At 66.2% G+C, this 55,427-nt stretch carries 52 protein-coding genes (2 of these 52 only partly in view); 27 read left to right on the forward strand and 25 right to left on the reverse strand.

The window, feature by feature from the left end; translation table 11 throughout:
* Positions 1-583: the end of a formate-dependent phosphoribosylglycinamide formyltransferase gene (purT, locus tag ACYRGX_RS10370; protein WP_473056475.1), read on the forward strand. Its footprint begins 599 nt before the window's first position; the window shows 583 of its 1,182 coding nt (coding positions 600-1,182); its start codon lies beyond the left edge, outside the window; its stop codon occupies positions 581-583.
* Positions 584-601: 18 nt separating this feature from the next.
* On the opposite strand, the gene ACYRGX_RS10375 is transcribed toward purT, so the two are convergent.
* A complete protein-coding gene (locus tag ACYRGX_RS10375) occupies positions 602-1,879 on the reverse strand; it encodes an HlyC/CorC family transporter (protein ID WP_473056476.1) in 1,278 nt (425 codons plus the stop codon).
* A 16-nt stretch (positions 1,880-1,895) separates the two neighbouring features.
* Positions 1,896-2,696 carry a cytochrome C assembly family protein gene (locus ACYRGX_RS10380; protein ID WP_473056477.1) on the reverse strand — a complete coding sequence of 267 codons (801 nt, stop codon included), beginning with the start codon at positions 2,694-2,696 and terminating at the stop codon, positions 1,896-1,898.
* 183 nt (positions 2,697-2,879) lie between these two features.
* Here ACYRGX_RS10380 and ffh point away from each other — a divergent pair, with 183 nt between their 5' ends.
* The 12 genes from ffh (at position 2,880) to ACYRGX_RS10440 (ending at position 13,317) form a co-directional block, all read left to right on the forward strand.
* Entirely contained in the window at positions 2,880-4,256 is a 1,377-nt protein-coding gene (ffh, locus tag ACYRGX_RS10385) for a signal recognition particle protein (RefSeq protein WP_473056478.1), read from the forward strand.
* 132 nt (positions 4,257-4,388) lie between these two features.
* A complete protein-coding gene (gene rpsP / locus ACYRGX_RS10390; protein ID WP_473056479.1) occupies positions 4,389-4,640 on the forward strand; it encodes a 30S ribosomal protein S16 in 252 nt (83 codons plus the stop codon).
* 5 nt (positions 4,641-4,645) lie between these two features.
* The gene (rimM, locus tag ACYRGX_RS10395) at positions 4,646-5,182 is read left to right on the forward strand and encodes a ribosome maturation factor RimM (protein ID WP_473056480.1); all 537 of its coding nucleotides are present in this window, start codon (positions 4,646-4,648) and stop codon (positions 5,180-5,182) included.
* Positions 5,182-5,958: a tRNA (guanosine(37)-N1)-methyltransferase TrmD gene (gene trmD / locus ACYRGX_RS10400; RefSeq protein WP_473056481.1), complete on the forward strand. Its 777-nt coding sequence runs from the start codon at positions 5,182-5,184 to the stop codon at positions 5,956-5,958. Before rimM ends, trmD begins: the two co-directional genes overlap by 1 nt.
* Before the next feature lie 10 nt (positions 5,959-5,968).
* Positions 5,969-6,319, forward strand: coding sequence for a 50S ribosomal protein L19 (gene rplS, locus ACYRGX_RS10405; protein WP_473056482.1), 351 nt, complete (start codon positions 5,969-5,971; stop codon positions 6,317-6,319).
* A gap of 173 nt (positions 6,320-6,492) precedes the next feature.
* Positions 6,493-6,906 carry an acyl-CoA thioesterase gene (locus ACYRGX_RS10410; protein WP_473056483.1) on the forward strand — a complete coding sequence of 138 codons (414 nt, stop codon included), beginning with the start codon at positions 6,493-6,495 and terminating at the stop codon, positions 6,904-6,906.
* Positions 6,907-6,952: 46 nt separating this feature from the next.
* The gene (xerD, locus tag ACYRGX_RS10415; RefSeq protein WP_473056484.1) at positions 6,953-7,849 is read left to right on the forward strand and encodes a site-specific tyrosine recombinase XerD; all 897 of its coding nucleotides are present in this window, start codon (positions 6,953-6,955) and stop codon (positions 7,847-7,849) included.
* A gap of 176 nt (positions 7,850-8,025) precedes the next feature.
* Positions 8,026-8,718: an OmpA family protein gene (locus ACYRGX_RS10420; RefSeq protein ID WP_473056485.1), complete on the forward strand. Its 693-nt coding sequence runs from the start codon at positions 8,026-8,028 to the stop codon at positions 8,716-8,718.
* A gap of 46 nt (positions 8,719-8,764) precedes the next feature.
* Complete coding sequence (gene pdxH, locus ACYRGX_RS10425) at positions 8,765-9,412, forward strand: pyridoxamine 5'-phosphate oxidase (RefSeq protein ID WP_473056486.1); 648 nt, start codon at positions 8,765-8,767, stop codon at positions 9,410-9,412.
* Positions 9,413-9,502: 90 nt separating this feature from the next.
* Complete coding sequence (locus ACYRGX_RS10430; protein ID WP_473056487.1) at positions 9,503-10,603, forward strand: sugar diacid recognition domain-containing protein; 1,101 nt, start codon at positions 9,503-9,505, stop codon at positions 10,601-10,603.
* A gap of 136 nt (positions 10,604-10,739) precedes the next feature.
* A complete protein-coding gene (locus ACYRGX_RS10435; RefSeq protein ID WP_473056488.1) occupies positions 10,740-12,107 on the forward strand; it encodes a GntP family permease in 1,368 nt (455 codons plus the stop codon).
* A gap of 70 nt (positions 12,108-12,177) precedes the next feature.
* Positions 12,178-13,317: a glycerate kinase gene (locus tag ACYRGX_RS10440; RefSeq protein WP_473056489.1), complete on the forward strand. Its 1,140-nt coding sequence runs from the start codon at positions 12,178-12,180 to the stop codon at positions 13,315-13,317.
* Here the strand turns inward: ACYRGX_RS10440 and ACYRGX_RS10445 are convergent.
* Entirely contained in the window at positions 13,302-13,538 is a 237-nt protein-coding gene (locus tag ACYRGX_RS10445; protein ID WP_473056490.1) for a hypothetical protein, read from the reverse strand. The genes ACYRGX_RS10440 and ACYRGX_RS10445 overlap by 16 nt on opposite strands.
* 210 nt (positions 13,539-13,748) lie before the next feature.
* On the opposite strand from ACYRGX_RS10445, the gene ACYRGX_RS10450 reads away from it, so the two are divergent.
* The 8 genes from ACYRGX_RS10450 (at position 13,749) to ACYRGX_RS10485 (ending at position 21,093) form a co-directional block, all read left to right on the forward strand.
* A complete protein-coding gene (locus tag ACYRGX_RS10450) occupies positions 13,749-14,213 on the forward strand; it encodes an outer membrane lipoprotein (RefSeq protein WP_473056491.1) in 465 nt (154 codons plus the stop codon).
* Positions 14,214-14,453: 240 nt separating this feature from the next.
* Positions 14,454-17,246 (forward strand): monovalent cation/H+ antiporter subunit A, encoded by a 2,793-nt coding sequence (locus ACYRGX_RS10455; RefSeq protein ID WP_473056492.1) that lies wholly within the window; start codon positions 14,454-14,456, stop codon positions 17,244-17,246.
* Between the two features lies 1 nt (position 17,247).
* A complete protein-coding gene (locus ACYRGX_RS10460; protein WP_473056493.1) occupies positions 17,248-17,577 on the forward strand; it encodes a Na+/H+ antiporter subunit C in 330 nt (109 codons plus the stop codon).
* Complete coding sequence (locus tag ACYRGX_RS10465) at positions 17,574-19,079, forward strand: monovalent cation/H+ antiporter subunit D (protein ID WP_473056494.1); 1,506 nt, start codon at positions 17,574-17,576, stop codon at positions 19,077-19,079. Before ACYRGX_RS10460 ends, ACYRGX_RS10465 begins: the two co-directional genes overlap by 4 nt.
* Entirely contained in the window at positions 19,076-19,573 is a 498-nt protein-coding gene (locus tag ACYRGX_RS10470) for a Na+/H+ antiporter subunit E (RefSeq protein ID WP_473056495.1), read from the forward strand. The genes ACYRGX_RS10465 and ACYRGX_RS10470 overlap by 4 nt, the downstream gene beginning before the upstream one ends.
* A complete protein-coding gene (locus ACYRGX_RS10475) occupies positions 19,558-19,827 on the forward strand; it encodes a K+/H+ antiporter subunit F (protein ID WP_473056496.1) in 270 nt (89 codons plus the stop codon). The genes ACYRGX_RS10470 and ACYRGX_RS10475 overlap by 16 nt, the downstream gene beginning before the upstream one ends.
* 9 nt (positions 19,828-19,836) lie before the next feature.
* Positions 19,837-20,166 (forward strand): Na+/H+ antiporter subunit G, encoded by a 330-nt coding sequence (locus ACYRGX_RS10480; RefSeq protein WP_473056497.1) that lies wholly within the window; start codon positions 19,837-19,839, stop codon positions 20,164-20,166.
* 21 nt (positions 20,167-20,187) lie between these two features.
* Entirely contained in the window at positions 20,188-21,093 is a 906-nt protein-coding gene (locus ACYRGX_RS10485; protein ID WP_473056498.1) for a DMT family transporter, read from the forward strand.
* A 17-nt stretch (positions 21,094-21,110) separates the two neighbouring features.
* Here ACYRGX_RS10485 and gap read toward each other — a convergent pair whose 3' ends face one another.
* Both gap and ACYRGX_RS10495 read right to left on the reverse strand, forming a co-directional pair.
* Entirely contained in the window at positions 21,111-22,103 is a 993-nt protein-coding gene (gap, locus tag ACYRGX_RS10490; protein WP_473056499.1) for a type I glyceraldehyde-3-phosphate dehydrogenase, read from the reverse strand.
* Positions 22,104-22,186: 83 nt separating this feature from the next.
* Entirely contained in the window at positions 22,187-22,834 is a 648-nt protein-coding gene (locus ACYRGX_RS10495; RefSeq protein WP_473056500.1) for a COG3650 family protein, read from the reverse strand.
* A gap of 142 nt (positions 22,835-22,976) precedes the next feature.
* On the opposite strand from ACYRGX_RS10495, the gene ACYRGX_RS10500 reads away from it, so the two are divergent.
* Positions 22,977-25,181, forward strand: coding sequence for a hybrid sensor histidine kinase/response regulator (locus ACYRGX_RS10500; RefSeq protein WP_473056501.1), 2,205 nt, complete (start codon positions 22,977-22,979; stop codon positions 25,179-25,181).
* Here ACYRGX_RS10500 and ACYRGX_RS10505 read toward each other — a convergent pair.
* A complete protein-coding gene (locus tag ACYRGX_RS10505; protein ID WP_473056502.1) occupies positions 25,118-27,466 on the reverse strand; it encodes a helicase C-terminal domain-containing protein in 2,349 nt (782 codons plus the stop codon). The genes ACYRGX_RS10500 and ACYRGX_RS10505 overlap by 64 nt on opposite strands.
* Positions 27,436-29,052: a VRR-NUC domain-containing protein gene (locus ACYRGX_RS10510; RefSeq protein WP_473056503.1), complete on the reverse strand. Its 1,617-nt coding sequence runs from the start codon at positions 29,050-29,052 to the stop codon at positions 27,436-27,438. Before ACYRGX_RS10510 ends, ACYRGX_RS10505 begins: the two co-directional genes overlap by 31 nt.
* A 773-nt stretch (positions 29,053-29,825) precedes the next feature.
* Here ACYRGX_RS10510 and ACYRGX_RS10515 point away from each other — a divergent pair.
* On the forward strand, positions 29,826-30,698 hold the full coding sequence (locus ACYRGX_RS10515) for a pseudouridine synthase (RefSeq protein ID WP_473056504.1): 873 nt from the start codon (positions 29,826-29,828) through the stop codon (positions 30,696-30,698).
* On the opposite strand, the gene ACYRGX_RS10520 is transcribed toward ACYRGX_RS10515, so the two are convergent.
* On the reverse strand, positions 30,690-32,300 hold the full coding sequence (locus tag ACYRGX_RS10520) for a hybrid sensor histidine kinase/response regulator (RefSeq protein ID WP_473056505.1): 1,611 nt from the start codon (positions 32,298-32,300) through the stop codon (positions 30,690-30,692). The genes ACYRGX_RS10515 and ACYRGX_RS10520 overlap by 9 nt on opposite strands.
* 484 nt (positions 32,301-32,784) lie before the next feature.
* Here ACYRGX_RS10520 and ACYRGX_RS10525 point away from each other — a divergent pair, with 484 nt between their 5' ends.
* Positions 32,785-33,792 (forward strand): Ldh family oxidoreductase, encoded by a 1,008-nt coding sequence (locus ACYRGX_RS10525; RefSeq protein ID WP_473056506.1) that lies wholly within the window; start codon positions 32,785-32,787, stop codon positions 33,790-33,792.
* A gap of 73 nt (positions 33,793-33,865) precedes the next feature.
* Here the strand turns inward: ACYRGX_RS10525 and ACYRGX_RS10530 are convergent, their stop codons facing one another.
* From ACYRGX_RS10530 to ACYRGX_RS10540, 3 genes are all read right to left on the reverse strand, one after another.
* Positions 33,866-35,446, reverse strand: coding sequence for an aldehyde dehydrogenase (NADP(+)) (locus tag ACYRGX_RS10530; RefSeq protein ID WP_473056507.1), 1,581 nt, complete (start codon positions 35,444-35,446; stop codon positions 33,866-33,868).
* A 183-nt stretch (positions 35,447-35,629) separates the two neighbouring features.
* A complete protein-coding gene (locus ACYRGX_RS10535; protein ID WP_473056508.1) occupies positions 35,630-36,547 on the reverse strand; it encodes a dihydrodipicolinate synthase family protein in 918 nt (305 codons plus the stop codon).
* A 150-nt stretch (positions 36,548-36,697) separates the two neighbouring features.
* Positions 36,698-37,444: an AraC family transcriptional regulator gene (locus ACYRGX_RS10540; RefSeq protein WP_473056509.1), complete on the reverse strand. Its 747-nt coding sequence runs from the start codon at positions 37,442-37,444 to the stop codon at positions 36,698-36,700.
* Positions 37,445-37,580: 136 nt separating this feature from the next.
* On the opposite strand from ACYRGX_RS10540, the gene ACYRGX_RS10545 reads away from it, so the two are divergent.
* A complete protein-coding gene (locus ACYRGX_RS10545) occupies positions 37,581-38,162 on the forward strand; it encodes a DJ-1/PfpI family protein (protein WP_473056510.1) in 582 nt (193 codons plus the stop codon).
* Positions 38,163-38,165: 3 nt separating this feature from the next.
* Here ACYRGX_RS10545 and ACYRGX_RS10550 read toward each other — a convergent pair whose 3' ends face one another.
* The 7 genes from ACYRGX_RS10550 to ACYRGX_RS10580 all read right to left on the reverse strand — a co-directional run bounded on the left by ACYRGX_RS10550 (position 38,166) and on the right by ACYRGX_RS10580 (position 44,775).
* Complete coding sequence (locus ACYRGX_RS10550) at positions 38,166-39,401, reverse strand: NAD(P)/FAD-dependent oxidoreductase (protein ID WP_473056511.1); 1,236 nt, start codon at positions 39,399-39,401, stop codon at positions 38,166-38,168.
* Positions 39,402-39,699: 298 nt separating this feature from the next.
* On the reverse strand, positions 39,700-40,950 hold the full coding sequence (locus ACYRGX_RS10555) for an FAD-dependent oxidoreductase (RefSeq protein ID WP_473056512.1): 1,251 nt from the start codon (positions 40,948-40,950) through the stop codon (positions 39,700-39,702).
* Complete coding sequence (locus tag ACYRGX_RS10560) at positions 40,947-41,183, reverse strand: 2Fe-2S iron-sulfur cluster-binding protein (protein ID WP_473056513.1); 237 nt, start codon at positions 41,181-41,183, stop codon at positions 40,947-40,949. The genes ACYRGX_RS10555 and ACYRGX_RS10560 overlap by 4 nt, the downstream gene beginning before the upstream one ends.
* The gene (locus ACYRGX_RS10565; RefSeq protein WP_473056514.1) at positions 41,176-42,288 is read right to left on the reverse strand and encodes an NAD(P)/FAD-dependent oxidoreductase; all 1,113 of its coding nucleotides are present in this window, start codon (positions 42,286-42,288) and stop codon (positions 41,176-41,178) included. The genes ACYRGX_RS10560 and ACYRGX_RS10565 overlap by 8 nt, the downstream gene beginning before the upstream one ends.
* Entirely contained in the window at positions 42,285-43,220 is a 936-nt protein-coding gene (locus ACYRGX_RS10570) for a 4-hydroxyproline epimerase (protein WP_473056515.1), read from the reverse strand. Before ACYRGX_RS10570 ends, ACYRGX_RS10565 begins: the two co-directional genes overlap by 4 nt.
* 110 nt (positions 43,221-43,330) lie before the next feature.
* Positions 43,331-44,011 (reverse strand): GntR family transcriptional regulator, encoded by a 681-nt coding sequence (locus ACYRGX_RS10575; RefSeq protein ID WP_473056516.1) that lies wholly within the window; start codon positions 44,009-44,011, stop codon positions 43,331-43,333.
* 59 nt (positions 44,012-44,070) lie between these two features.
* Positions 44,071-44,775 carry a murein L,D-transpeptidase catalytic domain family protein gene (locus tag ACYRGX_RS10580; protein ID WP_473056517.1) on the reverse strand — a complete coding sequence of 235 codons (705 nt, stop codon included), beginning with the start codon at positions 44,773-44,775 and terminating at the stop codon, positions 44,071-44,073.
* A 251-nt stretch (positions 44,776-45,026) separates the two neighbouring features.
* Here ACYRGX_RS10580 and ACYRGX_RS10585 point away from each other — a divergent pair, with 251 nt between their 5' ends.
* Positions 45,027-46,586, forward strand: a complete 1,560-nt coding sequence (locus tag ACYRGX_RS10585; protein ID WP_473056518.1) for a L,D-transpeptidase family protein — start codon at positions 45,027-45,029, stop codon at positions 46,584-46,586.
* Positions 46,587-46,669: 83 nt separating this feature from the next.
* Here the strand turns inward: ACYRGX_RS10585 and ahpF are convergent, their stop codons facing one another.
* Together ahpF and ahpC are read right to left on the reverse strand one after the other, a co-directional pair.
* The gene (gene ahpF, locus ACYRGX_RS10590) at positions 46,670-48,223 is read right to left on the reverse strand and encodes an alkyl hydroperoxide reductase subunit F (protein WP_473056519.1); all 1,554 of its coding nucleotides are present in this window, start codon (positions 48,221-48,223) and stop codon (positions 46,670-46,672) included.
* Between the two features lie 148 nt (positions 48,224-48,371).
* A complete protein-coding gene (gene ahpC / locus ACYRGX_RS10595; RefSeq protein WP_473056520.1) occupies positions 48,372-48,935 on the reverse strand; it encodes an alkyl hydroperoxide reductase subunit C in 564 nt (187 codons plus the stop codon).
* Positions 48,936-49,547: 612 nt separating this feature from the next.
* On the opposite strand from ahpC, the gene ACYRGX_RS10600 reads away from it, so the two are divergent.
* The gene (locus ACYRGX_RS10600; protein WP_473053455.1) at positions 49,548-50,705 is read left to right on the forward strand and encodes an integrase core domain-containing protein; all 1,158 of its coding nucleotides are present in this window, start codon (positions 49,548-49,550) and stop codon (positions 50,703-50,705) included.
* A gap of 144 nt (positions 50,706-50,849) precedes the next feature.
* On the opposite strand, the gene ACYRGX_RS10605 is transcribed toward ACYRGX_RS10600, so the two are convergent.
* From ACYRGX_RS10605 to ACYRGX_RS10625, 5 genes are all read right to left on the reverse strand, one after another.
* On the reverse strand, positions 50,850-51,551 hold the full coding sequence (locus ACYRGX_RS10605) for an ABC transporter ATP-binding protein (RefSeq protein WP_473056521.1): 702 nt from the start codon (positions 51,549-51,551) through the stop codon (positions 50,850-50,852).
* 3 nt (positions 51,552-51,554) lie between these two features.
* Complete coding sequence (gene livG / locus ACYRGX_RS10610; protein ID WP_473056522.1) at positions 51,555-52,322, reverse strand: high-affinity branched-chain amino acid ABC transporter ATP-binding protein LivG; 768 nt, start codon at positions 52,320-52,322, stop codon at positions 51,555-51,557.
* Positions 52,319-53,578: a high-affinity branched-chain amino acid ABC transporter permease LivM gene (locus tag ACYRGX_RS10615; protein WP_473056523.1), complete on the reverse strand. Its 1,260-nt coding sequence runs from the start codon at positions 53,576-53,578 to the stop codon at positions 52,319-52,321. The genes livG and ACYRGX_RS10615 overlap by 4 nt, the downstream gene beginning before the upstream one ends.
* The gene (gene livH, locus ACYRGX_RS10620; RefSeq protein ID WP_473056524.1) at positions 53,575-54,489 is read right to left on the reverse strand and encodes a high-affinity branched-chain amino acid ABC transporter permease LivH; all 915 of its coding nucleotides are present in this window, start codon (positions 54,487-54,489) and stop codon (positions 53,575-53,577) included. The genes ACYRGX_RS10615 and livH overlap by 4 nt, the downstream gene beginning before the upstream one ends.
* A 155-nt stretch (positions 54,490-54,644) precedes the next feature.
* A protein-coding gene (locus ACYRGX_RS10625) for a branched-chain amino acid ABC transporter substrate-binding protein (RefSeq protein WP_473056525.1) crosses the window boundary here: on the reverse strand, positions 54,645-55,427 show its 3' portion. 333 nt of this gene lie beyond the right edge of the window; the window shows 783 of its 1,116 coding nt (coding positions 334-1,116); the start codon falls outside the window, past its right edge — the gene reads right to left on this strand; its stop codon occupies positions 54,645-54,647.

The raw sequence follows: 55,427 nt of genomic DNA on the forward strand, positions 1-55,427 counted from the left end.
CGACTACGAGATCACCTTGCTCACCGTGCGTCACGTGGGCGGCACTTCCTTCTGCGCACCGATCGGGCACCGTCAGGAGAAGGGCGACTACCAGGAGTCCTGGCAGCCCCAGGCGATGAGCGCCAAGGCGCTGGCCGAGTCCGAGCGCATCGCCCAGGCGGTCACCGAGGCCCTGGGCGGCCGTGGGCTGTTCGGCGTCGAGCTGTTCGTCAAGGGCGACCAGGTGTGGTTCAGCGAAGTCTCGCCGCGTCCCCACGATACCGGGCTGGTGACGCTGATTTCCCAGGACCTCTCCGAGTTCGCGCTGCATGCGCGGGCGATCCTCGGTCTGCCGATCCCGGCGATCCGCCAAGTGGGTCCCTCGGCCTCGGCGGTGATCCTGGTGCAGGGGCACTCCAGGCAGATGAGCTACGGTAACCTGGCGGCGGCACTGGCCGAGCCGGATACCGCGCTGCGCCTGTTCGGCAAGCCGGCGGTGGAGGGGCAGCGGCGCCTGGGCGTGGCGCTGGCGCGCGACGAATCCGTCGAAGCGGCGCGGGAGAAGGCGTTGCGCGCCGCTGGCGCGGTCGACGTGCAGCTCTGAAGTGGCTGATCGCGGGCCTCAGCCCGCGGCTTCCTCGCGGGGTGGCTGGTCAGCCGGCCATACCCGCACGCTCTTCACCCGGTTGCCGGCGGCTTCCAGGATCTCCATGCAGTAGCCGTCGATACTCAGGCAGACCGGATTCTCCGGGAGGCTTTCCAAGGCTTCGGTGATCAGTCCGTTGAGGGTCTTGGGCCCGTCCACCGGTAGTTCCCAGCCCAGCGCGCGATTGAGTTCGCGTACGTAGGCGGCGCCGTCGATCATCAGGCTGCCATCGGCCTGGGGCTGGATTTCCTGCTCGCGCACCCCGTCCTGGTCGAACTCGCCGACGATCTCCTCGAGCAGGTCTTCGAGGGTAACGATGCCCTGCACGTCGCCATACTCGTCGACGATGATCGCGATGCGACGCTTCTGCTTCTGGAAGTGGATCAGTTGCACCGACAGCGGCGTGCCTTCTGGCACGAAGTAGGGCGGGTGGCAAGCGCGCAGCAGGGCTTCCTTGGTGAGCGCGTCATGGGTCAGCAGGCGAGCGATCTGGCGCATGTGCACCACGCCCTCGATCTGGTTCAGGTCGCCGCGGAATACCGGCAGGCGGGTGTGCGGGGTGGCGCGCAGTTGTTCGATGATCTCGCTGAGGTCGTCGTCCAGGTCGATACCCTGCACCTCGTTGCGTGGGATCATGATGTCGTCGACGCTGATCTTCTCCAGGTCGAGCACGCCCAGCAGCATGTCCTGTCGATCCATCAGGCTCTGCCCGGCCTCGCGTACCACGCTGCGCAACTCGTCGGCGGTGAGGGTGTCGCTGCCTTTCTTCGCCGGATCGACGCCGACCAGTCGCAGCAGGCCGTTGCTGATGCCGTTGAGCAGCCACACCAGCGGATAGAAAAGCTTTTGCAGGGCTGCCAGCGGCAGGCTGGCCGGGTAGGCGACGACTTCGGGGCGCAGTGCGGCGAGTGTCTTGGGGGTGATTTCACCGAACACCAACAGGATCAGCGTCAGGCCGACGGTGGCGATGGCGATGCCGGCCTCGCCCCACAGCCGCATGGCCAGCACGGTGGCGATCGACGAGGCGAGGATGTTGACGAAGTTGTTGCCGATCAGAATGGTGCCGAGCAGGCGGTCGGGGCGGCCAAGCAGGGTGCTGGCGCGAGTCGCTGCGCGGTGACCTTCGCGCGCCTTGTGCCGCAGGCGATAGCGGTTGAGGCTGAGCATGCCGGTCTCGGCGCTGGAGAAGAACGCTGAGCAGGCAAGCAGAAACACCAGCAGGCCGATCAGATAGCCGGGGTGCAAGTTGTCCACGCGGATGGGGCTCCGGTCAGATGTGCAGGATGAATTCGCGGACCAGCTTGCTGCCGAAGTACGCCAGCATCAACAGGCAGAAGCCCGCCAGGGTCCAGCGGATGGCCTTGTGGCCGCGCCAGCCCAGGCGCAGACGGCCCCACAGGAGCACCCCGAAGACCACCCAGGCGAGGCAGGCGAGCAGGGTCTTGTGCACCAGATGCTGGGCGAACAGATCCTCGATGAACAGCCAGCCGGAAATCAGCGACAACGACAGCAATAGCCAGCCGGCCCAGAGAAAGCCGAACAGCAGGCTCTCCATGGTCTGCAACGGCGGGAAGGCGCGCGTCGGCCCGGTCAGGCGCTTGTGCTTGAGCTGGTGGTCCTGCAAAGACAGCAGCAGGGCCTGGAACACGGCGATGCTGATCAGGCCGTAGGCCATGATCGACAGCAGGATGTGCACGATGATGCCCGGTTCCTCGTCGATCGGCTGTGGCGTGCCCATGGGCATGAATTCGGCGGTCAGTACCGTCAGGCAGCCGAGCGGAAAGAGCAGCATCAGCAGGTTCTGCACCGGTAGCCGGTAGCAGGCGATCAGGCAGAACAGGATCACTTCGAAGGCGATCAGGCTGGCCGCATTGAAGAAGGTCAGGTTGAGCCCGGCCAGATCGTTCATCTGGCTGTGCAGGCTGAGCGCGTGGAACAGCAGGGCGAGGCCGCCGAGGACGCTCAGCGGAAGCCTGCCGGGCACCTGGCCGCGGCGCAGGCGCAAGCCCTGGAAGAGAGAGAGGCCGGCATACAGACCGGCGGCCGCGAGGCTGGGCAGCAGAGGGTGCATAGATCCTGTACGCATGGAGCGAAGGGAAGGAGTGTGGCACACAAGCCCCAGGCAAGGAAGTCTGTGCGGCCCTCAGCGTTAGCCTGTCGCGGGCGTTCCGGCGATGGATGAGCAGCACTCGTCAGCGCGCGGCTTCGGGTATAATCGCTGGTTCGCCGTCACCGCTCTCTTCAAGGAATGCGCATGTTCGAGAACCTCACAGATCGCCTGTCGCACACACTGCGTACCGTGACCGGCAAGGCCAAGCTCACCGAGGAAAACATCAAGGACACCCTGCGCGAAGTGCGCATGGCTCTCCTTGAGGCCGACGTCGCGCTGCCGGTGGTCAAGGACTTCGTCGCACGGGTCAAGGACCGCGCGGTGGGCACCGAGGTGTCCAAGAGCCTGACCCCGGGCCAGGCATTCGTGAAGATCGTGCGCGCCGAGCTCGAAGCGCTGATGGGCGCGGCCAACGAGGACTTGGCGCTCAACGTCACGCCGCCTGCCGTGGTGCTGATGGCCGGCCTGCAGGGTGCGGGCAAGACCACCACCGTCGGCAAGCTCGCGCGCTTCCTCAAGGAGCGCAAGAAGAAGAGCGTGATGGTGGTCTCCGCCGACGTCTACCGCCCGGCGGCGATCAAGCAGCTGGAAACCCTGGCGGGCGAGGTCGGCGTGACCTTCTTCCCCTCCGATGCCAGCCAGAAGCCGGTGGACATCGCCAATGCAGCGATCCGCGAGGCGAAGCTCAAGTTCATCGACGTGGTGCTGCTCGATACCGCCGGCCGCCTGCACGTCGACGCCGCGATGATGGAAGAGATCCAGGCGCTGCACGCCTCGGTCAAGCCGGCGGAAACGCTGTTCGTGGTCGACGCCATGACCGGGCAGGACGCCGCCAACACCGCCAAGGCCTTCGGCGATGCGCTGCCGCTGACGGGCGTCGTACTGACCAAGGTCGACGGCGATGCCCGTGGCGGTGCTGCGCTGTCGGTGCGCCACATCACTGGCAAGCCGATCAAGTTCCTCGGTATGGGCGAGAAGAGCGATGCACTGGAGCCCTTCCACCCGGATCGCGTGGCGTCGCGCATCCTTGGCATGGGCGACGTGCTCAGCCTGATCGAGCAGGCCGAGCAGACCCTCGACCGGGAAAAGGCCGAGAAGCTCACCAAGAAGCTGAAGAAGGGCAAGGGCTTCGATCTCGAAGACTTCCGCGACCAGCTGCAGCAGATGAAGAACATGGGTGGCCTGGGCAGCCTGATGGACAAGCTGCCGGCCATCGGTGGCGTCAACCTCTCGCAGATGGGCAATGCCCAGGGCGCCGCGGAGAAGCAGTTCAAGCAGATGGAAGCCATCATCAACTCGATGACGCCCGCCGAGCGCCGTGATCCGGAGGTAATCAGCGGTTCGCGCAAGCGCCGTATCGCGCTCGGTTCGGGTACCCAGGTGCAGGACGTCGGGCGGGTCATCAAGCAGCACAAGCAGATGCAGAAGATGATGAAGAAGTTCACCGCCAAGGGCGGTATGGCCAAGATGATGCGCGGCATGGGCGGTATGTTCCCAGGCGGCGGCATGCCCAAGATGTAAGCGTCTCGTCGCCGGCTTCCGAAAAAGCAGTTTGCATTCGCGGCGATTACCCTTAGAATATGCGGCCTTTCGGGCCCAGGGCCCAGTGCTCATCTCTATTTGCAAGCACCGACTACAGGAACGACTGCACACATGGTAACCATCCGTCTCGCCCGTGGCGGCTCCAAGAAGCGCCCCTTCTACCACCTGACCGTGACCAACAGCCGCAATGCGCGTGATGGCCGTTTCGTTGAACGCATCGGCTTCTTCAACCCCGTCGCCACTGGCTCCGAGGTTAAGCTGTCGGTCGATCAGGAACGTGCCAGCTACTGGCTGAGCCAGGGCGCACAGCCCTCCGAGCGCGTTGCCGCTCTGCTCAAGGAAGCGGCCAAGGCCAGCGCCTGAGCTGCATGAATACCACGCCTGCAACGGCCGAGGAGCTCATCGTTCTCGGCAAGATAGTTTCGGTGCACGGCGTACGCGGTGACGTGAAGATCTATTCCTTCACCGATCCGATCGACAACCTGCTGGACTATCGTCACTGGACGCTACGGCGCGGTGCGCAGACCCAGCAGGCCGAGCTGGTCAAGGGGCGGATTCAGGGCAATGTCCTGGTAGTCACCCTGAAGGGGCTGGACGATCGCGAAGTGGCGAAGACTTTCGCCGATTTCGAGATCTGCGTGCCCCGTAGTTTGTTGCCCGAGCTGGACGACGGCGACTTCTACTGGCACCAGCTCGAAGGCTTGAAGGTGATCGACCAGACCGGGCAGTTGCTCGGGCGCATCGACCATTTGCTGGAAACCGGCGCCAACGACGTCATCGTGGTTCGCCCTTGTGCGGGTAGCCTGGACGATCGTGAACGTCTGCTGCCCTACACCGAGCAGTGCGTGCAGGTCATCGACCTGGCCGCAGGCGAGATGCGGGTCGAGTGGGACGCCGAGTTCTGATGAAGGTCGAGGTCATCACGATCTTCCCGGAGATGTTCGCCGCGATCGGTGAATATGGCGTGAGCAGCCGGGCGGTGAAGCAGGGGTTGTTGCAGTTGAACTGCCAGAACCCGCGAAGCTTTACCGAAGACCGTCACCAGACGGTGGATGACCGCCCCTTCGGCGGTGGTCCCGGGATGGTGATGAAGATTCAGCCCCTGGAACGGGCCCTGGCTGCGGCCAAGGCATCGGCGGGGGAGGCGGCGAAGGTGATCTACCTGTCGCCGCAGGGCCGCCGGCTGGATCAGTCGGCGGTGCGCGAACTGGCGGAGGAAGAGGCCCTGATCCTCATCGCCGGGCGGTACGAAGGCATCGACGAGCGCTTCATCGAAGCGCATGTCGATGAGGAATGGTCGATCGGCGACTACGTCCTCTCCGGCGGTGAGCTGCCGGCGATGGTGCTGATCGACGCGGTCACCCGGTTGTTGCCAGGTGCCCTGGGGCATGCGGATTCTGCCGAGGAGGACTCGTTTAGCGACGGCCTGCTCGACTGTCCCCACTACACCCGACCCGAGGTGTACGAAGGGATACGTGTTCCTGAGGTGCTGCTCAGCGGCAACCATGAACACATCCGGCGCTGGCGCCTGATGCAGTCCCTTGGTCGGACTGCCGAGCGTCGCGCTGATCTTCTGGATTGCCGCTCGCTTTCTGGAGAAGAGCAAAAGCTGTTGGCGGAATATCTTCGTCAACGGGACGATAGACAACGTATCGATGGCGACCCAAAGGGTTCGTCTTAGGAGCAGAAAGATGACCAACAAGATCATTCAGCAGATCGAAGCTGAACAGATGAACAAGGAAATCCCGGTATTCGCCCCCGGCGACACCGTGATTGTCCAGGTGAAAGTGAAGGAAGGCGAGCGTCAGCGTCTGCAGGCCTTCGAAGGCGTGGTCATCGGCAAGCGTAATCGCGGCCTGAACAGCGCGTTCACCGTGCGCAAGATCTCCAGCGGCGTAGGCGTCGAGCGTACCTTCCAGACCTACTCGCCGATCGTTGACAGCATCAGCGTCAAGCGCCGCGGTGACGTGCGCAAGGCCAAGCTGTACTACCTCCGCGAACTGTCCGGCAAGGCAGCCCGCATCAAGGAAAAACTGGTCTAAGACCGGTCCTTGCCGCGTACGAAAAAAGCAGCCCCAGGGCTGCTTTTTTCATTTCCGGGCCGCGAGTTTCGCGGTCACACCCTGGCGCCGATGGCGCCGCGAAGTATCGCCTGCGTGCACAACGACAAGAAGATTCGCCCGCTCCGCTTCGCCCTTCGAGAAGTTGACGGTCCATGACTCCCAGAGAACAGGAAATCCAGCGTCGCATCGAGCTGTCGGAAACCCGCGTGGTGAAGGCCGTGTTCCCGCCCACCACCAATCACCACAACACTCTCTTCGGCGGCACTGCGCTGGCCTGGATGGACGAAGTGACCTTCATCGCCGCCACGCGCTTCTGTCGCCTGCCGCTGGTGACGGTTTCCAGCGACCGCATCGACTTCAACCACCCGATTGCCGCCGGCAGCATCGTCGAGTTGGTCGCACGGGTGGTCAAGGTTGGCAACAGCAGCCTCAAGGTACAGGTCGAGGTATTCGTCGAGGGCATGTACGACATGAGTCGCGAGAAGGCCATCAGCGGCGTGTTCAGCCTGGTCGCGATCGGCGAGGATCAGCGCCCGGTACCGGTACTGCCGGACTTCCCGGTCTGATTCCGGGCATGCCACACTGCCTCCGATCTCCAGTTCTTTCGTTGCCATGGCTACCCTCGACCATCCGCTGATCGACCGCTTCCTCGATGCGCTCTGGCTAGAGCGCGGTTTGTCGAAGAACACCCGTGCCGCCTATCGCAGCGACCTGGCGCATTTCAACGCCTGGCTGGCCGAGCGCGGCGTCGAGTTGCCCAATGCCTCCCGGGAGGCGATCCTCGATCACCTCGCCTGGCGTCTGGCGCAGGGTTACCAGGCGCGCTCCACGGCGCGCTTGCTCTCCGGCTTGCGCGGCTTCTATCGCTACCTGCTGGTGGAGGGGCTGATTGCCGAGGACCCGACCCTGCAGGTGGCATTGCCACAATTGGGTCGACCGCTGCCTGCCTCTCTCAGCGAAGCCGAGGTCGAGGCCCTGTTGCTGGCGCCGGACCTGGCGACGGCGCTGGGCGAGCGCGACCGGGCGATGCTCGAAGTGCTCTATGCCTGTGGCCTGCGCGTCAGCGAGCTGGTCTCCTTGCGCCTGGAAGAGCTGAATCTGCGCCAGGGCGTGCTGCGGGTCTTCGGCAAGGGCAACAAGGAGCGCCTGGTGCCGCTGGGCGAGGAGGCCATCCTGCGGGTCGAGCGTTTCCTGCGCCAGGGCAGGGAAGAGTTGCTCGGCGGGCGTGTGGCGGACGTGCTGTTTCCCAGTCAGCGCGGCGAGATGATGACCCGCCAGACCTTCTGGCATCGCATCAAGCTGCATGCGCGCAGCGCCGGCATTGACAAGCCTTTGTCGCCGCATACCCTGCGACATGCGTTCGCCACCCATTTGCTCAATCACGGTGCCGACTTGCGCACGGTGCAGCTGCTGCTCGGGCACGCTGACCTCTCGACCACGCAGATCTATACCCATGTCGCCCGGGCGCGGCTGCAGGCGCTGCATGCCGAGCATCACCCGCGCGGCTGAGTCGCTTGCATCGCGCCGGGGCGCACGGCGTATCATGGTCGCCGTTGCGTTACCCGCCGTTCGTCGGCCGCAAGCGTTAAGGCGTTGCGAATTAACGGGTTGCGTCCAGAATCTAACGCTGAATATGAATTGGCGGCCTCGAGGCCCCACTCCCAATCCTCACGATGGACCCGTTCATGAAGCTGCTCACTCCCGCGATCCTGTTGATGACCTTCACCCTTGGCGCGTGCAGTTCCGACCCCGCCGCGGACAGCCAGGCGAGCAGCTCCTGGTGGCCCTTCGGCAAGGACGAGAAGTACGTCACTGCGGCTGCGGTACCGAAGATCGACGAAAAGGCCACCACCGCCTGGCTCGACGACTACGAGCCGCGCCTGCGCCAGGCGCTGAGCAGCAGCAAGTTCCAGGTCGAGCGTCGTGATAACGTGCTGGTGGTCACCGCGCCGGTCGATTCCTCGTTCAACCCGGATCGCCCGGGCATGCTGCTGCCGGCCACCCTGGCTCCGGTGACCCAGGTGGCGAAAATGGTCGAGGGCGACAGCAAGACTGGCGTTCTGGTGCTCGGTCATGCCGACAGCAGCGGCTCGCGGGATACCAACCTGACGCTGAGCAGCGAGCGCGCTCGCGCCGTGGCGGCGATCTTCCGTCTCAGTGGCCTGCGCGGCGATCGCCTGATGCTCAAGGGCGTCGGCTCCGACATGCCGCGCGCTGCCAACGACAGCAGCGAAGGTCGTGCCCTCAACCGTCGGGTCGAGATCGTACTGACCCCGCAGAACACCCTGGCTGCACTGATCGCCAAGTACAGCGCGCCGGCGCAGGCCAGCGGCGTGCAGAACGTCGCCGCGGTGGTTGCCGCAGATCAAGCCAAGTAGGCCTCGCTGGTTTAAGCTGCCGCCTTCCGTTGGGAAGGAGAACGTCATGACCCAAAGCCTGGCCGATATGCGCCGCGACTACACCCGCGAGGGGCTCAGCGAAGCCCAGGCCCCGAGCGATCCGTTGGTGCTCTTCGAGCAGTGGTTCGCCCAGGCGGTGAAGACCGAGCAGACGCCGGTCGAGCCGAACGCGATGACTCTGGCCAGTGTCGACGACCAGGGTCAGCCCCACTGCCGGGTGCTGCTGCTCAAGGGTCTCGACGAGCGCGGTTTCACCTTCTTCACCAACTACGAAAGCGACAAGGGCCGTCAGCTGGCGGCCAACCCGCGTGCGGCAATGACCTTCTTCTGGCCCGCCCTGGAGCGTCAGGTGCGTATCGAAGGGCTGGTCGAGAAGGTCACGCCCGCCGAATCCGACGCCTATTACCAGGTGCGTCCGCTGGGCAGCCGGCTGGGTGCCTGGGCCTCGCCACAGAGCCGGGTGATTCGCGACCGCGAGGAACTGGTGCAACTGCTTGCCAAGACCGAGGCGCGTTTCCGCGATCAGGATCCGACCTGCCCCGAGCATTGGGGCGGCTACCGCCTGCTGCCGCAGCGTCTGGAGTTCTGGCAGGGACGTCCGAGTCGCCTGCACGATCGCCTCGACTACCGCCTCGCCGATGGCGAGTGGCAGTGCCAGCGCCTGGCGCCCTGAGCGGCGACGCTTCTACTTTTCCTCGTTTGCCCGGAGAATCGCAGCGCCATCCACGCTGGTTAGCGCTGACTCCACCGGGACCCGCCGCTGATGCTTGAACTCGACTCCGCCTTGGCGCAGGACATCGTCGACCGCGCGATGGCGATCCTGCCGCACAACGTCAACGTGATGGATGCCCAGGGCATGATCATCGGCAGTGGTGCCGCCGAGCGGCTGCATACCCGTCACGAAGGTGCCCAGCTGGTGCTCGCCAACCGCCGGGTGGTGGAGATTGACGAGCGCACTGCCGGTCACCTGCGTGGCGTGCGTCCTGGGGTGAACCTACCGCTGCTGCATGCCGGCCGGCTGGTCGGCGTGATCGGTATCACGGGCGACCCCGAGCGGGTGCGGCCGTATGCCGAGCTGGTGCGCATGACCGCCGAGATGCTCCTCGAACAGCGCCGCTTGCAGGGCGAGCAGCACTGGCAGCGGCACCGCCTGGAGGCCTGGCTGCGCCGCCTGATGGAGGAAGGGCAGGGCCTCGACGAGTTGCAGCTGGAGGCCGAACGTCTTGGTCTGCAGCCGAGCTGGCCACGGCAGCTGTGCCTGGTGGAGATCCAGGGCGAGGACGCGCTGGTGCGTCAGGCGCGTCTGCTGGACCTGCTCGGCCAGCGCAGCGAGCACTTCGTCTCGCCATTGGGGCGCAACGAGTTGCTCTGGCTGCGTCCCTGGCAGAGCGAGCGTGATGACGGCACCTGGCTCGCTCAGGCCTCCCAGCGTGGCTGGGGTATTGCCCGGCTGCTGGTCAGCGATGCGCTGGCGGACCTCGAAGAGCTGCGCCAGGTCGGTCCCTTGCTACGGCATCTCCAGGCCTACGCGCGCAGTCGCCAGGCGGAACAGACGCTGCTTTGGCTGGAGCAGCATCGCCTGGAAGTCCTGCTGTTCGCCCAGCGCGAGGGCTGGCTGATGCGCGGCTGGTTGGCGCCACTGCGTCGCCTGCAGGCCCAGGACAATGGCGATCTGCTGCGGCAAACCCTGGAGTGCTGGTTCCGTTACGACGGCCAGGCGCAGGCGTGTGCCGAAGCCCTGGGTATCCATCGCAATACCCTGCGCTATCGCCTGGAGCGGGTGCAGATGCTCAGTGGCCTGGACCTGGCGCGGCTGGCCGACCGTGCGCAACTGATGCTGGCGCTCGAACTGCTCGACGGCTAAGCCTGTGCGCGCGAACAGGTCCAGGCTGCTCGGCGCGGTGCCTGATTGTGCATGTGCACAGCGCGTTTCCCTCGGCCAGGGTCCAGAATAGGGTGGCTGCCCGCAGCCTCATAAAAACAACCAAGGAGTCTTCCCCATGGGTCTGGTCCTGATCCTCGTGGCGCTCATCGCTTTTATCGTTCTGTCCACCACTCGACTCAAACTGCATCCCTTCCTGTCCCTGCTCGCCGCCGCGTTCATCGCCGGCTTCGCCTATGGCGTGCCCGCACTCGATCTGGTGAAAACCATCACCACGGGTTTTGGCGGCATCCTCGGCTACATCGGCATCGTCATCGTCCTGGGCACCATCATCGGGGTGATCCTCGAACGCTCCGGCGCGGCGATCACCATGGCCGAGACGGTCATCCGTGTGCTCGGCGAGCGTTTCCCGACGCTGACCCTGTCGATCATCGGCTACCTGGTGTCGATCCCGGTGTTCTGCGACTCCGGCTACGTCATCCTCAACTCCCTGAAGAATGCCCTGGCTGCACGCATGAAAGTGTCGGTAGTGGCGATGAGCGTGGCCTTGGCCACCGGCCTCTACGCCACCCACACCTTCGTGCCGCCTACCCCGGGACCGATTGCCGCTGCCGGCAACCTCGGCCTGGAAAACTCGCTGGGCCTGGTGATCGCCGTCGGCCTGCTGGTCGCTGCGGTCACCGCGCTGGCCGGCATGCTCTGGGGCAATCGCTTCCTGCGCCAGGACGACAAGGATCTGCTCGAAGAGGCGCCGTCGGAGCTGCTCGCCGAAGAAGTCGATTTCGACAAGCTGCGTGCCAGCTACGGCGTGCTGCCGAGTGCCTGGCAGGCCTTCGCGCCGATCTTCCTGCCGATCCTGCTGATCTGCCTCGGTTCGCTGGCGGCCTTCCCCAGCCGTCCGCTGGGCGAGGGCGTGCTGTTCTCGACCTTCGCCTTCCTCGGCCAGCCGGTCGTTGCACTGCTGGTTGGCCTCGCCATCGCCTGCAGCCTGCTGCGGGGCAATGGCAAGCGCCAGCAGTTCCATGACCAGGTGGCGGAAGGCCTCAAGGCCGCCGCGCCTATCCTGCTGATCACCGGTGCCGGTGGCGCCTTCGGTGCGGTGCTCAAGGCCACGCCGCTGGGCGACTACCTGGGGCAGACCCTGTCGAGCCTGGGTATCGGTCTGTTCATGCCGTTCCTGGTGGCTGCCGCGCTGAAGAGTGCGCAGGGTTCCTCCACCGTGGCGCTGGTCACCACCTCGGCGATGGTCGCTCCGCTGCTCTCCAGCCTCGGCCTGGATAGCGAGATGGGCCGGGTGCTGACGGTGATGGCCATCGGTGCCGGCGCGATGACCGTTTCCCATGCCAACGACAGCTTCTTCTGGGTCGTCTCCCAGTTCAGCCGCATGAAGGTCGCGACCGCCTACCGTGCGCAGACCATGGCTACGCTGGTTCAGGGCGTGGTCGGCATCCTGCTGGTCTGGGTGCTGGGTCTTATCCTGCTGTAACGGGCGGCGCCTGCCGCTTGAGTCCCGCTAGATGCGGCCAGCCTGCGAGGCTGGCCGCCCGAGGTTTTTGATGAAATTGCTGATCGCTCCCGACTCCTTCAAGGAGAGCCTGACCGCCGAAGCCGTCGCCGAGGCCATCGCCCGAGGTTGGCGCAAGGTCTACCCGGATGCCGAGATCGTCCTCAAGCCGATGGCCGATGGTGGCGAGGGCACGGTGGATGCGGTGCTCGCCGCCAGCCACGGCGAACGTCACGAGACGCGCGTGCGCGGGCCGCTGGGTGAGCCGGTGCTGGCGCACTGGGGGCTGCTCGAAGACGCTACCGCGGTGATCGAGATGGCGTCTGCCAGCGGGCTGCACTGCGTGCCTGCCGGACAGCGCGATCCCCGCCGCGCCTGCAGCTTCGGTACGGGTGAGTTGATCCTCGCGGCGCTCGATGCCGGTGCCCAGCGCATCATCCTCGGCCTCGGCGGCAGTGCTACCAACGACGGCGGTAGCGGCCTGCTGAGTGCCCTGGGTGTGCGCCTGCTGGACGCCCAGGGACAACCCCTGGCACCTGGCGGTGCCGCGCTGATCGATTTGCATACACTGGATGTCAGCGGCCTGGACCCGCGCCTGTTGCAGGTCAGCGTCGAGGTCGCCGCCGACGTCGACAATCCGCTCTGCGGCCCGCGCGGCGCTTCGGCGGTCTTCGGCCCGCAGAAGGGCGCGACGCCGGAGATGGTGCGTGAGCTGGATGCGGCGCTGGAGCGCTTCGCCAACGTGACCCTCGCGACTCTGGGGGAAGACCATTCCTGCGTACCTGGAGTCGGCGCGGCCGGTGGGCTCGGCTTCGCCGCGCGGGCGTTTCTAGCCGCCGGCTTTCGTCCGGGTGTCGAACTGGTCGCCGAGCTGGGTGGCCTGGCCGACGCCTTGCAGGGCTGTGATCTCGCCATCACCGGTGAGGGACGCCTGGACTTCCAGAGCCTGCACGGCAAGACGCCGATTGGCGTGGCGCGCGCGGCGCGTGCTGCGGGTGTCCCGCTGATTGCCATTGCCGGAAGCCTCGGTGACGAGTACCAGGACGTCTACGCGGCCGGGATCGATGCGGCTTTCAGCCTGACGCCCGGGCCTGTCAGCCTGGAACAGGCCTGTGCCAGTGCCGCCGTCGAGCTGGAGGCGCGCAGCACCGATATCGCCCGCCTCTGGAAGTTGGCTCAGGGCGCGCGGTAAGCCTGCGCGCGGGCTTGCAGCCAGTCCGGCAGCGCCTTGCGCCGCACCTTCGTACTTTGCGCCTCGGCGAGCGCCTGCAGCATGTAGGCGCGTTTGCCGGGGTCGTTCTCGGCCATGGACAGGGCCAGGTCGCGATCGCTCCAGCGGCGGATGCGTCGCAGTAGCCACCAGTGGAAGTACAGGCCGCTCAACGTGGCGACGGCGATGATGAAATAGTCCATGGCGTGGCTTCCTCGTAACGCTGGAGCCTATGCAGGATTGCCTGAATGGTGGCTGGCTGGAAGCGCGCGCACAGCGCGCAGAGCGCGTCCGGTGTAGTCTAATGTCATCGTTTTCCTGCGCGTCGATGGTGACGTCTGGCGCGCGCCGTAGTCAAACGCTGTATCAGGGGTCGCTGCCTTTCATCCGGCCCCGCTCATTGGAGGTACATCATGCGTAAACCCTTGCTGCTCGCCGCTTCGTTCACTGCCGCTGCCCTGACCCTGGGCGGCTGTACGTCGAACCTGGGAGGCGACGTCTACACCCGCGACGAGGCTCGCGCCGTGCAGACCGTGCGCCTGGGCACCATCGAGTCGCTGCGCCCGGTACGTATCGAGGGCACCAAGACGCCGATCGGCGCGGGCGCCGGTGCGGTAGTCGGCGGCATCGCCGGCAGTGGCGTTGGCGGTGGTCGTGGGAGCGCGGTCGCTGCGGTCATCGGCGCGGTCGCCGGCGGCCTGCTCGGCAGCGCGGCGGAAGAGGGCATCACCCGTACCGACGGTGTCGAGATCACCGTGCGCGAGGATGACGGCAGCCTGCGTGCCTATGTCCAGGAAGTCGAGCCGAACCAGGTGTTCCGGGTCGGCGAGCGGGTGCGCATTCTCACCGTCAACGGCACCAGTCGCGTCAGCCACTGAGTCCCTCGGTGAGTCCACCCAGGCCCGGCTTCTTGCCGGGCCTTTTCGTTGCTGCGTTGCCCTTGCGTCAGCTTTGGTAATAATTGCGCGCTCAGCGATCTCTCCCGGAGTTGGCATACTCACGCTTTTGCCTGTGCCGCCAATGGGTTAGATTCACCGGTCGGGTCGATTCGCAACGGCCCTTGCCGATTCGTCTTCCCCACGCCAGGAATGCACCCTGTCCTCTAAGGAGTCCGCCAGATGCTGCTCGTGCTGATCGTCGCCCTGCCTTTCCTGGGCCTGACGCTGCCCCTGCTCGGCGAGCGCCTGGGACGCTCTGCGTGCGCCGGTGCCGCGGCGCTGGCGCCGGCCATCGGCCTGGGCCTGCTGCTGTCCGAGCGCGACGAGGTGCTGGCTGGCCACGCGTTGCGCTTTACTCAGCCCTGGTTGCCGGAACTGGGCCTGAATTTCAGCCTGCGGCTGGATGGCCTCGGCTTTCTCTTCGCCTTGCTGATCCTCGGCATCGGTCTGCTGGTGATCCTCTATGCCCGTTATTACCTGGGCAAGCAGGAGCCGATGGGGCGTTTCTTTGCCTACCTGCTGCTGTTCATGGGCGCGATGCTCGGTGTGGTGCTGTCCGAGAACCTGCTGCTGATGCTGATGTTCTGGGAGCTGACGAGCCTGTCGTCGTTCCTGCTGATCGGTTTCTGGGGCGATCGCGGCGAGGCGCGCAAGGGCGCGCGCATGGCGCTGACCATCACCGGTGGCGGTGGCCTGGCGTTGCTCGCCGGGGTGCTGTTGATCGGCCACATGGCGGGCAGCTTCGAACTCACCCAGGTGCTCGCCGCGGGCTATGCCATCCGTGTCGATCCGTTGTACCCGTTGGCGCTGATCTGTGTGTTGCTCGGCGTGTTCACCAAGTCCGCGCAGTTTCCCTTTCACTTCTGGCTGCCCCACGCGATGTCCGCGCCGACGCCGGTGTCGGCCTACTTGCACTCGGCGACCATGGTCAAGGCCGGTGTCTTCCTGCTGGCGCGGCTGTATCCGGCGCTGGCCGACTCCGAATGGTGGTTCTACCTGGTCAGCCTGACCGGCCTGGCTACCCTGCTGGTGGGCGCGGTGATGGCGCTGTTCCAGCACGACCTCAAGGGCCTGCTGGCCTATTCGACGATCAGCCACCTGGGCCTGATCACCCTGCTGTTCGGCCTCAACAGCCGGCTGGGTGCGGTGGCGGCGATCTTCCACATCATCAACCATGCGACCTTCAAGGCCTCGCTGTTCATGGCCGCGGGGATCATCGACCACGAGACCGGCAGCCGCGATATGCGGCGCATCAACGGGTTGTGGAAATACATGCCGCACACCGCGGTGCTGGCGATGGTCGCGGCCTCGGCGATGGCCGGAGTGCCCCTGCTCAACGGCTTTTTGAGCAAGGAGATGTTCTTCGCCGAGACCCTCGACCAGCACATGCTGGGTAGCTTCCATTGGGTGATCCCGGCGCTGGCGACTCTTGCCGGGGTGTTCTCGGTCGCTTATTCGCTGCGCTTCATCCACGACGTGTTCTTCAACGGTGAGCCGGTGGACCTGCCCAAGTATCCGCCCCACGAGCCGCCGCGCTACATGAAGATTCCGGTGGAGGTGCTGGTATTCCTGTGCCTGCTGGTAGGCATGTTGCCGAGCTTCACCGTGGCGCCCTTGCTGGCCGCGGCAGCGTCCTCGACGCTGGGCGGGGTATTGCCCGAATACAGCCTGGCCATCTGGCACGGCTTCAACCTGCCGATGTTGATGAGCGTGGTGGCGTTGCTCGGCGGCATTCTGGTCTATGCCTGTCGGCACCCGCTGTTCCGTTGGTATGCCGGTCTGCCGGAGTTGGATGCCAAGCTGGTGTTCGAGCAGACGGTGCTGCGCCTCACGGCGTTCGCCCACGGCCTCACCGGACGTTTGGAGAGTGGCTCGCTGCAGCGCTACCTGGCGCTGATGCTGGCGAGTGTGCTGCTGCTGCTGGTGGTGGCGCTGACACCCCTGGAGTCGCTGGCAGGCTCGGTAGCGTTGAGCGGGATCGACCCCATCACCGCGCTGGGCCTGGCCGTGCTGGCCATCACTTCGGTGCTCGGCGTGGTCTACCATCGACGTCGTCTGGTGGCGCTGGTGATCCTCAGCGGCACTGGACTGATGGTGGCGCTGACCTTTGCGCGCTTCTCCGCGCCGGACCTGGCGCTGACGCAGCTATCGGTGGAAATGGTGACCATCGTCCTGCTGATGCTGGTGCTGTATTTCATGCCCGACCGTACACCGGCCGAATCCAGCAGCCTGCGTGGTCTGCGCGACTTCGTGCTGGCCGGCGGGGCAGGCACCATGGTGGCGCTGCTGGCCTACGCGGTGCTGACCCGACCGTATGACAGCCTGGCCTCGTTCTACCTGGAGAACAGCGTCAGCGGCGGCGGTGGGGCCAATGTGGTGAACGTGATCCTGGTGGACTTCCGCGGTTTCGACACCCTCGGCGAGATCAGCGTGCTGGCGATCGCTGGCGCGGGGATCTTCGCCCTGCTGCGCAACCTGTTCCTCGCCCACCCCGATCTCGATCCGCACGGGCGGCGCTGGGACAGCGATACCCATCCGCTGATCCTCGAGGTGTTGGCGCGCACGCTGCTGCCGCTGGCGTTGCTGGTCTCGGTGTTCATCTTCCTGCGTGGCCACAACCTGCCGGGTGGCGGCTTCATCGCCGGCCTCATCACCGCGGTGGCGGCAATTCTCCAGTACATCGCCCGTGGGGTCTCCTGGACCCAGCAGCGTAGCCGTGCCAGCTACCACGTGATGGCGGGGTGTGGCGTGGCCATCGCCGGGGCGACCGGGCTGGGCAGCCTGCTGTTCGGCTACCCGTTCCTGACCTCGACCTTTGGCCACTTCCATATTCCGCTGATCGGCGACATCGAACTGGCCAGTGCGATGCTCTTCGACCTGGGGGTGTACCTGGTGGTGGTGGGTGCGACCCTGCTGATTCTTTCCAACCTCGGCCACGTCAGTTCCGACGCGCCGGACAAGGGAGTGCTGTGATATGGAAGCACTGTTCGCCATCACGCTCGGCATCCTCACCAGCAGTGGGGTCTACCTGCTGCTGCGCGCCCGTGTGTTCCCCGTGGTGCTGGGCCTGACGTTGATCTCCTACGCGGTCAACCTGTTCATCTTCGCCATGGGCCGGCTGGGTACCGGGGTGCCCGCGGTGATCGGCATGAGCGAGCGCTATGGCGATCCGCTGCCGCAGGCGCTGGTGCTGACCGCCATCGTCATCGGCTTCGCCATGACCGCCTTCGTGCTGGTACTGGCACTGCGCGCGCTGGGCGAGCTGAAGACCGACCATGTCGATGGGGTGGAGCCGCGCGAATGAACCACGCGATTATCCTGCCGCTCTTGCTACCGCTGTTCTGCGGCGCGCTGTTGCTAGCCGTCGGACTGCGCCTGTCGCTGCGTACGCGGCGCCTGCTGTCGCTGCTTGCCTGCTGGGCGCAATTGCCCCTGGCGATCGGTCTGCTGTGCCTGGCGCTGGATGGCCAGGTGCGCCTGTACGCGCTGGGCAACTGGCAACCGCCATTCGGCATCGTGCTGATGCTCGACCGCCTGAGCGCGATGATGTTGCTACTCAGCGCGCTGCTCAGTGGCCTGGTGCTGCTCTATGCCAGCCGTGGCGATGACGAGCGCGGGGTGCATTTTCACGCCTTGTTCCAGTTCCAGTTGCTGGGCATCAACGGCGCCTTTCTCACCGGCGACCTGTTCAACCTGTTCGTTTTCTTCGAAATACTGCTGATCGCCTCCTATGCGCTGCTCGCCCATGGTGGTGGTGGCGCGCGCCTGCGCGCCAACCTGCATTACGTGGTGCTCAACCTGGTGGGCTCGTCGCTGTTCCTGATCGGCGTGAGCCTGCTCTACGGGCTGCTCGGCACCCTGAACATGATCGACCTGGGCACCCGGATCGCCCAGGCCGATGCGGATATCCAGCCGCTCCTGGCGGCGGCCGGCTACTTGCTGTTGGTGGTGTTCGGCCTGAAAGCGGCCATTCTGCCGCTGTATTTCTGGTTGCCGGCGGCCTACGGCTCGGCCAGCCCTCCGGTGGCCGCGCTGTTCGCGATCATGACCAAGGTCGGTCTGTACGCCATCGTGCGGGTGTTCGGCCTGCTCTTCGGTGCCTCCGCCGGGCCCCTGGCGGGGTTGGGTGATGAACTGCTCTGGGTCCTGGCGCTGGCCACGCTGGCCGCTGGCGTGCTCGGTGCCCTGGGTGCCCGTGACCTGCGACGGCTGCTTGCCTATCTGGTGGTGGTGTCAGTCGGCACGCTGCTGGCGGGTATCGCCATTGGCAGTCCGAGCTCCCTGAGCGGAGCGCTGTATTACCTGCTGCACAGCACACTGGTCGGCGCCGCGCTGTTCCTCGTCGCCGGGCTGATCGCGGAGCAGCGCGGTGAGGCGGGGGCGGATCTGACGCGCGACGCCGCGTTGCGCCAGCCGCTGTTACTGGGGCTGATGTTCTTCGCCGCCGCCATCGCGGTGGCCGGGTTGCCGCCGTTCTCCGGTTTCCTCGGTAAGCTGATGTTGCTGCGCTCGTTGCAACCGGGTGAGCCGGCCGCCTGGCTGTGGTCGGTGGTGCTGGTCGGTGGCCTGGGCATGTTGGTGGCACTCAGTCGCGCCGGCAGCCGGATCTTCTGGCGTGGCGGACGTGAGCTGCACGCCGCGCCGCACGCCGACCGCGTGCGCCTCTGCGCTGCGTTGGCACTCCTGGCGTGCTCTCCGCTGATGGTGCTGCTGGCGCATCCGCTGGTGGGCTACCTGCGGGACACCGTGGAGCAACTGCAGAACACCGCCGTCTATTTCGATCTGCTCAACGGAGGTCGGGGATGAAACGCTGGTTACCGCATCCGGCGCTAAGCCTGTTCCTGGCGATACTCTGGGTGTTGCTGGTCAATGACTTCGGGCTCGGCCAATGGCTGCTGGGCGCCGTGCTGGGCTGGCTGATTCCGTTGATCTGCCGGCCGTTCCTGCCGCCGGTACCGCAGGTGCGCAAGCCGCTCGCGTTGCTCGGATTCGCCTTGCGCGTGCTGGGCGACATCATCACCGCCAACCTGCAGGTGGCGCGCCTGGTGGTCGGCCCGCGCAGCCATCTGCACCCGGCCTTCGTGGAGATTCCGCTGGAGGTGCAGGACGAGTTCCTGATCACCGCCTTGGCGAGCATCATCTCATTGACGCCGGGTACGGTCTCCGCCGCGCTCAGCGAGGATCGCCGCACGCTGCTGGTTCATGGCCTGGACGTGCCCGACACGCAGGCGCTGGTACGCGAGGTGAAGACGCGTTACGAAGCCCCCCTGCTGGAGATATTCAAATGCTCGACTACGTGAGCCCACTGTGCCTGGGCATTCTCGGCGTGGCGCTGGTCTTCAATCTGATCCGCCTGTTGCAGGGGCCGAGCCTGCCGGACCGCGTACTGGCGCTGGACACCCTGTACATCAACGCGTTGGCGCTGATCGTGCTGTTCGGCATCTGGTTGTCCTCGACGCTGTTCTTCGAGGCGGCGCTGCTCATCGCGGTGATGGGCTTCGTCGGTACCGTCGCGGTAGGCAAGCACCTGCTGCGCGGCGACATCATCGAGTGAGGTGACCCCATGCCATTCTGGATCGAAGCGCTGATCTGTCTGTTCCTGTTGCTCGGCAGCCTGTTCGCGCTGATCGGTGCCATCGGCCTGTACCGCCTGCCGGACTTCTACACGCGCCTGCATGGTCCGACCAAGGCGACCACCCTAGGCGTTGGCAGCGTGGCGCTGGCCTCGATGCTCTACTTCTCCACCACGGACTCGGGCATCAGCCTGCACGAGCTGCTGATCACCCTGTTCCTCTTCCTCACCGCACCGGTCAGTGCGCACATCCTCGCCAAGGCCGCGATGCATCTGCGCCTGCCACGTAGCGAGAATACCCAGGGCCGGCCGTGGGAGTGAGTCGAGGTCGTCGCTGAGCGGATGCCCGTGCAGAACAACCTGCGTGCGGTGGTCGCGCTGATTGCTGCCACGGCGCTGTGGGCCAGCGCCTTCATCGCCCTGAAAATCGCCTTCGCCGAGTTGCCGCCGTTGTGGGTCATCTTCGGCCGTCTGGCCATCGGCAGCCTGGTATTCCTGCTCGCCTGGCGTTGGCGCGGGAGCATCGTCTATCGGCGGGGTGACTGGAAATGGCTGCTGGCGATGGCCGCCTGCGAGCCCTGTCTGTATTTCGTCTTCGAGGCCTTGGCGCTGCAGCATACGAGTGCCTCCCAGGCGGGCATGATCACCGCGCTGTTGCCACTGATGGTGGCGCTAGGGGCCTTCCTGGTGCTTGGCGAACGCATTGGCTGGCGCAGCCTGGCAGGCTTCCTGCTGGCGCTGGGCGGAGTGCTCTGGCTGACCCTGGCTGGCGAACCGGACGTCCACGCGCCAGCGCCACTGCTTGGCAATACCCTGGAGTTCCTGGCGATCCTCAGCGCGACCGGCTACACGCTGCTGGTCAAGCAACTGTCCGCGCGCTACTCGGCGTTTCTGCTCACCGCCATCCAGGCCTTCGTCGGCAGCCTGTTCTTCCTGCCGCTGGCGCTGTACTTCGAGCCCTTGCCGACCCGGCTCAGCGCCACCGGAGTCCTTGCCACGCTCTACCTGGGGGTAATGGTCAGCGTCGCGGCGTACGGCCTCTATACGTACGGTGTGCAGCGCATGTCGGCGAGCCGGGCGACCGGCTTCACCAACCTGATTCCGCTATTCACCTTGGTCTTTGCGGTGCTCCTGCTTGGCGAACGGCTGACGGCCGGCCAGTTGTGCGCGGCCACGCTGGTATTCCTTGGCGTCCTGTTGAGCCAGATGCAGGGCGCCACGCGACCGCCGGCCGGTGTGCTCGACTAGGGCTGCCGGCGTTTCGTTCAGCGCCAGGCCAGGGCAACGTCGAGCATGCGGTTGGCGAAGGCCCATTCGTTGTCGTACCAGGCCAGCACCTTGACCAGGTCGCCTTCGATGCGGGTGTGGTTGAGGTCCACCACGCAGGACACCGGGTAGCCACTGAAATCCTTCGAGACCAGCGGTTCGCGGGTGCACTCCATGACCCCCGGAGCGAGCCCGGCGGCGCCGTCGATCAGGGCCTTCTCCAGGGTCGCCAGGTCGCAGGGGCGTTCCGCGTTGAAGGTCAGGTCGAGCAGCGAGACGTTCGGCGTCGGCACGCGCACGGCGAGGCCATCCAGGCGGCCGTCCAGTTCCGGGATCACCAGGCCGATGGTCTTCGCAGCGCCGGTGCTGGTGGGAATCATCGATAGTGCCGCGGCGCGGGCGCGGTAGAGGTCACCGTGCTCCTTGTCGAGCAGGTTCTGGTCGTTGGTGTAGGCATGCACCGTGGTCATCAGCCCCTGGGTGATCCCCACTGCCTCGTGCAGCACCTTGGCCATCGGCGCCAGACAGTTGGTGGTACAGGAGGCGTTGGACACGACCTTCTGGCCACCCAGCAAGTGATGGTTGACGCCGTACACCACGGTCAGGTCGGCGCTGTCCATCGGGTGCGAGAGCAGCACCCGGGCGGCGCCGGCGGTGATGTGCTGTTCGGCGAGTTGGCGGCTCTTGAACTTGCCGGTGCATTCCAGCACCAGGTCGACGTCCAGCGCCTTCCAGGGCAACTGGGTCGGGTCACGCAGGCTGCTCAGGTGAATTGCCTGGCCTTCGATGAGCAGGCGGTCCTCCTGTAATTCCACCGGGAAGTGAAAACGCCCGAAGGCCGAGTCGTAGCGGGTCAGATGGGCGAGCGTCTCGTAGTCACCCAGGTCGTTGATGCCAACGACCTGGATACGATCCTGCAAGCCCCGTTCGAACAAGGCGCGGAGCAGGCAGCGGCCGATACGGCCATAACCGTTGAGAGCGATGCGCAACATGGACAGTCCTCCTGGTGGGTAGGGTGAAACTTTCAGTCCTATGAGCTTAGGCGCTCAAGCACGGGCTGTCCGAGAGAATGCGATCAGCGTCGCAATGCGCCGTAGTAGCCGCAGCCAGCGTTCATCTCGCCGTCGAGGCGCAACTGCGCGGAGAGGTGGCTGATGGTGCCCGTCATGCTGTCCGTGCAACGCTGCGGTGTCAGCCAGAGTTCCAGGCGTTGTCCATTGGCCTGGCTGGAGAGCGCTACGCCGCCGCCGGGCAATTGCTCTTCAACGTAGGGCAGCGCCAGGGGCGGCTGGCCAGGGCGGGTGAGCAGCAGGCCGGCGGCTTCCACTTCCACGTGCCATTCCGGCTCATGGCCGCTGGCGCGCAGTTGCGTTTGCGCCAGGCGCGGGTCGTCGCAGCCGGCGCCTTCGTGTTGCAGGCGATAGCGCTGCTGTACCGTCAACTGGCTTTCCGCCTCGCCATTGGCGGCACCCAGGCGACCGCCCAGGTCGGCGAAGGCGGGACTGCCGAACGACTGCAGTTCTTCACGCAGCGCTGGATCGGCAATTTCCAGTTGCAGGCCGTGGGCGCCACCGCAGGGTTGCAAGCTCCATTGCCCCTCTCGTTCGACCAATTGACCCTGCACGCGACTGCCCGGTGTTTGCGTGGCGGGAGGCGTGGCGGGCCACAGCTGGCAACCGGCGAGTAGACAGAAGGGAAGCAGGGACAGGTGGCGTAGGGACATCGTGCTAGGTAATCCGCAGGCAGGGGGAGCCTCACGTTACCGACAGGGGCAGAGCAGCTCAAGGCCCTAGCGGCTCGCTCGGAGGGCTTGCTAAGCTGCGCGTAACGGCGGTGTCTTCACGCCTCTGCTCCGGCTCCTCATCGTGTCCATTCGTTCGCGCCTGATTCTGCTGGTCCTGGCCTTGCTGACTCCGAGTCTGATCGCCGCGTTGCTGGCGATCGGCTACGTCTATCAGGAGCAGCTCGAGCGGGTCAGCCAGAGCATGCGCGAGGCGACCCGCGCCATGGCTCTGGCCGTGGATCGCGATCTTTCCCGCCGTGACGCCATCATCGAAACCCTGGCGACCTCGCCAGCGTTGCTGCGCGGCGATCTGGCGGAGTTCTACGCGCAGGCGCGTCTGCTCGCGCCGGACTGGTCCAACTCGATCATCCTCTCGGACCCCGAGGGCCAGCAGTTGCTCAATACGCGGGTGCCGTTTGGCGACCCCTTGCCCAAGGTCAAGCTGCTGACCGAGCCGATATCCGACCAGGCCTTCAGCGTCAGCAACCTGTTCATGGCGCCGATTGGCGGGCAGTGGAGCTTCAATGTGCGGCGTCCGGTTCTGGAGCACGGCAGGCCGCGCTATATCCTGGCGATGAGTTCCTTTGCCCGTCAGGTCGACCAGATACTGCATGCCCAGCAACTGCCCAGCGGTTGGCTCGGGGTGGTGCTCGACCGGCAATGGCGTGTAGTGGCGCGCAATCAGTCCTCCGACCGTTTCCTCGGGCACCAGGCCTCTGGCGATTTCATACATAGCATGAAGGAACACGATGGCGGCTTCGTGCAGAGCGTCTCGCTGGATGGCACGCCCTTGGTTTCGTTCTACGCCCAGGCGCCGATTTCCGGGTGGAGTCTGGTGATTGGCGTGCCGCGCTCGGAGTTCACCCAGGGCGTGGTGCGCGCGTTGCTGGCGGTCGGCGGTGTGGCCTTCGCCTTGGCCGCGCTGGCGGTGCTATTGGCGTTCTGGATCGGGCGCAAGATCAGCCGCCCGCTGCACCAACTGGACCACATGGCCCAGGCGATGGGGGCCGGGGCGCTGGTCACGGCGCAGCCGACCGGGCTGCGGGAGGCCGATCGGACTGCGCTGGTGCTGGCCCAGGCCAGCGAACGCATCCACGACCACCGCGAGGAACTCAACAGCCGTATCGAGGAGGCCGTTGCGCAGTCCCAGCGTTCCCTGCAGGCCCTGCAGCAGGGGCAGAAGCTCGAGGCATTGGGACGCCTCACCGGTGGTATCTCCCATGACTTCAACAACCTGCTGCAGACGCTTTCCACCGGTTTGCAACTGGCGAGCATGCTCAGTAGCGACCCACGGGTGCTGCGTGCCCTGGAAGCCTGTAGCCGTTCCGTGGAGCGCGGCACGGCGCTGATACGCCAGTTGATGGCTTTCAGTCAGCACCGTAGCGATGCGGCGCGGCCGCTGGATCTGGTGGTCATGCTGCGTGAACTGCGCGAATTGCTCGAAGGCGGCCTGCCCAGCCGAGTGCGCCTGCTCATGGAGCTGCCCGAAGAGCCCTGCCAGGTGCGCCTGGACCCGCTGCAAGCCGAGCTGGCCGTGCTCAATCTGGCCTTCAACGCCCGTGATGCCATGCCCGATGGCGGTGCGCTGACCATCAGCCTGCGGCCGCGCCAGGGTGAGCTTCCCCAAGGGCTGGCACCGGGCAAGTATCTCGAACTGAGCCTTTGCGATCAGGGTGAAGGCATGAGCGAGGAGGTTCGCGCACGGGCCTGCGAGCCGTTCTTCACCACCAAACCGGTCGGGGAGGGCACCGGCCTGGGGCTGGCGCAGGTCTACGGCTTCGTGCGTGAGGCCGGAGGTCACCTGGAGCTGGAGAGCACGCCGGGTCTTGGAACCTGCGTGCGTATCCTGCTGCCTGCGGTGCAGACGGAGATCAAGCTGCCCGCCAGCACACCGGTGAGCACCACGTTGCCGCGTGGCGATGGCCTGCGCCTGCTGCTGGTGGACGACGACAGCCTGGTCCGCCAGGTAGTCGGTCCGGCGCTGGAGGAACTGGGCTACCAGGTGACGCTGGCGAATAACGCGGACCAGGCGTTGACGCTGTTCCACAGCAGTGAAGCGCCCTTCGACATCGTCTTCTCCGACATCGTCATGCCCGGCAGCATGGACGGCGTCGGCCTGGCCCAACGTCTGCGCGAGCAGGTGGCCGACCTGCCGGTGCTGCTCGCCACCGGTTACAGCGAGCGGCAACCCGAGGAGCACGGTTTCGCGGTGATCGACAAGCCCTACAGTGTCGAGGGACTGGTGCTGGCGCTACACGTCGAGCTGGCCGCCGGCGCCGCAACCTGACACACCTGCGGTTGCCACCAGTCGGGTAGCAGATGCAAGACTTCAGCACGGGCGAAGCGATCGTCTATCAGCCAAAGGGCGCCCCGGTCCTGCTCGCTGCGGATGACCCGCCCGGCTGCCTGAACCACCTTCTGCAATCCCGGATAGAGATAGGCGTAGTCGTAGCCACGGCCGAAGCGTCGTTGCAGGCAGGCGCGGCGCTGCTCGTTCAGCGGGTTCAGTTGCGGCAGCCCCAGGGTCGCGACGAAGGCGCCGATCAGGCGTTCGCCGGGCAGGTCGATGCCTTCGCCAAAGGCGCCACCGAGCACGGCGAAGCCGATGCCACGTCCGCCGGCCTCGAAGCGGGCCAGGAACGCCTCGCGCTCGGCCTCGCGCATGCCCCGTGCCTGGCTCCACTGGGGAATCTGCGGATAGGCCTGGGTGAACTGCTGTAGCACCTGCTGCAGGTAGTCGAAGCTGCTGAAGAAGGCCAGGTAGTTGCCCGGCCGCGACGCGTACTGCTCGCCCAGCAGCCGTGCGATGGGTGCCAGAGAAGCCCGGCGGTCGGCGAAGCGGGTGGACAGGTCAGCGGCGATGCGGACCTGCAACTGCGCCCCGTGGAAGGGCGACTGCACGTCGAGCCAGGGCGTGTGTGCCGGTAGGCCGAGCAGGTCACGCTGGTAGTGGGCCGGGGCGAGGGTCGCGGAGAAGAGCGCGACGCTGCGCGCGCTGGCGAAGCGCGGCGCGAGAAAACTGGCCGGGAGCAGGTTGCGCAAGCCCAGGCGGGTGTAGTGGCGTCCTCGCGAGGCCGGGCGCTGAGACAGGTCGAACAGCGAGTGGTCATCGCTGTAGCTTTCTGCCAGCCGGGTGAAGTGCAGCACCTCGAAATACCAGGTGAGCAGCTCCGCAGGGGCCACTACGCCGGGCTCGCTCAGCCACTCGGCGCAGACCGCGACCGCCTGGGACAGTGCCCCGAGCAGTGCGCGCGGCGCCTCGCGCAGCACCCGATAGTCGGCCGGTGCCTCTTCGTTCAGCGTCTTCCAGCAGGTCTGCAGACGCGACAGGCTGCGCTGCAGCGGTTTCGGGGCGAGCTTGCGCAAGCCCGTCAGCGCGCCCTGGTCGAGTTCCGCGCTGTACATCTCGCGGGCGCGCTCGACCAGATTGTGTGCCTCGTCCACCAGCACCGTCACCCGCCAGCCCTCGCTTTGCGTCAGGGCGTGCAGCAAGGCGCTGGTGTCGAAGAAATAGTTGTAGTCGCCCACCACCACGTCGACCCAGCGCACCAGTTCCTGGCTCAGGTAGTAGGGGCAGACCTGGTGCTCGTGAGCCAACGCCTCAAGACGCTGGCGATCCAGTTGCGCGGGCATTGCCAATGCGGCGGCGCGGGCGGCCGGCAAGCGATCATAGAAGCCACGGGCCAGCGGGCAGGATTCGCCATGGCAGGCCTTGTCCGGATGCACACAGGCCTTGTCCCGGGCGATCAGTTCCAGGCTGCGCAGGGGGCGCCCATCGGCATGCGCCAGGCGCTGCAGGGCATCCAGCGCCAGACCGCGACCGGAGCCCTTGGCGGACAGGTAGAAGAGCTTGTCGAGCCCGGCACGCGGCATGGCTTTGAGCTGCGGGAACAGTGTGCCAAGTGTCTTGCCGATCCCGGTGGGCGCCTGGGCGAGCAGGTGGCAGCCGGTGGCGGCGGCCTTGTAGACGGCCTCGGCGAGGCTACGCTGGCCCTCGCGGAAAGTCAGTGGGAAGGCCAGTTCAGCGAGCATGCCTTCACGCTGCTGGCGATGCCGGGCTTCGCTGTGCGCCCAGTCGAGGAAGGCTGCGCAGAGTGCTTCGAAGGCTTGCCGCAGTGCCTCGGCGGTGTGCCGCTCGACGACCAGCGTCTCGCGCTCGCTGGCGATGTCCAGGTAGACCAGCGCCAGCTCGATCTCCGCTAGCCCGCGCTCGGCACACAGCAGCCAGCCATAGGTGCGCGCTTGTGCCCAGTGCAACTGGCGGTGATTGTCCGGCTGGCGTGAAAGGTCGCCGCGGTAGGTTTTGATCTCTTCCAGGCGGTTGAGCGCCGGGTCGTAACCGTCGGCCCGGCCGCGCACCTGAAGGTCGGCGTAGTCCGCGCCGAGGGTGATCTCGCGTTGGTAGCCGGCATCGCGCCGAGCGGTGACCAGGGCGTGACCCTCGATGCCTTCCAGGGCGGTGGGCGAGGGCGTGAAGCGCAGGTCCAGGTCACCCCGCTTGGCGGCGAACTCGCAGAGCGCGCGCACCGAGACGCGGTAGCTCACGCCGTCTCCTGCCAGCGCACGTAGCATACCGCTACCGGCAGGCCGTGCTCGACGCAGTAGTCCAGCCAGCGCAACTGGTTGTCCTGCAGGCGATCGCCCGGACCCTTCACCTCGATCATCCGGTAGCTGCCGCGCGCCGGCCAGAACTGGATCAGGTCCGGCAGGCCGGCGCGGTTGTTGCCCAGGTCGGCGAGCAGGCGCGCGAAGTACAGCCGCAGGTGTGCCGCCGGCAGGCACGCCAGGGCCAGTTCCAGCAGCGTTTCGTCGATCAGCGCCCAGTGTACGAAGGGATTCTGCAGACCGAATTTGCTCGCATGACAGGCGCGAATGCGCGCCGCGTAGTCTCCGTCTAGCGATGCCAGGCAGTCCTCGAAGAGGGCCTGCCGGCGCTGCGTGAAGTCCGTTGCGAGCAGGTCCGCCGGCGCGGCCTGGTAGGGATTGAAGAAGGCGCCGGGCAGCGCGGCGAAGATCGCGTCCCAGCAGAGCAGGCCGAACAGCGAGGTGAGCAGGCCGTTCTCCACGTAGAACAGCGGCGCGTCCGCGTGCCACAGATGTTCGCCCACCGCGCGTTCCACGCTGGTGGCCTGCGGCAGGCACAACTCCAGGCGCTCGACCTCGGCCGCCCGGCGACTGCGTGGAATCTTCGCGCCGAAGTGGCGGCGCAGACGCGGCAGGATGCGCGAGAGTTGCTGGCGCTCGCTCTCGCTTTCCGGCGCCGCCTGAGCCTGCTCGGCCAACTGCAGTGCCTCGGCGTGGCGGCCGGCGCGCTCGAGCACGCGGATGCGTCGGGCGCGGGCACCGGCATGGGTGCAGCGCGCGTAGAGTTCCAGCGCTTCCGGCCACAGGGCTTCGCGTTCCAGTTGCTGGCCCAGGCTGAACAGCAGGCGCTGCCGGCGCGCGGCCAGCCAGGGGTTGGCACAGGTCGGCGCGTCGACCTCCGGCAGCAGTTCCGCTACAGGGATTCCCGCCTCGAAGCGCTCGCGGCAGCGCTGCAGGGCGAGGTAGTCATCGACATCCTCGCGCGCCTGGAAACCGCGCGCGGACGCCGGGATGCGCACCTGCTCGTAACGGTAGACCCCCAGGTCGGCGAGGACGAACTCCGACCAGTCCTGGCGCAGGTTGCCGAAGAACATCAGCCGCAAGCGCTCGCAGAGCGGGTCCAGGCTCAGACGATAGACCCGTTCCCCTGGCAGCGCCGGCACCGGGTCGAGTTCGATGAGCGCCGCGCGCAGCTCCGTTTTACGTAACCTTGCGGCATTCGGCACGCGCTCGCGGAACAGACTGACGAGCTCGTCCTTGCGCGCCAGGGCGAAAAGCTCCTCGACGCTCAGCGGTGGATCGCAGATCAACCAGTCTTCGTCCTGCAACGGCTGCGCGGCACTTCGTGGACAACCGATCTCCGGGTAATCGAGACGGCTCGCGCGAAACAGCGCGCCCTTGCGCATGGCCATGCGCACCAGCAACGCACGGGCGGCTTGCGGCAATTGCGGAAAACGCTGCAGGAAGTGGCGCTCCTGCTCGTCGAACAGGTCGGCATAGCGCTCGCCGAGCCACTCCAGCACCCGCTGGAAGTTGGCCAGGTAGTAGAAAGGATCGTCGACGGAGGCGTGCATGGGGCGCGAGGCGGAAGTCAGGAAACTGGTAATTTATACAGTTATCCTGGCCGTCGGCAAAGACCGGAAGGATCGGCGGTATCTGTGGTGAGTCTGGGTAGGGTGGGGCGCCCAGGAGGGCGAAACCGGGAGTATCGGAGGAACGCCGACAACCGGTTCACCGAAGGCCCGCTGCACCTGCCCTAATCTTGAGCCGCCGCCGCCGCCGCCGCCGCCGCCGCCGCCGCCGGTAGTGATGTTTGCGATTTTGTGCTTGGGGTGGGAGCTTGGCGCTTTCCTCGGTTGGGACTACAGATTTCGCCTTGCACGGCGACCTACTTCTTCTTGAGTGCGGATGGCCGCCCCGATCAAGAAGAAGTAGGCAAGAAGAAGACCACCCCAACATCCGGCCCCAGCCGCTGCACGGCTGGGGTTCCCTCGCTCCGGCGCTGCTCCGGGGGCCGGCCCGTACGGTCCATCCCTGGACCGCACAGGCCTCTCGCCGCCGTCCTGGCGGCTCACTCCCCTGCGCAACGCCTCCACTCGGCCTCCTGAAGGGGGCCCGGGGGCCGGCCTCGTCATCGGTGGTCGCATTGCCCTGGCTCGGCCCCGGCCCGGTAGGATGGGTTGAGGCGCGTAGCGACGATACCCATCGTGATGATCGTGATGGGTATCGCTGCGCTCTATCTACGCGGCCCGCCCCATCCTACCCGCTGGCGTGCTTTGCTCTTTGAACTGCGCTCTGCGCCTTCGATAACCGCTAGAATGGCGCTTTCCCAGTCTCCGCGCCTGCCATGTCCGTCGTCCCCCACAGCACCCTGCACCTGCCGGCCGGCGCTTGGCCGAGCCTGCTGGATTGCCTGTGCGAACACTTTCCCGCCGTGGGGCGCGAGACCTGGTTGCGGCGCTTCGCCGCCGGCAAGGTGACGGATGAGCAGGATCGTCCACTGACGCCGGAAAGCGTGCCGCGCGAGGGGTTGCGAGTTCGCTATTACCGGGAACTGGAGGACGAGACGCCAATTCCCTTCGAGCACCGCGTGCTCTATCAGGACGAACACCTGGTCGTGGTGGACAAGCCACACTTCCTACCGGTGATGCCGGCCGGGCGCTTCGTCGAGCAGACGCTGCTGGTACGTCTGCGCCGCGCACTGGATAACCCGCAACTGGTCCCGTTGCATCGCCTGGATCGGCTAACGGCCGGGCTGGTGATGTTTTCCGCGTGCGCTGCCACGCGGGATGCCTACTTGGAGCTGTTCCGTCAGCGCCGCATCGTTAAGTGCTACGAGGCCGTGGCCGCGGCCTTGCCGGCGCTCGACTTTCCTCGTTTGCAGGTCAGCCGCCTGGAGCGCGGCGAGCCATTCTTCCGCATGCGCGAGGTGGCGGGCGAGGCGAATGCGCAGACGCGCATGGAAGTGCTCGAACGGGGCGCCAAGCACTGGCGCTACGCACTGCAGCCGGTGACTGGACGCAAGCATCAGTTGCGCGTGCAGATGGCCGCGCTGGGCGCTCCGATCCTCGGTGATCCGCTGTATCCGGTGCTGCAGGCGGAAAGGGCGGCGGAGGACTTTTCCACGCCGCTCAGTTTGCTGGCGCGGTCGCTGCGTTTCGATGACCCGCTCGAGGGTCGACCGCGCCACTTCGAAAGCCGCCTGCAGTTTTCAATGTGAGCCTCGGCACAGCCGCCGGGCGACACGTTCCAGCAGCTCGAAGGAAATCGGCTTGTCCAGGTGCTCGTCGAAGCCGGCGGCCAGGGCCTCCTCGACTTCGCGAGAGCCGCCGTAGCCGCTCAGGGCGATGGCGGCCAGCGCCTGGCCGCGCGGCTGCTGGCGCAACAGGCGGATCATCTGCAGGCCGTCCATGCCGGGCATGGAGAGGTCGGAGAGCAGCAGGTCGAAGTCCAGCGTGGCGCTGGCCAGCAGGGCGTCGCGCGCGTTGCCCACGGTATGCACGATGGCGCCTTCGATCTCCAGCAATGCCTGGAGTCCCTCGCGGACTTCGGCGGAGTCGTCGACCAGGAGGATGCGCAGCCCGTGCAGCGCCCCGTCTCGGGGTTCGCCGGTCGCCTCCAGCGCCTCGCCCTGGGGCTGCAACGGCAGCCAGACGCTGAAGGTGCTGCCCTGCCCGAGCCCCGCGGAATAGGCCGAGACGCGCCCGCCATGCGCCTCCGCCAACTGGCGGACCAGGGCGAGGCCGATGCCCAGGCCTTCACGGCTGCCGGCCAGGCGCTGGTCTGGCAATTGGTCGAACAGTTCGAAGATGCGTTGTAGGTCTTCGCTGGCGATGCCCTGGCCGTCGTCGCTGACGTCCAGCCGCAGTTGCTCGCCGTCGTGGGCCAGGCGCAGGCTGATCGTGCCACCGGCGGGCGTGAATTTGAGCGCGTTGTTGAGCAGGTTCCAGACGATCTGCTCGATCCGCAACGGATCGCCATGCACCGGCCGGTCGATACCCTGGGTATCCACCTCGATGGCGATGTCACGGGCGTAGGCATCCTCGTGCACCGCATCCACCAGTTCGTCGATCAGCGGCGGCAGCGATACCGCCTCGGGGTTCAGGCGCAGCTTGCCGGTATTGAGCCGCGAGAGGTCGAGCAGATCGTCGATCAGGCGGGCCTGGCTGCGCACCGCCGCGAGTATCGCCTGGCTGGCGCGGGCGGCGATGGCGTGGCTCTTCACCGCCGAGAGGCGGCTGATGAGTTCGGCGTTCAGCTGGATCAGGTTGAGCGGATGCTTGAGCTCGTGGGACATCATGGCGAAGAACTCGTCCTTGAGCCGGGCATCTTCGCGCGAACGCTGGTTGCGGTCCGCCTGTTCTTCCTCGCGGCGGCGGCGCTCGGTGCTGTCCTGGCCAATGGCGATGAAGCCTTGCAGGCCGCGCGCGTCATACAGGGGGCTGACACGCAGGCTGGCGTGAAAACGCGCACCCTGCTGGTTCACGTACCAGTGCTCGATGTCCCGGCTTTCTCCGTGGGGTAGGTCGGAGAGCTCGGTGAGCAGTGTCTGCGGCGGTTCGTCGGCCAGCAGCAGGCCGAGGGGGCGTTGCTGGATTTCCTTGTCCGGATAGCCGAAGGCGCGGTGGGCGCCAAGGTTCCAACCGATGACGCGGGCCTGCGGGTCGAGTTCGATGATCAGGTGGTCGCCGGTCGAGGCTGCGATCAGCTCCAGTCGCTGCTGGGCGGCACGCGCGCTGCGCAGTTGTTCGCGCAACACGTCCACGCGCTGCTCGCCGTCCGCGCCCACTGAGGATTCAGCTTGCTCGCCATGCTTGTCCAACACACTCTCCTTGATAGCCAAACCGTCCGCGAGGTGGGGCGCGAGGACAGTTTCGAGTCTATCCGTCGCCAATGCCGCGAGCGATGCTGGCACCTTGCCCGAGGACGCTGAATTGTGCTGATTTCTACCGTGCTTCCGCACAATCTCGACAAGCGGTCGTTTCACGCAGGGCACACCCTAGGGCCTGTTCCCGTTTCATTCGCGAACCGCGTTGTCGCCAGAAATGGCCTGCGGTTAGGCGCAGGACGCAGCCAATGGCCACTCCCTTGGCAAGTCCTGCAGCGACAGCGCAGGCCATTTCTGGCACAACCCTACGGGCCGGTGCCTGTTTTGCCGTGATACGGCGTTACTCGTCTTGGACTTACCCCGGTAAGCCCTGCGACTCGTGCCTTGTCTCGCGGCAAAACAGGCACCGGCGCGGCCGTGAATGAAACGGGAACAGGCCCTGGAGCCTGTTGCCTTTTTCCCTATTCGAGGAGATTCCATGATCCACCTGTCCCTGGAAGACACGCGTCTGCTGGCCCTGCGCATCCTGTTGCACAACGGTTTTTCCCAGGCCCACGCCGAGGCGATCGCTGCGACGGTGACGGCAGGGCAGCGCGACGGTTGTGCTTCCCACGGCCTCTACCGGTTGCTCGGTTGCGTGAAGACCCTGCGTGCCGGCAAGGTCAGTGGCGAGGCGCTGCCTCAGGTGTTCGACCAGGCGCCCTCGATCGTCCGCGTGGATGCCGGCGGTGCGTTCTCCCAGTTGGCGTTCCAGGCCGGGCTGCCGTTGCTGCGCGACAAGGCCCGGGCCAATGGCCTGGCGGCGCTGGCAATCAACCATTGCGTGCATTTCTCCGCGTTGTGGGTCGAGATCGAGCAGTTGGCCGAGGCGGGCCTGGTCGCCCTGGCCTGCAACCCGACGCAGGCCTACGTCGCCCCGGCCGGCGGCAGTCGCCCGTTGCTCGGCACCAACCCGATCGCCTTCGGCTGGCCGCGTGCCGGGCAGCCTGCGTTCGTCTTCGACTTTGCCACCAGCGCCATCGCCCGGGGCGACATCGAACTGCACCGGCGTTCCGGCGAGCCGCTGCCCGAGGGCTGGGGCGTGGACGGCCAGGGGCAACCGAGCCTGGATGCGGCGACGGTGCTCGACGAGGGCGCGATGCTGACCTTCGGCGGGCACAAGGGCTCGGCGCTGTCGGTGATGATCGAGTTGCTCGCCGGGCCGCTGATCGGCGACCTGACCAGCGCTGAATCCTCGCGGCACGATGCCGGTGCCGGCGGCCTGCCGTATCACGGCGAGCTGTTGCTGGCGTTCGATCCGCGACGTTTTCTCGGTGACCAGGCCGACGCGCATCTTGCGCGGGCGGAGACTTTGTTCGCGTCGATCCAGGAGCAGGGCGCGCGGCTGCCGTCCCAGCGTCGCTATGCGGCGCGCCAGCGCAGTCTGGAGGAGGGCGTGTCGATTCCCGAGGCGTTGCACCACGATCTGCAAGCGCTGCTGGCCTGAAACGACGCGGCGCCCGGCCTCGGAAGAGGACGGGCGCCGCGTAGAGGTGCCGGGCGAGGCCCGGCGATGCCGATCAGAGCGCGTCGCGGCTGCTTTCGCCATCCACCAGACGGGCGATGCCCAGCGGGTTGGCATTTTTCAGCGGCTCGGGCAGCAGTGCATCCGGGCAGTTCTGGTAGCACACCGGACGCAGGAAGCGCTCGATCGCCAGGGTGCCTACGGAGGTGCCGCGGGCGTCCGAGGTCGCCGGGTAGGGACCGCCGTGGACCATCGCGTCGCACACTTCCACCCCGGTGGGGTAACCGTTGAACAGCACGCGGCCGGCCTTCTGCTCCAGCAGTGCGAGCAGCTCGCCGGCTTGCGCGGCGTCGCCGCCGTCGGCGATCAGGGTCGCGGTGAGCTGGCCGTGCAGGCCGTTCAGCGCGGCGCGAAGCTGCGCGCCGTCGGCCACTTCGATGACGATGGTGGTCGGGCCGAAGACCTCTTCCTGCAGCAGTTCGTCACCGTCGAGCAGCAGCGAAACGTCCGCCTGGAACAGCTGCGGCTTGGCCTGCCGGCCTTCCTGGGAGGCACCGGCCAGGTGCTTGACGCCCGGGTGACCGTTGAGCGCGGCCAGGCCCTTCTCGTAGCTCTTCAGGGTGCCGGCGTTGAGCATGGTCTGCGGCTGCTGCTCGGCCATCACCGCCGTGAAGCGCTCGAGGAAGGCGGTGAATTCCGGCGATTTCACGCCGACCACCAGGCCCGGGTTGGTGCAGAACTGACCGCAGCCCATGGTCACCGAGCCGGCCAGTTCGCTGGCGATGGTCTCGCCACGGGCTTTGAGGGCTTCGGGCAGCAGTACGACCGGGTTGATCGAGCTCATCTCGGCGAACACCGGGATCGGCTGCGGGCGCGCCGCGGCCATGTCGCACAGGGCGCGACCGCCCTTGAGCGAGCCGGTGAAGCCCACCGCCTGGATCGCCGGGTGCTTGACCAGCGCCTCGCCGACGCCGGAGCCGTAGATCATGTTGAACACGCCCTTGGGCATGTCGGTCTTCTCGGCGGCGCGGACGATGGCATCCGCCACGCCCTCGGCGGTGGCCATGTGGCCGCTGTGGGCCTTGAACACCACCGGGCAACCGGCGGCCAGCGCCGCGGCGGTGTCGCCACCGGCGGTGGAGAAGGCCAGAGGGAAGTTGGAGGCACCGAACACGCCCACCGGGCCGACGCCCAACTGGCACTGACGCAGGTCGACGCGCGGCAGCGGCTTGCGCTCGGGCAGCGCGCGGTCGATGCGCGCACCGTAGAAGTCGCCACGGCGCAGGACCTTGGCGAACAGGCGCATCTGCCCACTGGTACGGCCGCGCTCGCCCTGGATACGGGCGGCTGGCAGCGCGGTTTCCTGGCAGACCAGGGCGACGAAGTCGTCACCCAGGACGTCCAGTTCGTCGGCGATGGCGTCGAGGAACTCGGCGCGCTTGGCCGCCGGCAGGGCGCGGTAGGTGGAATAGGCGGACGCGGCGGCCTGGGCGGCGGCATCGACCTCTTCGATGGTGGCCTGGGCGAACGCGAAAGGCAGGGCTTCGCCGCTGCTGGCGTCGAAGCTTTTGACGGTAACGGAGCCGGCCGCGCTGCGTGCGCCGCCGATGTAGTTGTGGCCGAGAATGTCGGGCATGGGGGCTCCTGGACAGTTGAAGTAAACCGCCCACGCGAGGCGTGGGCGGATCGGGGAACTGAACATACGATGTCTGATGAGATAGGCATCATGGCTCAATTCTCGGCGTTTGTCTCGCCCTGGGCGCTATTCGTTGCCAAGCCCAGGGCAGCCCACGACGGGGGGCGCTCTTGCGCCGAGCGGTTACAGGCCGACGTCGGGGAGCGCCGGTCGTTCGGCCAGCGCCTTGGCCATGATCGCCTCGACGTGCGCGCGGTCGGCGCCCTGCAGCGGCAGACGCGGCGGGCGGGTCAGTTCGCCGCCGCGTCCGGCGATGGCTTCGCAGAGCTTGATGCACTGCACCAGGTCGGCGCGGGCATCCAGGTGCAGGATCGGCATCAACCACTGGTAGATCGGCAGGGCCTCGGCGTAACGCCCGGCCTTGCACAGGCGGAAGATCGTCTCGCCTTCCTTGGGGAACACGTTGGACATCCCCGAGACCCAGCCTTCGGCGCCAACGGCCAGGCTCTCCAGCACCACGTCGTCGAGGCCGGCGAAGAGGATGAAGCGGTCGCCCACGGCATTGCGCAGATCGGTGAAGCGGCGGGTATCGCCGGAGGAGTCCTTGAAGCAGACCACGTTGTCGCAGTCGGCCAGGGAGATGAGGATCTCCGGGGTGACGTCGTTCTTGTAGATCGGCGGGTTGTTGTAAACCATCAGCGGAACGTCGGCGTGCTTGGCGACGTAGCGGTAGTGTTCGGCGGTTTCAAAGGGCTTGGAACCGTAGACCAGCGCCGGCATCAGCATCACGCCATCGACGCCGACCTTGCGCACCGCGTTGGCGGTAGTGGCAGCGGCAACGCTGGTGAACTCCGCGACGCCACAGATCACCGGCACGCGACCTGCGGCGGCGTCCACCGCGACCTCGGTGACGGCGATCTTCTCCTCGGTGGTCAGCGAGGTGTTCTCGCCGACGCTGCCGCAGACCACCAGCCCCGATACGCCGTCGCGCACCACGTTGGAGATGACCTTGTGGGTCTCTTCCAGGTTGATCGAAAAATCGGCGTTGAACTGGGTGGTGACGGCGGGAAACACCCCGCTCCAATTGACGGCTTTGCTCATGAAACGCTCCCTGGCTGGATTGGCGAGATCGGATGACTGCATATAATTTCGTATACGATATTATATTTTGCAAGCAAAGAAAGGCGTTGAGCGGATAAAACCGCCCTCGATGCGCCTGAGCACGAGCGTGCTTGTCAGCGAGCGAGGTCTTCAGCGGGTCTCGCGGAACTGACTGGGTGTGAGTCCGGTGAGTGCGCGGAATTGGCGGGTGAAGGCGCTGTGGTCGGTATAGCCGCAGCGCAGCGCCACCTCGGTGATCGAGCCGCCCTCGATCAGCAGACGTGACGCTTCGTCCAGGCGCGCCTTGTGGATCATCTGCCGTGGTGTCAGTCCGAAGATGCGCTTGCAGTGCCGCTCCAGTTGCGCCACGGAGAGGCCGGCCACGGCGGTGAGCTCGGCCAGGTTCAGCGGCCTGGCGAAGTGCGTGCGGATATAGGCGTCGACCTTGGCGACCTTGCTGTAGGCCGGATGGCTTGCCTGGGGGGAGGGCAGGTCGCGGGAAATACCGGCCACGCCGATGATGCGCTCCTCGCGATCACGCACGGCGAGCTTGTGGGTCAGGCACCAGATCGGCTGGTTGCCGTAGTAAAGGTGCAGTTCGAGTTGGTTCGTGAGTTGCCGGCCGTCGGCCAGCACCCGTCGATCCTGAGCGGTGTAGAGCGGCCCGAAGCGTGCCGGGAAGACTTCCTCCGCGGTGCGCCCGAGCAGCTCGTGGCTGGCGCGAAAGCCGCAGCGCCGCGCCAGCGTCTGGTTCACCAGCGTGTAGCGCGCCTGGCTGTCCTTGACGAAGAACACCACGCCGGGCAGTGCGTCGAACAACGGCGCGATGAGCTGCAGGCCGGCGACGAAGCTGGCCAGGTCGGCGGGGCGCGTGGCGGGATCGAAGGGTAGCGACATGGTCGAGCACTGTAACCGAAGCCGCAACCGAACGCCGCATGGGCGATTTCCTCCAGCCGGGTCCAGACTGTCAGAACCTATCCGTGAAGGAGCGGGTCCAGACGACCTCTGGCTATCCAATCAGGAGACACGAGCGATGCCTGCCAAGAAGATCCTCATGCTCGTCGGCGACTACGCCGAAGACTACGAAACCATGGTGCCTTTCCAGGCGCTGCTGATGGTCGGTCACCAGGTCCATGCGGTCTGTCCGGACAAGAAGGCCGGGGACAAGGTGCGCACGGCGATCCACGACTTCGAAGGCGACCAGACCTACAGCGAAAAGCGTGGCCACGACTTCACCCTGAACTTCGACTTCGACGCGGTGCTTGCCGATGACTACGACGCCCTGCTGATCCCCGGCGGACGGGCGCCGGAATACCTGCGTCTGAACGCGCAGGTGTTGGCCTTGGTGCAGGCCATGGCAGCGGCCGGCAAGCCGATTGCGGCGGTGTGTCACGGGGCTCAGTTGCTGGCTGCCGCCGGAGTGCTGGAAGGACGGAGTTGCAGCGCCTACCCAGCATGCGCGCCGGAGGTACGCCTGGCCGGTGGCAGCTACGCAGAGATCGGCATCGACCAGGCGCACGTCGATGGCAACCTGGTCAGCGCGCCGGCCTGGCCTGCTCATCCCGCCTGGCTGGCGCGTTTCCTCGAGGTGCTGGGGACGCGTATCAGCCTTTGAGCCTTACAGCCTGAAGCGCGTCGGGGCGAACGGGGCCGGATCGATGTAGGGCGTCTGTCCCTCGATCATCTCGGCCAGCAGACGGCCGCTGGCCGGGCCCAGGGTGAAGCCCTGGTGGGCGTGGCCGAAGTGCATCCACAGGCCCTGGTCGCGCGGGGCCGCACCGATCACCGGCTTCATGTCCGGCAGGCAGGGGCGGGCGCCGCGCCAGGGGTCGAGCTCGACGGCAGGGCCCAGGTCGAAGAGTTCGGCGGCGGCGCGTTCGACCTTGAACAGTTGCCCGGGCGTGGCGCGCGCGTCGAGCGCGGCGAATTCGGCGCCGCTGGTCAGACGCAGGCCACGCTGCATCGGTGCGGCGATGTAGCCGCGCTCGGCATCGAGGATGGCCTGCTGCAGCGGCTCGCAGCGATAGTGACGGTGATAGCCGCGTTTGACGAACAGCGGTACGCGATAGCCGAACTTGGCCGCCAGACGCGCCGACCAGGGGCCGAGGGCGATCACCGCGTGCGCCGCATCGACGGGGCCTTCGTCGCTGTCGACCCGCCAGCTCGCGCCCTCCTGGCGCAGGCTGCCGGCGTCGCCACGCAGCAGGCGCCCACCGAGCTTCTGGTACAGCGCGGCATAGCGGCTGACCAGTTCGCCGGGGTTGCTTACGCTCCACGGCTGCGTCCAGTGGATGGCACCGGCGAGACCGCCGCGCAGGCCCGGCTCTGCGGCCGCCAGCTCACGGCCGTCGAGAATGCGCTGCTCCACGCCGAACGCGGTGTGGATGCGCGCGGCGTTGTTGCGGGCGCTGTCGAAGGCCGGATCGCTGCGATAGACCTCCAGCCAGCCCGAGCGACCGACCAGATCATCGGCGCCGGCTTCCTCGATCAGCGGGGCGTGCTCGCTCACGCAATGCTCGATCAGGCTGGCATAGGCTCGGGCGACGGCGGGGTAGCGGCTGGGCGCGGAATTCCACCAATAGCCCGCCAGGCGCGGTGCCAGGGCCGGCAGATCGCGCAGGTGGTAGTTGACGTCGAAACCGACGCCGCCGGCCACCCGCAGCAGGGTCCGCAGGTCGTGGGGGAAGGGATGGGGCTCGACGGCTTCGCGCTGGATCAGCCCGGCGTTGCCGTAGGAGGTCTCTCGTCCGGGCTGCCGGCGATCCAGCAGGACCACCGAGTGACCGCGCTTAACCAACTGCAGCGCCGTACAGACACCGATCATGCCTGCGCCCAGAACCATCACGTCCGCCATCGAACCTCTCCCCAGACCGTTGCAAAGAGCTGGCCGCGGGCCATCGGCCCGTTGCCGCGCGACACCATCCGTCATCGTCGGCGTGCTTGCAAGTGCGGCGTGTCTTAGGGCCTGTTGCCGTTTCATTCACGGCCGCGCCGCACCGGCCCTCCAGGCTGTGCCAGAAATGATCTGCGCCGTCGTTGCAGGCTTTGCCAAGGGAGTGACCATTGGCTGCAGGCTGCGCCTAGTCGCAGATCATTTCTGGCGAGAACGCGGGGCGGCCATCCGCGGCTCGCGAATGAAACGGCAACAGGCCCTAGTCGTCCTCGTCCAGGGCCAGCAGCGTGGCGATGCGCGCGGGCGCCAGAGGCGGCCTCGGCGCCGGCGGCTGCCAGCCATAAAGGACGCGTGCGGCGCTGCCGCAGACGCGCCCCTGGCAGGCGCCCATGCCGCAGCGGGTATGCAGCTTGGCCTTGCGCCAACCGGGGAAGTTGAGCAGTTGGCCGTGGCTCACGTCCTCGCAGCGGCAGACCAGGGTGTCGGCCCTTGGCAACTGGCGCAAGCCAGCGTCCAGGGCAAAATGCCGCGCCAGGGCCGTGGCAAAGGCTTGCCAGCGCCGGCGCCGTGGCCACAGCGCACGTGCGGCGGCGGTCTCTTCGACCGCCATGTACCCGGCGATCGCGCCTTCCGCGCGGGCCTTCTCGTTGCCACCGAAGCCGGTGCACTCGCCAGCGGCGTAGATGCCTTCCACGCTGCTCATCTGGTTCGGGTCGACCCACAGCGCCGCGTGCTCCAGGCGGCAGCCCAACGCCTGGCCGAGCTCCACGTTGGGCACCAGGCCGAAGCCGACGGCCAGGCGATCACAGGGGATGTCCTCTCGTTGCGCGCCGTTTTGCAGGCGTACGCCCTGCACGCGTCCGTCGCCATACGCCTCGACGACGTGCCAGCCGCTGCGATAGCGACGGTCGACCAGGGTCAGCGCCTGCACGGCTTTGCCTGGCCAGCGCCAGAGCCCGGCGGCGAAGCGCGCCAGCTCGCCCGGCGAGGCCTGTTCGGCGATGCGCAGCAGTCGAGCGCCAGCCTGGCGCGCGCTGGCGGCGCCGGCCAATAGCAGCGGGCCGCTGCCAGCCACCACGATGCGTTCGTCGGCAACCGGCAGGCCGCCTTTGATGAGGGCCTGCAGGCCGCCGGCACCCGTCACGCCGGGCAAGGTCCAGCCGGGGAACGGCAGCAGCAGCTCGCGAGCACCATTGCAGAGGATCAGGCGCCCGTATTCGGCGATCCAGCCGCGGGTCTCGTCTTCGAGCAGGAGGCGTCCCGGGCCTGCCGGCGCGATGACACGGGTGGACCGGCTCAGATGAACGTTGCTTTGCCCGAGCAACTGCTCGCGCAGGCGCAGCACAGGGCGTGGCAGGTTGGCAGCGGGGCCGTCGCGCCAGATCTGTCCGCCGAGGGTGGGGTTGTCGTCCACCAGCAGGATGCTGGCGCCGCTCGGCGCGGCGGCGAGCGCGGCGGCGATACCGGCCGGGCCGGCACCGATGATCAGCAGATCATGGCGACTGTTCACGGGCGGCTCTCCACCTGCATGCCCTCGCGGCAAAGGGTCTGGCAGGCCAGGCGTAGCTGGCCATCGATCTGTACCCGGCACTCCTGGCAGATGCCCATGCCGCAGGTGGGTGCCCGCCGCTCGCCACGCACCGAGGTACGTGCGCTGCCGTCACCGGCCAGTGCCAGGGCGGCGGCGACGCTGGTGCCCTCAGCCACCTGCAGCGGCTGGCCGTCGATGCGCAGTTCAGGCATGCGGGTGTTCTCCCAAGTAGCGCCGGGGTGCGTAGGGGGCGGCCGGCAGCGGGGGTGTTTCGCCGAACAGCCCGGCGACGATCAGGTCGGCGGTAGCCGGTGCGGCGGTCACTCCCAGACCCTCGTGCCCCACCGCCAGCCACAGGCCGGGTCGGCCCGGGTGCTCGCCGATGATCGGCTGGCCATCCGGCGTCGCCGCGCGAAAGCCGGTCCAGGTGCGGATGGCGTTGAGCGCCGCCAGCGATGGCATGTAGTCCACCGCGCGGCGGAGCATGCGCCCCAGGAGTCGAGGTTCGATGGCAGGATCGACGGTATCGAATTGGCGTGAGGTGCCGATGAACAGTTGGCCGGTGGGGCGCGGCTGGATATTCAGCGCCACCGAGGGGCCGCTGGCATTGTGCACGCTGCTCAGGTAGGCCAGTTCGGTGAGGGTGTGGTTCACCCGGCCGGGGTAGCGATCGGTGATCAGCAGATGGCCTTTCTTCGGCGCGATGGGCAGTTCCTCGCAGAGCTCCGGCGCCTGGATGCCGTTCGCCAGGAGCACCTGTCCCGCTTCCAGCCACTGCCCATCCGCCAGGCGCACGCGGGGTTCCTCGAGGGTCGTCACCTGGGCGCAGCGACGCTCGATACGCGGATGCTCGAGCAGCCAGGCGGCGACCAGAGGCGCATAGACGATGCCGTCGCCGGGCAGGCGCAGGGCGCCGCGCAGGCCTTCGCGCAGTGCCGGTTCGTGGTGGCGCAGGGCGTTGCCATCGAGCATCTGCGCCTGCTCGTCGGCAGCCTGCAGGGCGGCGCACTTGCGCTCCGCCGCGGCCAGTTCGGCGTCGTTGGCAGCCAGCCAGAGGGTACCGTTGGCGCGGTAGGCGCAGCCCTCGGGCAGTCCGGGCCCCAACGCCCGCCAGCGGCGCAGCGAATGCTGACTGAGCGCGAATTCGGCAGGGTCGTCGTCGAGCACCAGCAGGTGCCCCATGCCAGCGGCGGTGGCACCGTGCAGGCCGGCGTCCAGCACCAGAACCCGCAGCCCGCGATCGGCCAGCGCGCGGGCGCAGAAGGCGCCGACGATCCCCGCACCGATCACCAGAATATCGGCGCAGCGTTGGCTCATGGGCGAATGCCCCAGGCGAAGGGGTCGTCATCCTCGATCAAGAGGGTCGCCTCGCTGCTCAGGTGCGCGCGACCACGGAGGGTCGGCACGATGCGACCGTTATCGAGGGGTTCGAAGCTGGCCTCGAACTGGCTGCCGATGACGCTTGCCTGGCGCCAGATCTGACCGGCGGCGAGTTTGCCGTCCGCCGCCAGGCAGGCCAGTTTGGCGCTGGTGCCGGTGCCGCACGGCGAGCGGTCGTAGGCCTTGCCGGGGCAGAGGACGAAGTTGCGCGAGTCGGCCTGGTCGTCCTCGGCGAACAACTCGATGTGATCGATCACGCCGCCATCCTCGCCGCGAATGCCCTGCTCGAGCAGCGCCTGTTGCACCGCCGCCGAATAGGCGGTGAGCGTCTCCAGGTTGTCGCCGGCGATACGCTGAGCGTGCTCGGCGATCAGGAAGAACCAGTTGCCGCCCCAGGCGATGTCGCCACAGACCTCGCCATGGCCGGGTACCTGCAGCCGTACGTCCTTGCGATAGCGGTAGGCGGGGACGTTGCGCACGCTGACCGAGCGATCCTCGTGCAGGGTCGCCTCGACGCAGCCGACCGGCGTTTCGATACGATGTACGCCCGGCCCGATGCGCCCCAGGTACGCCAGGGAAACCACCAGGCCGATGGTGCCGTGGCCGCACATGCCGAGGTAGCCGGTGTTGTTGAAGAAGATCACCCCGGCACAGGCCGTAGGGTCCTGCGGCGGGCATAGCAGGGCGCCGACCAGTACGTCGCTGCCGCGTGGCTCGAGCACGCTGGCGGTGCGCCAGGCGTCGTAGCGCTCGGCGAGCAGCGCACGGCGTTCGGCCATGCTGCCGTTGCCCAGGTCGGGGAAGCCCTCGAGCACCAGGCGGGTGGGTTCGCCGCCGGTGTGCGAGTCGAGGATGCGGATGCGCTGCATGGGTGAGTCCTGTCGGCTGGTCGTTGCCTACAGGATGCGAGTGCCGGGGCTCGTCGGCTTGAGCGATTTCGTCGTCCGTCGATGACGAAATCGGCACAGCTCGGATGCCCTCAGGATGCCGCTGAGCGTCCCGGCAGATGCGCGTAGAGACTCTCGCAGACGCCGTCGATGTGCTGCACGATCAGCTCCGCGGCGCCCTCGGCATCGCCGGCGCGGCAGGCGGCGATGATCGCTCGGTGTTCCTCGTCCGCCCGCTGCTTGCCGGCGGACAGCGACATCTGCAGGCGCAGGTAGCGTTCGAGCTTGTCGTGGATGGAGCGAATCAGGTCGACCAGGAAGGGACGCTGTGCCGGGGCATAGAGGCAGGCGTGCAATTGCCAGTTGAGGGCCGCCCAGCGACCGATGTCTTCCTCGCCGAGGAAGGCGGCGCAGATGCGCTCGGCCTCGGCGAAGGTGTCCTCGGTCATGTTCGGCACCGCCAGGCGGATCGCCTGTGCCTCGAGCAGCACCCGGACTTCGAACATCTGTGCCAGTTCCGGCTCGGAAATCCGCGTGACCACGGCGCCCTTGTGGCGCTGGAAGGCGACCAGGCCCTCGGCCTCCAGGCGCTTCAAGGCTTCGCGCACGGGGATCTTGCTGACGTTGAAGGCGCGGGCGATGTCGTCCTGGCGAATCGGCTGCTCTTCAGCCAGACGCCCGGAGATGATCGCTTCGCGCAGGTGCTTGGCGATCACTTCGGAGGCGGAGGGGAGTTGGCCCAGGTTGGGCGCATCGAGGGCGGCGAGGGACAAGAAGGCAGACTCGGTCGTGGGCGTTGATCAGGCCTGTAGGGTATACGAAATCCGCAGCCTCAACGTCCACCGAGAATGCCGGCCACCAGCTGCGGCTTGCAGTTGATGTAGGGCGAGGTCTTCAGCCACTGTCGGTCGGGGTAGTAGGAAAACATGAATTGCCCGCCCTTGAGGCTGTCCACCACCATCTTGGCGACTTCCGGGCGTACCGCCGGGCAGCCCTGACTGCGACCGATGCGCCCCTGGGAGTTGATCCAGGCGGGGTTCACGTAGTCGGCGGGATGGATGACGATGGCGCGCTCGCGGGCGCGGTCGTTGATGCCGGGTTCCAGGCCGTCCATGCGCAGCGAGTAGCCGTGCTTGCCGCTGTAGCTTTCGGCGGTGCGGAACAGACCAAGGCTGGACTGGTGGCTACCCTCCACATTGGAGAAACGCGTGGCGTAGTTGTCGCCGGAACCATTGCCGTGGGCCACGTAGTCGCGCAGCAGCAGGCGGCGCGTGGAGAGGTCGAATATCCACAGACGCCGCTCGCTGGAGGGCAGGGAAAAGTCGACGATGGCCAGGCGCCGGGCGCTCGCCGCGCCATTGTGGATAGCGCATTGCATGGCGGCCACGGCATGCCCGAGGATGGCGCGGTCCAGGTTCGGCGCCGCACTGGAGAGGCTTTCGGTCAATGGATCGATGGGAAGCGGTACGGCCGGCGCAAGGGCAGGCAGGTACAGGCAGGCAGCCAGGAGCAGCCGCCTGGCGGTCTTGGAATTCATTCTGTAAAACGCCCCCACGCAAAAAAACAGGAAAAGGATCTGTTGTCGTTCGGCCCTTAAGCGACGTGACGCCGCAACCTTTACCGCCCAAGCGGGTCGGCATGAAAGTGGGCCATTCTAGCAAGTGATTTCGGAAAGGGAGCTGCAGGTTGTCTAAAAAATGCACGATTCTGACGTGGGTACTTGTCTTCTCGCCGCTCGCCTGGGCCGAGGTGCCGGCCGATCCGATCGAACCGGCGGCGCAGGCCGTGATGCAGCAACTGCAGGCCGCTCGGCCGAGCTGCCTGGCCGCGCAGGCGACGGTGCCGCCGCTGCAATGGCAGCGCCTGCGCACCTTCTACGAGAAACGTCACTACCAACCGGCCTGGGATGGCGATCGGGCTCGGGCGCTGTTCGAGCAACTGCAGGCGCTGGGTGACGACGGCTTGCAACCCGAGGATTACCTGCTCAGCGGCTTGCGGCAGCTGTGGAGCGAGGCAAAACCCTCGCCGCGGCTGCAGGCCTGCAACGACGTACTGGCCAGCTATGCCTACCTGGAGGCGCTGCAGGACCTGGGGCGTGGCCGCCTCGATCCGGCGAACGTCGAGCCGATCTGGTACGCCGAGGGCAGCGAGCCGGTCCCGGACCAGGGCACCTTGCTCGCCCTGGCCGCCGAGGGACTGGCCGATCCGGCGGCCGCCTTCGACCAGGTGCGTCCCCACTTCGCCCTCTATCGGGGACTGCGCCAGGCCTACGCGGGCCTGCGCCGCGAACAGTCGCCGGCCTGGTTGCCGGTGCCGGGCGGGGAGCTGCTGCGTCCCGGTGCGGTGGATGGCCGCGTGCCGCTGCTGATCGAGCGACTACGTGACGAAGGCTTCCTCGACGCCGGCGTCGTTTCCTCCGGGAATCTTTACGACGACGCCCTGGTGGCGGCGGTGAAGGCTTATCAGCGTCGCCACCTGCTCAACGACGACGGAGTCCTTGGCCCGGCCACCCTGGGCGAGTTGAACCGTACGCCGGCGCAACGCATGGACCAGGTGCGGGTGAATCTCGAGCGCATGCGCTGGATCGCCCACGAAGTCCCGAGCGATGGCGTGCTGGTGGATATCGCCGGCGCGCAGGTCTCCGTCTACCGCGGTGGCGAGCGGACTTGGCAGGCGCGGGTGCAGGTAGGGCGGCCGTCGCGGGAGACGCCGATCCTCAAGTCACGTATCACCCACCTGACGTTGAATCCGACCTGGACGGTGCCCCCGACCATCCTGCGCGAGGACAAGCTGCCGGAGCTGCGCCGCGACGCGGCGGGCTACCTGGCCGCCAACCATATGCAGGTGATCGATTACCAGGGCCATCCGGTGGACCCGGCGAGCGTCGACTGGATGCGCCCGGGCGCGTTGCTGGTGCGCCAGTCGGCCGGGCCGCACAACGCGCTGGGGCGCGTGGCGGTTCGTTTCCCCAATCCGTTCCTGGTGTATCTGCACGACACTCCCAGCCAGCGTCTGTTCGATCGCCTGCCGCGCACCTTCAGCTCCGGCTGCGTGCGGGTGGAGAACGTCTCGCAACTGGTGGACCAACTGCTGGCCGACGCCACCCCGGCGCAACGCGAGCGCATCCAGGCGCGCTGGGCCAGTGGCGAGACGCGCCGTGCCGACCTGCCCAAGCCGATTCCGATCCTGCTGGCGTATTGGACCGCGCAGGTGGATGCGGATGGTCAGCTCAACTTCCGTCCGGATCTCTACGGTCACGATGGGAAGATCCTGGCCGCGTTGAACAAGGCCTCGCAGGACCTGCGCTCCCAGGCCATCGAACTCCCGCCGCAGGACGGGCCGGTCTAGACATTCAAAGGGCAAGTTGTCGGCACAAAAAAACCGGAACCCAAGAAGAGGGTTCCGGTTTTTCGTTTTGGCCCAGCGCTCGCTTAGCTGCGGATCAGGTGGTCGAAGGCGGACAACGACGCCTTGGCCCCTTCGCCGATGGCGATGACGATCTGCTTGTACGGCACGGTGGTCACGTCGCCGGCAGCGAACACGCCCGGCACGCTGGTCTCGCCGCGGGCGTCGATGATGATCTCACCGAAGCGCGACAGCTCGATGGTACCTTTGAGCCAGTCGCTGTTGGGCAACAGGCCGATCTGCACGAAGATGCCGTCCAGCGCGATCTCGCTGAGCTGGTCGGTGGTGCGATCCTTGTAGACCAGGCCGGTGACCTTCTGCCCGTCGCCTTTGACTTCGGTGGTCTGGGCGCTCTTGATCACGGTGACGTTGGGCAGGCTGTACAGCTTGTTCTGCAGCACGGCGTCGGCACGCAGGGTGTCGGCGAACTCCAGCAGGGTGACGTGGCTGACCAACCCGGCCAGGTCGATGGCCGCTTCGACGCCGGAGTTGCCGCCGCCGATCACCGCGACCGGCTTGCCCTTGAACAGCGGGCCGTCGCAGTGCGGGCAGAAGCACACGCCCTTGGCCTTGTACTCCTGCTCGCCGGGCACGCCCATTTCACGCCAGCGGGCGCCGGTGGCGAGGATCACGGTCTTGGCGCGCAGCGCCGCACCGCTCTCGAAGCGCACTTCGTGCAGGCCGCCGGGGGTGTTCGCCGGGACCAGCTCGCTGGCGCGCTGCAGGGTCATTAGGTCCACTTCGTACTGTTTCACGTGCTCTTCCAGCGCGCGCACCAGTTTCGGCCCTTCGGTCTCCTGCACCGAGATGAAGTTCTCGATGGCCATGGTGTCGAGCACCTGGCCGCCGAAACGTTCGGCGGCGATGCCGGTACGGATGCCCTTGCGTGCGGCGTAGATGGCCGCCGAGGCGCCCGCCGGGCCACCACCGACCACCAGCACATCGAAGGCTTCCTTGGCGTTGAGCTTGATTGCATCGCGGGCAGCGGCGCCGGTATCGAGCTTGGCGAGGATTTCCTCGACGCCCATGCGGCCCTGGCCGAAGGGTTCGCCATTGAGGTACAGGCTGGGCACCGACATCACCTGGCGCAGCTCGACCTCGTTCTGGAACAGCGCACCGTCGATGGCGACGTGGCGGATGTTGGGGTTGAGCACCGCCATCAGGTTCAGCGCCTGGACCACGTCCGGGCAGTTCTGGCAGGACAGCGAGAAGTAGGTCTCGAAGTTGTATTCGCCTTCGATGGCCTTGATCTGCGCGATGGTGTCCTCGTCCAGCTTGGACGGGTGGCCGCCGACCTGCAGCAGCGCCAGCACCAGCGAGGTGAACTCGTGGCCCAGGGGGATGCCGGCGAAACGCAGGGAAATGTTCTCGCCTGGGCGGTTCAGGGCGAAGGACGGACGGCGGGTGTCGTCGCCATCGGTCTTGAGGGTGATCTTGTCGGTCAGGCCGACGATTTCCTGGAGCAGTTCCAGCATCTCGCGGGATTTGTCGCTGTCATTGAGGGACGCGACGATCTCGAACGGCAGGGTGACCCGTTCCAGGTAGGTCTTCAACTGGGCTTTAAGATTGGCGTCCAACATGACGGCAGCTTCCTTAGAGTCTGAATTTCGGAAACGACAACGCCCGGACGCATCGCGCCCGGGCGTCGGGCACTGGTGAAAGTTCAATCAGCAGTGCAAGGCAACGGAAGCATCGTGGGGCGCGGTCTGTGCCGCGCCCGAGCGTTCCTTAGATCTTGCCGACCAGGTCCAGGGACGGAGCCAGGGTAGCTTCGCCTTCCTTCCACTTGGCCGGGCAGACTTCGCCCGGGTGGGAGGCGACGTACTGAGCAGCCTTGACCTTGCGCAGCAGGTCGGAAGCGTCACGGCCGATGCCTTCAGCGGTGATTTCCACAGCCTGGATCACGCCTTCCGGGTCAACGATGAAGGTGCCGCGGTTGGCCAGGCCCTGGCCCGGACGCAGTACTTCGAAGTTGTTGGAGATTTCCCAGGTCGGGTCGCCCAGCATGGTGTACTTGATCTTGCCGATGGTTTCGGAAGCGTCGTGCCAGGCTTTGTGGGTGAAGTGGGTGTCGGTGGAGACGGAGTAGATTTCCACGCCCAGCTTCTGGAACTCTTCGTAATGGTCGGCTACGTCGCCCAGCTCGGTGGGGCAAACGAAGGTGAAGTCGGCCGGGTAGAAGAAGAAGACAGACCACTTGCCTTTGACGTCAGCGTCAGTCACTTCGATGAACTTGCCATCCTTGAAAGCCTGAGCGGTGAAAGGCTTGATCTGGGTGTTGATGACGGACATGTGCAACTCCTTAGCGGGTTGGGTTTTGAAATCTGGGTATAACCTTACCGGCTCAAGGGTGTTGAGCAAAATTGATTGAAAGCATCAACACCATTGGCTCGCTCTATCTTAGGGCCTGCGTCTTAGCCGGATCGTTAAATGTGGTGCCGACTGGCGATTTTGCAAGGGCATCATCCCTCTGCGGGATGACGAAATGAAAAGGCTATGTCAGCGCTAACGGTCGCACGCCCTGTAGGCGGGAATTCATTCGTAAATTTCGCGGATAAACCTGCTCCTGCAAAAGCCGAATGGGCAGGACCAACAGCTCATGCAGACAGAGCCTTGGGATAAAAGGCGGAGTCGTCCGCTCCCCCTCTCCCACGAGGGGAGGGGCTATTTCTGTCCAAACCGGCAGCCTGGGTACAAGTCAGAGCAGCGTTATCACGCAGACAACGCCTCAGAGCGCGCCGCTAATCCTCGATCTCGCGCAAACCCTCCCTCTACCCTCGCGGGAGAGGGTCGGGGAGTGTCCAAACCGGCAACATGGGTAACAAACGAGACCGGGAGGATGGGTTACACAAGTTACGGTGTGAGCAGGAGGTGCTGCCCATGCCCTGGAAAGAGACTTGTGTAATGGATTTGAAGGTAAAGCTGATTGCCGACTGGCTAAGCGCCCGGTACTCGATTAGTGAGCTCGCCGTGGGCTATGGGCTGAGCCGCAAGACCGTCTATAAATGGATCGAGCGCTATCAGCGCGCGGGAGCCGAGGGTCTGATGGAGCGCTCTAAAGCCCCTCACTGCTGCCCGCATGCGGTAAATCCGCAGGTGGCTGAGCAGATCGTAGCCGTCAAGAAAGAGCATCCCAGCTTTGGTCCCAAGAAGGTGATGGACCTGTTGCGCCGCGAGCGGCCTGGCCACGATTGGCCGGCGGACAGTACCGCCGGTGAGGTGCTCAAGTCTGCTGGGCTGGTCAAACAGCGGCGCTATCGTAGGCCCTATCCAGCGGCGCCCGAGCCCTTCGAGCTAGGCCGCAGCAACAATGCGTTGTGGAGCGCGGACTACAAAGGTCAGTACGTTACGCAGGGCGGGCACTGGTGCTATCCCTTGACGGTGACGGACAACGCCAGCCGTTTCCTGCTTGGCTGCCATGCCGTGCAGGCCCCTGATTACGCGCAGGCCAAGCCAATCTTCGAATGGGTTTTCCATGAGTATGGCTTGCCCGAGGGGCTCTTGACCGACAACGGCTCCCCCTTTGCCAGTCGAGGCGCGGGAGGCCTGACGCGCTTGTCGAAGTGGTGGGTTGAACTAGGCATCCGAGTGCATCGCACCCAGCCGGGCACGCCGACGCAAAATGCTCGTCATGAGCGCATGCATGGATCACTCAATCGGGCTATCGGTGATCAGCTGCGTGGAACGTCGGCGCTCGCTCAACAGGCAGCATTAGCCGCATTTCGCAAGGAGTTCAATGAGCACCGTAGCCATGAAGGCTTGGACAGATATACGCCAGCGAGCCTATATCAAGCCTCGCTGCGCCGGTATTCGCCAGTGCAGCGGCCTGTCGAGTACAACGAGGACCAGCAGGTACGCAACGTTCGACAAAACGGTGAGATCAAGTGCAAAGGCCGCCTCGTTTACATCAGCGAGCTGCTAGCCCAGCATCGTGTGGGGTTACGTGAAGTCGATGATGGACGCCTGGAGGTGCGTTATAGCTTTCACCTGCTGGGTTACATCAACCTGCAGACTTCACGATTGGAGCCCGCATCCCAATGGCATGCGAGGGGAAAGGTGTAACCCATGCTGCCGGTTTAATTTGTTACCTATGCTCCGGTTGCACAGAGAGGGGGAGCCACGGCTGCCCTGCAGGGTGTGCAACGTTTATCGCAGACGTAGCCAACGAAAACGGCCCCGAAGGGCCGTGGGCAGAGCAGGGTGAAATCAACCACCGAGGTAGGCGTCGCGCACCTTGGGGTCGTGCAGCAGTTCTTCGCCGCTGCCGCGCATGACGATCCGACCGTTCTCCAGCACGTAGCCGCGATCGGCGAGCTTGAGCGCCTGGTTGGCGTTCTGCTCGACGAGGAATACGGTCACGCCGTCCCTGCGCAATTGCTCGATGATCTCGAAGATCTGCTGGATGACGATCGGCGCCAGGCCCAGGGAGGGTTCGTCGAGCAGCAGCAGGCGCGGCTGGCTCATCAGTGCGCGGCCGATGGCGAGCATCTGCTGCTCGCCGCCGGACATGGTGCCGGCGCGCTGGAGGAAGCGTTCCTTGAGCCGTGGGAACAGGTGCAGGACCTTGTCCATTTGCTCCTGGAAGGCGGCCTTTTCGGTGAAGAAACCGCCCATGGCGAGGTTTTCCTCGACGGTCAGGCGGGCGAACACGCGGCGTCCCTCGGGGACGACGGCGATGCTCTTGCGCATGATCTGCGGGGTTTCCAGGCCGACCAGTTCCTCACCCTCGAAGCGGATGCTGCCGCTGGCCGCCCGCGGGGTGCCGCAGAGGGTCATCAGCAGGGTCGACTTGCCGGCGCCGTTGGCGCCGATCAGGGTGACGATCTCGCCCTTGCGCACCTCGACGTCGACGTCGTGCAGCGCCTGGATCTTGCCGTAGAAGGTGGAGACGTTCTCGAAGTACAGCATCGCTTACGCTTCCCCCAGGTAGGCTTTGATCACGTCCGGGTTCGCGCGGATCTGCTCCGGTACGCCGTCGGCCAGGGGCGTGCCCTGGTTGATCACGAAGATGTGGTCGGAAATGCTCATCACTAGGTGCATGTCGTGCTCGATCAGCAGCACGGTGACGCCGTGCTCGTCCCGCAGCATGCCGATCAGTTGCTTGAGGTCCTCGGTCTCGCGCGGGTTGAGGCCAGCGGCCGGCTCGTCGAGCATCAGGATGCGCGGCCGGGTCATCATGCAGCGGGCGATTTCCAGACGCCGTTGCTGGCCGTAGGCGAGGGTGCCGGCGGGACGGTTGGCCACGTCCAGCAGGTTGACCCGCTCCAGCCAGTGGGCCGCGAGGTCCATCGCCTCGGCTTCGCTGCGGCGAAACGCGGGGGTCTTGAACAGGCCGGCGAGGAAGTTGGTGTTGAGGTGCCGGTGCTGGGCGATCAGCAGGTTTTCCACCGCCGTCATGTCCTTGAACAGACGCACGTTCTGGAAGGTGCGCACCACGCCCTTGCGGGCGATCTTGTGGCCCGGCAGGCCCTCGATCTGCTCGCCGTCCAGGCGGATGCTGCCCGAGGTGGGCTTGTAGAAACCGGTCAGGCAGTTGAACACGGTGGTCTTGCCGGCGCCGTTCGGGCCGATCATCGACACCACCTGTTTTTCTGCCACGTTGAGGGCCACCCCGTTGACGGCCAGCAGGCCGCCGAAACGCATGGACAGCCCGCTCACTTCGAGAAGGGGGCGGCTCATCGCTTCAACTCCAGGTGGGGGCGCTGCATGGGCAACAGGCCCTGCGGACGCCAGATCATCATCAGCACCATCAGGGCGCCGAACATCAGCATGCGGTACTCGCTGAACTCGCGCATCAGCTCGGGCAGCAGGATCATCACGATGGCGGCGAGGATCACCCCCAGTTGCGAGCCCATGCCACCGAGCACGACGATGGCGAGGATGATCGCCGACTCGATGAAGGTGAAGGATTCCGGCGTCACCAGGCCCTGGCGGGCGGCGAAGAAGCTGCCGGCGAAACCGGCGAAGCAGGCACCCAGGGTGAAGGCGGAGAGCTTGATCGCGGTGGGGTTCAGACCCAGCGCGCGGCAGGCGATCTCGTCTTCGCGCAGCGCTTCCCAGGCGCGCCCGATGGGCATGCGCAGCAAGCGGTTGATGACGAACAGGGTCAGCAGTACCAGCAGCAGGGCGATCAGGTAGAGGAAGATCACCTTGTTGATCGAGTTGTAGGGCAGGCCGAAGAACTCGTGGAAGGTCTGCATGCCCTCGGCGGCGCGACGATCGAAGGACAGGCCGAAGAGGGTCGGCTTCTCGATGTTGCTGATGCCGTTGGGGCCGCCGGTGATGCTGGTGAGGTTACGCAGCAGGATGCGGATGATCTCGCCAAAGCCCAGGGTGACGATCGCCAGGTAGTCGCCGCGCAGGCGCAGCACCGGGAAACCGAGCAGGAAGCCGAACAACGCAGCCATGGCGCCGGCGATGGGCAGGCAGATCCAGAAGCCCAGGCCGTAGTAGCTCGACAGCAGCGCATAGCTGTAGGCGCCGACGGCGTAGAAGCCGACGTAGCCCAGATCGAGCAGGCCGGCGAGGCCGACGACGATGTTCAGGCCCAGGCCGAGCATCACGTAGATGAGGATCAGCGTGGCGATGTCCACCGCGCCGCGCGAGCCGAAGAATGGCCAGGCCAGGGCGAGCACGATCAGCGCCAGCAGCCCCCAGCGTTGGGTCGACGGCAGGGTGAGGAAGCCCCCCGCACCGGCCGGTACGCTGGGCAGGCTGGTGTGCTTGGCCCAGCCGGCGGGCAGGCGGTGGCGCAGCAATTGCCAGACGAACATGCCCACCGCGCAGGCGGCGATGATCCACAGGGTGCTGGCGCTGGCGCCATGCACTTCGAGCTGGATGCCGACGGTGGTCAGTTTGAGACCGAGTACCGGGTAGGCGACGGCGAGCACCAGCAGGGCGCTGAAAAAGGCGTATTTGAAGCGTGCGGCGGTCATACCTTCTCCACCTCCGGACGGCCGAGGATGCCGGTGGGGCGGAACAGCAGCACCAGGACCAGCAGGCTGAAGGCCACCACGTCCTTGTACTGGTCGCCGAAGACGTCGGCGCCGAAGGCTTCGGCGACGCCCAGCAGCAGGCCGCCGAGCATGGCGCCGGGAATGCTACCGATGCCGCCAAGCACCGCGGCGGTGAACGCCTTGATGCCGGCGAGGAAGCCCAGGTGCGGGTTGATCACGCCGTATTGCAGACCCAGCAGCACCGCGGCGACGGCGGCCAGCGCGGCGCCGATGACGAAGGTCAGGGAAATGATGTTGTTGGTGTTGATGCCCAGCAGGTTGGCCATCTTGATGTCTTCGGCGCAGGCGCGGCAGGCGCGTCCCAGGCGCGAGCGGGAGATGAACAGCGTGAGTCCGAGCATGGCCAGGAAGGTGACCACGAAGATCAGGATCTGCATGTAGGAGATGATCACGCCATCGTCACCGATGACGATGTTGCCGGGGATCAGGTTGGGGATCGCCTTGTCCTTGGAATCCTGTGCCAGCAGCACTTCGTTCTGCAGGAAGATCGACATGCCGATCGCCGAGATCAGCGGGATCAACCGGTTGCTGCCGCGCAGCGGACGGTAGGCGATGCGCTCGATGCTGTAGCCGTAGGCGCTGGTGACGATCACCGCGGCGGCGAAACCGCCGATCAGCACCACCGGCAGGCTGTGGATGCCGAACATGGCCAGGCCGGCGATGACGATGAAGGTCACGTAGGACCCGATCATGTACACCTCGCCGTGGGCGAAGTTGATCATGCCGATGATGCCGTAGACCATCGTGTAGCCGATGGCGATCAGGGCATAGGTGCTACCGACCGTGAGGCCGTTCACCAATTGCTGTAGGTAGTGATAGAGCTCGGGCATACCTGACTCCTGGGCCTGCCGCCACGCCGACTCGGCGTTGCGGGGTCCGTGGAACTGCACTGTTGCTTCGCGCCAGCGAAGGCGGGCGGAGGCGGGGTTTCAATGAACGAGGCCCACTGCATCACGCAGTGGGCCTCGTGGGTTTCGCGAGGGTGTTACTTGGCTTCGGTCTTGCTGCCGTCCTGGTGCCATTCGTAGACGACGAAGTTGAAGTCCTTCAGGTCGCCCTTCTCGTCGAAGGCCAGGGTGCCGGTGGGTGTGTCGAAGCTGTTGGCGCGCAGCGCGGCGGCGACGTCTTCCGGCTCTTCGCTGCCGGCCTTGTCGATGCCTTCGGCGATCACCTGCACGGCGGCGTAGGCGGGGAACACGAACGGGCCGCTCGGGTCTTCTTTCTTGGCCTTGAAGGCCTCGACCAGCGCCTGGTTCTTCGGATCCTGGTCGAAGGATTTCGGCAGGGTCACCAGCAGGCCTTCGGAGGCCGGGCCGGCGATCGCGGAGATTTCCTTGTTGCCGACGCCTTCCGGACCCATGAAGCGCACGTCCAGGCCCTTCTCGTGGGTCTGGCGCAGCAGCAGGCCGAGTTCCGGGTGGTAGCCGCCGTAGTAGACGAAGTCGACGTCCGCCTGCTTGAGCTTGGCGATCAGCGAGGAGAAGTCCTTGTCGCCGGAGTTGATGCCTTCGAACATCACCACGTTGACGCCCTTGGCTTCCAGGGTCTGCTTGACCGCGCTGGCGATGCCTTCACCGTACTGCTGTTTGTCGTGGATCACGGCAACGGCCTTGGGCTTGATGTGCTCGGCGATGTAGTTGCCGGCGGTCGGGCCCTGCATGGTGTCCAGGCCGATGGTGCGGAAGATCAGCTGGTAGCCACGTGCGGTGATTTCCGGGCTGGTGGCAGCCGGGCTGATCATCAGGATGCCTTCGTCCTCGTAGATATC

The sequence above is a fragment of the Pseudomonas sp. R4-15 genome (genome assembly GCF_055768815.1).

Bases quoted from the DNA above. Each gene is read 5' to 3' on its own strand.
- ACYRGX_RS10380 (WP_473056477.1), bottom strand. From the start codon at position 2,696: ATGCACCCTCTGCTGCCCAGCCTCGCGGCCGCCGGTCTGTATGCCGGC.
- ffh (WP_473056478.1), top strand. From the start codon at position 2,880: ATGTTCGAGAACCTCACAGATCGCCTGTCGCACACACTGCGTACCGTG.
- rpsP (WP_473056479.1), top strand. From the start codon at position 4,389: ATGGTAACCATCCGTCTCGCCCGTGGCGGCTCCAAGAAGCGCCCCTTC.
- rimM (WP_473056480.1), top strand. From the start codon at position 4,646: ATGAATACCACGCCTGCAACGGCCGAGGAGCTCATCGTTCTCGGCAAG.
- trmD (WP_473056481.1), top strand. From the start codon at position 5,182: ATGAAGGTCGAGGTCATCACGATCTTCCCGGAGATGTTCGCCGCGATC.
- rplS (WP_473056482.1), top strand. From the start codon at position 5,969: ATGACCAACAAGATCATTCAGCAGATCGAAGCTGAACAGATGAACAAG.
- ACYRGX_RS10410 (WP_473056483.1), top strand. From the start codon at position 6,493: ATGACTCCCAGAGAACAGGAAATCCAGCGTCGCATCGAGCTGTCGGAA.
- xerD (WP_473056484.1), top strand. From the start codon at position 6,953: ATGGCTACCCTCGACCATCCGCTGATCGACCGCTTCCTCGATGCGCTC.
- ACYRGX_RS10420 (WP_473056485.1), top strand. From the start codon at position 8,026: ATGAAGCTGCTCACTCCCGCGATCCTGTTGATGACCTTCACCCTTGGC.
- pdxH (WP_473056486.1), top strand. From the start codon at position 8,765: ATGACCCAAAGCCTGGCCGATATGCGCCGCGACTACACCCGCGAGGGG.
- ACYRGX_RS10430 (WP_473056487.1), top strand. From the start codon at position 9,503: ATGCTTGAACTCGACTCCGCCTTGGCGCAGGACATCGTCGACCGCGCG.
- ACYRGX_RS10435 (WP_473056488.1), top strand. From the start codon at position 10,740: ATGGGTCTGGTCCTGATCCTCGTGGCGCTCATCGCTTTTATCGTTCTG.
- ACYRGX_RS10440 (WP_473056489.1), top strand. From the start codon at position 12,178: ATGAAATTGCTGATCGCTCCCGACTCCTTCAAGGAGAGCCTGACCGCC.
- ACYRGX_RS10445 (WP_473056490.1), bottom strand. From the start codon at position 13,538: ATGGACTATTTCATCATCGCCGTCGCCACGTTGAGCGGCCTGTACTTC.
- ACYRGX_RS10450 (WP_473056491.1), top strand. From the start codon at position 13,749: ATGCGTAAACCCTTGCTGCTCGCCGCTTCGTTCACTGCCGCTGCCCTG.
- ACYRGX_RS10455 (WP_473056492.1), top strand. From the start codon at position 14,454: ATGCTGCTCGTGCTGATCGTCGCCCTGCCTTTCCTGGGCCTGACGCTG.
- ACYRGX_RS10460 (WP_473056493.1), top strand. From the start codon at position 17,248: ATGGAAGCACTGTTCGCCATCACGCTCGGCATCCTCACCAGCAGTGGG.
- ACYRGX_RS10465 (WP_473056494.1), top strand. From the start codon at position 17,574: ATGAACCACGCGATTATCCTGCCGCTCTTGCTACCGCTGTTCTGCGGC.
- ACYRGX_RS10470 (WP_473056495.1), top strand. From the start codon at position 19,076: ATGAAACGCTGGTTACCGCATCCGGCGCTAAGCCTGTTCCTGGCGATA.
- ACYRGX_RS10475 (WP_473056496.1), top strand. From the start codon at position 19,558: ATGCTCGACTACGTGAGCCCACTGTGCCTGGGCATTCTCGGCGTGGCG.
- ACYRGX_RS10480 (WP_473056497.1), top strand. From the start codon at position 19,837: ATGCCATTCTGGATCGAAGCGCTGATCTGTCTGTTCCTGTTGCTCGGC.
- ACYRGX_RS10485 (WP_473056498.1), top strand. From the start codon at position 20,188: ATGCCCGTGCAGAACAACCTGCGTGCGGTGGTCGCGCTGATTGCTGCC.
- gap (WP_473056499.1), bottom strand. From the start codon at position 22,103: ATGTTGCGCATCGCTCTCAACGGTTATGGCCGTATCGGCCGCTGCCTG.
- ACYRGX_RS10495 (WP_473056500.1), bottom strand. From the start codon at position 22,834: ATGTCCCTACGCCACCTGTCCCTGCTTCCCTTCTGTCTACTCGCCGGT.
- ACYRGX_RS10505 (WP_473056502.1), bottom strand. From the start codon at position 27,466: ATGCTACGTGCGCTGGCAGGAGACGGCGTGAGCTACCGCGTCTCGGTG.
- ACYRGX_RS10510 (WP_473056503.1), bottom strand. From the start codon at position 29,052: ATGCACGCCTCCGTCGACGATCCTTTCTACTACCTGGCCAACTTCCAG.
- ACYRGX_RS10515 (WP_473056504.1), top strand. From the start codon at position 29,826: ATGTCCGTCGTCCCCCACAGCACCCTGCACCTGCCGGCCGGCGCTTGG.
- ACYRGX_RS10525 (WP_473056506.1), top strand. From the start codon at position 32,785: ATGATCCACCTGTCCCTGGAAGACACGCGTCTGCTGGCCCTGCGCATC.
- ACYRGX_RS10530 (WP_473056507.1), bottom strand. From the start codon at position 35,446: ATGCCCGACATTCTCGGCCACAACTACATCGGCGGCGCACGCAGCGCG.
- ACYRGX_RS10535 (WP_473056508.1), bottom strand. From the start codon at position 36,547: ATGAGCAAAGCCGTCAATTGGAGCGGGGTGTTTCCCGCCGTCACCACC.
- ACYRGX_RS10540 (WP_473056509.1), bottom strand. From the start codon at position 37,444: ATGTCGCTACCCTTCGATCCCGCCACGCGCCCCGCCGACCTGGCCAGC.
- ACYRGX_RS10545 (WP_473056510.1), top strand. From the start codon at position 37,581: ATGCCTGCCAAGAAGATCCTCATGCTCGTCGGCGACTACGCCGAAGAC.
- ACYRGX_RS10550 (WP_473056511.1), bottom strand. From the start codon at position 39,401: ATGGCGGACGTGATGGTTCTGGGCGCAGGCATGATCGGTGTCTGTACG.
- ACYRGX_RS10560 (WP_473056513.1), bottom strand. From the start codon at position 41,183: ATGCCTGAACTGCGCATCGACGGCCAGCCGCTGCAGGTGGCTGAGGGC.
- ACYRGX_RS10565 (WP_473056514.1), bottom strand. From the start codon at position 42,288: ATGAGCCAACGCTGCGCCGATATTCTGGTGATCGGTGCGGGGATCGTC.
- ACYRGX_RS10570 (WP_473056515.1), bottom strand. From the start codon at position 43,220: ATGCAGCGCATCCGCATCCTCGACTCGCACACCGGCGGCGAACCCACC.
- ACYRGX_RS10580 (WP_473056517.1), bottom strand. From the start codon at position 44,775: ATGAATTCCAAGACCGCCAGGCGGCTGCTCCTGGCTGCCTGCCTGTAC.
- ACYRGX_RS10585 (WP_473056518.1), top strand. From the start codon at position 45,027: ATGCAGCAACTGCAGGCCGCTCGGCCGAGCTGCCTGGCCGCGCAGGCG.
- ahpF (WP_473056519.1), bottom strand. From the start codon at position 48,223: ATGTTGGACGCCAATCTTAAAGCCCAGTTGAAGACCTACCTGGAACGG.
- ahpC (WP_473056520.1), bottom strand. From the start codon at position 48,935: ATGTCCGTCATCAACACCCAGATCAAGCCTTTCACCGCTCAGGCTTTC.
- ACYRGX_RS10600 (WP_473053455.1), top strand. From the start codon at position 49,548: ATGGATTTGAAGGTAAAGCTGATTGCCGACTGGCTAAGCGCCCGGTAC.
- ACYRGX_RS10605 (WP_473056521.1), bottom strand. From the start codon at position 51,551: ATGCTGTACTTCGAGAACGTCTCCACCTTCTACGGCAAGATCCAGGCG.
- livG (WP_473056522.1), bottom strand. From the start codon at position 52,322: ATGAGCCGCCCCCTTCTCGAAGTGAGCGGGCTGTCCATGCGTTTCGGC.
- ACYRGX_RS10615 (WP_473056523.1), bottom strand. From the start codon at position 53,578: ATGACCGCCGCACGCTTCAAATACGCCTTTTTCAGCGCCCTGCTGGTG.
- livH (WP_473056524.1), bottom strand. From the start codon at position 54,489: ATGCCCGAGCTCTATCACTACCTACAGCAATTGGTGAACGGCCTCACG.